A 57,671-nucleotide genomic window follows, 5' to 3' on the forward strand; every position below is an offset into this window, starting at 1 on the left:
TGCGCTTGAGTTGCTCCGAGTCGGTAAAAAGCTCTTCCAATGAGCGTGTCTTTTTGGTTTTCTTTGCCATAATAATCGTATCTAACTGTAAAGTAATGTAGACACACTTAGATGAACAGTCTCCTTCGATGGCTCGTTGAAGAAAGCCGGCTCCGCAACGAGTTGAAGTGCCCGTCCTGCGATCAACAAGCCCTCACTTTGCACCTGCGTCAGCGCCCAAACAACCGTCGGGTGGACGCCGGAAGCAAGAAAAATCAACTAAAATACGTACCAAACAAACGAAAAAGCACTACGTTGCACCAAACTAAAGGCAAGATGCATCTACCGGATGCCAGAAATGTTTTATACTTGCACAAATTAAAAGCTTCAGATGCGCACACTCTTCAGTCTACTCTTCCTGGTTCTAGCCTTTGTACTCGCTTTTTTGCTGTACAAAAGCATTGAAGAACCGATCGCTTTTAACGCCGAGCGCGCTGCACGGACCGAGGCCGTTTCCGGAAAACTGGAAATGATCCGTTCCGCACAGGACCTCTACCGCGACATCACCGGTGAATACGCTGCCAACTTTGACACGCTCAAAGAAGTACTGACCAATGGTCAGCTCCTCTCTATCCGCGTAGTTGGTGATGCCGACGCTGTTGACGGAGGCGTTGTTACCTATGACACCACTTACATTGCTGCCCGTGACACCGTCCAGGGTCTCGGCATCGTACTGGAAGGCATGGAAAACGTTCCTTACACCGGCCCGGAGTACGATACTCCTCTCGTTAAGTTCGACATCGATGCCAAGCAGATCGAATACCAGAGCACCAACGTTCCCGTTGTGCAGGTAGGCGTTCGCCAGAGTGCATTCATGGGCAAATACGGCGACACGAAGTACCAGCGGTACGACCAAACGTACGAGCCCAACCAACCGATTAAATTCGGTGATCTCTCTAAGCCAACCCTTTCCGGCTCTTGGCAGTAACCAACTATGATATAAGCTCCGCGGCCTACCGAAAGGAAGGTGCGCACGACTACGAACTGTCCATCCTTACGGGGATGGACAGTTTTGCGTATATCATTCGGGATCGTACCCACAACCGGTTGCTGGCTTACAAATCTGAAACCCTGCCTGCCAACGACCAGGCCAACTGGCCGGATACCATCAACCGTATCATCCAGAACGACGACAAACTGCGTTCGGTCTCTTACGGGAACTGTATCCTGGGCTGGGAAAGCGAACGACTCACTCTGGTACCGCAAAAGCTGTACGATGCCTCTAACCCACGGGTTTACCTGGAGCAGCTTACGCTCATTGGCCTGGAAGACGACGTTCGTGCCGAACGCTATCAGGAATTGGGAGGAGAACTTCTTTTTGCCGCCCCTCTCGCCCGGATTAATTCCGTTGAAAGAAGGTTGAGCCCCTTGCGGACCCACCATATTGCCGGAGGCCTTCTTTCGGCATGGGGAGCACGCTCCCGGCGACTGAGCCATCAGGCCATTTCCTGTTCCATACGAGGTAGCCGGATATTTGTAGCAGCCCACCGCTCTGGCCATCTGCTCTACTTCAACACTTTCGTCTTCACGGGCGCAAACGATGCCCTTTACTACCTGCTGCTGGCCTACCAGCAGTGTGGCTGGGTTCCCAGCCGTGTGCCGCTTTACCTCTGCGGCGAAATCACAGAACACAGCGAGTTGTACCGGCACTTCTACCGCTACGTCGAAGATATTCGGTTCTGTCAATACCCAACTCCGCCGGCCCTCCCGCCGGAACTTGCCAGCTTACCTGCGCATCTTTATTTTGAGTTGCTTTGTTTAGGATAAACTGAGAGCACCATTTAGTGTGGAACGCCCTGATCCCCGCTCAGCAAGTGCCCGCTGCTTTCCGAACCCTGCTGTCTAAATTCTTCTCCCCAATGCGCATTATCTCCGGAAAATTCAAAGGCCGTCGCTTCAATCCGCCCGCCGATAACTGGCCGACCCGCCCTACGACAGACTACGCCAAGGAAGGGCTCTTCAACGTACTGCACAACAATTGGCTCGACTTCGAAGATGAACGGTTTCTCGACCTCTTTGGCGGAACGGGCAGCCATGATTATGAATTCATCAGCCGTGGATGTACCGATGTAACTTACGTTGACAAGCACGGCCCGGCCGTCTCCTTCGTGGAAAGAACCGTGAAAACGCTCGGCATTGAGGAATACATTAAGATATTCAGGATGGATGTTTTCCGCTTCTTCAAGCGGAAAGTAGCAAAGCCCTATTCCTACATTTTTGCCGGCCCACCCTACCCGCTCCCTAATATCCCCGAACTCCCCGACCTGATTTTCGACGCAGGGCTCCTTGCCCCGAAAGGCTTGCTGGTGATAGAGACAAACCCTCATCACGATTTCTCGATGGACCCACGCTGTGTCGAAAAGAGGAACTACGGGAAGACCATTTTCTGGTTTTTTCAGCACGTCGAAGACCAGGAGGAGGAAGAATAGGGTTGCTGCCTGGCGGAGCAGAAGAGCCTTGCGTTGTATCTTCCCCTCTTAATTTATAAACCAGGAGTGTTCCGCCCGGGATAGTCTGCACATTACCGCTTTGGGTTCTTGCACAAGGCCCAAGCCTGGTTTTTCCCTGCCCCACCGGAAGAATAAGCTCAGCGGCAACAGCCTGAGCGAAGCTGTTCGGGCAAGTTGTGCCTGCACACCCGTGAACGGAACCCTCTGCTTTTAAACTCCCGCCGCTTTGTCTATCCAGATTCGCCAGGCAACCATCAACGACGTCCCCGCCCTGCACCGCCTTGTAGGAGAGCTGGCCGAGTACGTTGGTGAACGCCAAAATTTTACCGCAACAGTAGCCACTTACGAAGAAGACTTCCGCGACGGCTTTTATAAAGCCGTAGTCGCCGAAGATGAAGGCACCGTAATCGGAATGGCCCTGTACTATTTCACCTATTCAACCTGGAAAGGCCGGATGATCTATCTGGAGGATTTCGTTCTGTCTCCCGCTTACCGCCGCCGGGGAATCGGGCAAAGACTTTGGGACGTATTGCTGGAGCGCGGTCGGGAAAAAAAGTGCCAGTTGCTGAAGTGGCAGGTAGTAGATACCAATACCGAAGCGATGAAATTTTACGCTGCTCAGCAAAGTATAATGGAAGAGAACTGGATCAACGGTAAGCTTTATCTCTAACGGAGCAGTCAGGCTCTTCGTCCTTTCTTTGCACCTGCGTCAGCGCCCTCAACGTCCGACAGTATTTTCAGGAAAACGTGCAACCCTCATTTGGCACAATTCGTCTCTGATTTAAAATCACCCATTTATGAGACATTTACTGACAATTCTCCTCATTTCTTTCACCCTCACCCTCTCTGCACAGTGGGGGAACCGCAGCTCCGTCAAGGGTAATGGAGATGTTACCACAGCATCCCGTAGCGTCGATGGCTTCGATGGTGTAAGCACTTGCTGCGATATCGACGTTCTCCTCGTTAAGGGCAACTTCAGCGTTAAGGTTGAGGCCGAAAGCAACCTGCAGGAGCACATCAAAACCGACGTGGTTGGTGGCCGACTCGAAATCGGCTTCAAGGGCGACGTCAACATCAGGTCCCACAAGCAGATCACCGTGTACGTTTCCCTGCCGGAACTCGAATACGTGGGCGCATCGAGCAGCGGAACGATAAAAACCGAAAGTTCGTTCTCCGGTGAACGCATGGAAGCCGATGTGAGCAGTGGCGCCAGAATCACGCTCGATTACTCCGGTGGCCAGCTTTACACCAACGCCAGCTCGGGTGGCAACATGACCGTAAGGGGTTCATCAGACCGTTTCAAGGCCAATGTGAGCTCCGGAGGAAAGGTGGATGCCGAAGATTACCAGGCCAGAGAAGCCCGCTGTAACGCCAGCTCCGGCGGAGGCGTCGTCGTCCGGGTTAGTGATGAACTAGAAGCAAACGCCAGCTCCGGAGGACGTATTCGTTATACCGGAAATCCTTCCGATGTAGACTCCAATACGAGCTCAGGAGGCACTATCCGTCGGGGAAACTAAGTCGCCAACTACCGCTTCTACAAAAAGCACGACCGCTTCATAAAGGCGAGCTCTAAAATGCTTTCTCACCCTTTAAGTCCCCCTATATTAGAGGCATAATTACTCGTTTAGAGTATCATAGGGATGACTTTAGAAGCCCGGTCCAGTAGAGGACCGGGCTTTTTTTATGTCTTCACCTCTCCTTTTCCGGGAAGCAAAAACCGGACTTTAGCGGCGAACAATCACCTGCGTGACACGCCCTTCTTCCGTAGCACCAGAGAATAGATAAGTGCCTGAGGGAAGGTCCGTTAGATCAATTTCAAGGCGCTGTCCCCCTGCGGGTAATTCCTGACTTCCGGTTTTCAGTACCTGACCGTGGGCCGAAACCAGTTTCCAATTCAGAGCAGAAGCATTCCTCAGACTGAAACTAATCTGTGTTTCTCCGACCGTCGGGTTAGGGACCGTTTGGGCGCGGACGCGGGTGCGGGGTACGTTAGAGGTACCGGTAACAACTCCGTCTGCCCGCGGAGCGCCGGGAATCCACTGTTCGGCACCTCGTTCGTAAGCGCCTACCTCCGGGGCTGCGCCCCGGTAGCCATCCGTGATACCGGGGATGATCCGGCCGGCATTGACCATCGGGCTGTTGTCGTTGGGCCGGAAGTCGTTATTCGCCAGATCGACGAAGTTATCCATTGGATCAATGATGTTGTCCGCAACGTCCTGGCCTTCCCAGGGGCCCACGGGCGTGTAATTGTTCCAGACACGATTGTTGAGGTGCACGCGGCCATTAAGCCAGATCCCCATGGCAAGGTCTACGTTCCAGAAAGTATTGTTGAAGATGTCGTTGTTCCAGGCATCCCAGTTCATTTGCACTGCGCTCCAGCTGATGTTCCAGACCACATTGTGGTGCACATCGTAGCCTTTGGAGTCGTTGTCGAGGTAAATTCCGGCGCAACGTCCGTCAGCGTAGTCGGGCCCAAAGCTGTCGTGAAACCAGTTGTGATGGATGCTGGTATTCTTGTCATCCTCGTTCCCCACTACGTAGAAGAGACCGCCGTCGTTATTGATCCGCATTACATCGGAGACATCGTTCCACGCGATTTCCGAATTGTTGGTAGGAATGAATATACCGTCGCGTCCTCCGCCGACGATGGTGTTACTGATCACTTTCGAGTTCGTTGCCCGACAACGAATCGGAGAAGAATGGTTTCCTACGGTATTGAACTCACGGATTTCGTTGCCCATGATTACCACCCCTGTTTCTCCGGCCCAGCCCTGTACCGAAATCCCATTCAAAGATCCGCCTTCGATCAGATTATCCTCAATCAGGGTGTTACTCGCCTGAATGTATACTGCTCCTTCGCTTACCTGAGCATCCGTATTCCCCAGTTCATCCAGGCTTTGGAGGCCATGCCTGATTTCGCAATTACGGATGATACAGTTTTCAGCTTTGATGTTGACGATTCCCCCGAAGGTCGTCAGGCCTTCCACGACGATCCATTCTTTTCCGAGGAGTACCGTGCGCTCACGGCTGGCGTATTCAACCGTTGCATCGTTGGGATCGGCGTTACTCGGCGCGATGAAGAATACTTCATCTGCAGCAGCGTCGAAGTACCATTCCTGGGGATAATCCAGCAAGTCTTTGTCTCCGAAGAGGAAGAAGCGGCCGCGGTTTTCGTTCCGGAAAACCGTCGGGTTGTGCGGGTTGAACGGCCAGCGGGAAATATCGTTGGCCACGTGGGTGATGGTGTTTCCGCTAACGGAATTGATCGGTTGGGTCCAGCTTGCTCCTGAATGCGCGCCGAGGTACCATACGTAACCGTCCGTAATGTCGGCACCAGCGGGCAAATTGGTTGCAACGATGGTGTTGGCGCTGCCGCCCTCGACCGTCATTGCATCTATGGTGAAAGGATCGCCGTCCGTATTGTTGGGCCAGCGGGCGTTGTCCATTGGTTCGGCGTTGTAGTAAAGCATTGTTCTCCGCCCGAATTCTATGTCGGCGGCTGTTTTCCAGATATTACCCTCCAGGTTTTGCCAGCCAGACAACTCTTCGGTGGCGGAGATGATTACTTTGTCTTCACCGAAAGCCCTGAAGGTGATCGGGTTGGCCTCCGTCCCGCCGTTGGCGGGCGACAGCACTTCACGGTAAACCCCTTCTTTGATGTAGCATACATCACCGGCAACCATCAAGCCGGCGGCTTTGGATATGGTAAGGAAAGGGCTCGTTTCTGAACCGTCGTTGGCATCGCTTCCGTCTTTAGCAACGTAGTAGTCTGCAGCACTTAATAAAGAGGTACAGAAAAGAAGGAATAGTAGTGTAATTGCACGCATAATCGCTGGTATTGATGTTTTATCTTAGAAGATAAAGATGCCCCGGCGGTTATGTAGTTTTCACCCTTTTGATGATTTGTGGTAGAGATTGAACGCTCTCTGGCTTACCTACCCCGACGCCTTACCGCGCCTGCACCAATTTTAATACGGATCGACATCCACGACCACCCGAACCCCGGTCAGCCGTTCCGTTTTTCCGAGCTGAGTTACCGCTTTTTGTAAAATCCCCTTAACCCGGTTGAGTTCTTTCCCGTCCGGCTTCACACGGATAACCATCTCCTGAAGATAATAGGTCCGCAGGCGGGCGACGCTGGGCTCAAACGGCCCGTCGAGGGTATCACGGAGATGATGTTTCAGCCAACCGCCCATCAGTTTGGCGCCTTCCTCCACTATGGATCGTTTGGGGTGGCGCAGCTGCACGTGGATCATCTTCACGTAGGGCGGGAACCGGTGCTCGGCCCGGTGGCGGCTTTCGCGCCCGATGAAACGGTGGTAATCTTCGTCGATCACATCATGGATCACGGGATGGCCCTTCTCCATCGCCTGAATGATGACCTTACCCTGGCGGTGCTTCCGGCCGGCACGGCCGGCCACCTGAACCATCAGCTGGAAGGCCCGCTCGTCGGCCCTGAAATCGGGGAAGCGCAGGAGTTGGTCGGCGTTGATGATGCCAACGAGGCCTACTTTTTCGAAGTCCAGCCCTTTGGTCACCATCTGGGTACCCACCAGAATATCCAGCTCACCGAGCTCGAAGCGGCTGAGGAGTTCTCCGAGTGCGTTTTTGCCCCGGGTGGTATCAGCATCCATGCGGGCAAGGCGTGCGTCGGGGAGGAAAATTTTGAGTTCGTCCTCTATTTTTTCGGTTCCGGTTCCGCCGAGTTTCATCTCCGGGCTTCCGCAGGCGGGGCATTGTTCGGGCGGAGTTGCGGCATAGCCGCAGCAGTGGCAGCGGAGGCGGTGCTGGTATTTGTGGTAGGTCAGGCTGACGTCGCAGTTGACACACTCGATGGTGTGGTCGCAGGTCGGGCAGAAGTAAACCGGGGCGAAGCCTCTCCGGTTCTGAAACAGAATGACCTGCTCGCCGCGCTCCAGGGTCGCTTTTATTTCGTTGATCAGGGTTGGGGTGAAGAAAGCGTGGCGTACGCCTTTTTCGTTTTCCTCGCGCAGGTCGGCCACCTCGATGGCGGGCATAGCGATGCCGCCGAAGCGTTGGGGCATGCTCACCAACCCGTACTTACCCCGCCGGGCGTTCTCCCAGCTTTCCAGACTCGGGGTCGCGGTACCGAGGATGGTCTTCGCGCCGTGGAGATGGGCCAGGTACACCGCAACGTCGCGGCCGTGGTAGCGGGGTGCAGGTTCTTGTTGCTTGTAACTGGAGTCGTGCTCTTCGTCGACTACTACGAGGTCAAGGTTCGTGAACGGCAGGAATAAAGCGGACCGCGGACCGACGACCGATAACTCTCCGGCCAGTACTGCTTTCCAGATTTCTACCCGTTCCATATTGTTGAGGCGGGAGTGGTAGACGGCGATCTTATCGCCGAGTACGCGCTGGAGGCGCTTAACGATTTGTCCGGTCAGGGCGATCTCGGGCAGCAGGTAGAGGACTTGCTTGCCCTGCCCCAGCACTGCCTGCATCAGCTCCAGGTAGACGCGGGTCTTTCCGCTTCCCGTAACCCCGTGTACGAGGACGGGTTTCCCGGCTTCATGAAAACCCTGCACCTGCGCCAGCGCCGTCACTTGCTGCTCGCTCAAATCGAATGCCTCGCCGGCCTCGCCTTCGGCACCACTGATTCTGCTGACTTCGTGTTCGTAAAACTCGAAAATACCCTTTTTCACCATCGCTTTGATCACGGCGTCTGATGCTCCCGTTCGCTTCGTAAGGTCTACCCGGCGAATGAAGGGCTTGTCGCGCATCAGTTGCAGGTATTCCAGCAAAACGGCCGTTTGGCGCTCAGATTTGCTCACCAGCTCAAAGGCTCCAATCTGCTCTGCCTCGGTCGTGTAGGCGGGCGTAAAACGTACACATTTCAGCTTTTTGGGCTTGTATTTCAGTTGTAGTTCTTCCTTCAGGAAGATGATCCGTCGGTCGAGCAATCGCCGGATGACGGGATAAACGGTTTTTTTCTGGAGGATGTCGCGGACGTCCTTGAGCGAAAGCTCGTGTTGCAGCGTGAGCGCCTCCACGATCATGTATTCCTGGTCGTCCATCTGCGTGGCGTCATCGCTGAAGAGCGGGCCGAGGGTGATGATGGTTTCGCTGGTGAGTTTGAGGTGGCTCGGCAGGCCGGCGGCCATCACTTCGCCGACGGTGCAGCAGTAATAACCGGCCATCCATTCCCACATTCTGAGTTGCGTCTCGGTAATGAGCGGCTCCAGATCGATGACGCTCAGGATCGGTTTCACCTTATAACCGGGGTGCTTGCCGTGCAGCCTCCGTACAATTCCGGTATAGTGTTTATTGCGGCCAAACTGGACCTCTACCCGGATCCCGGTCTGCAACTGATTTACCATTTCCTCCGGCACGGAAAAAGTGTACGTCTGGCGTAACGCCAACGGCAGAACGATGTCGGCGTAGATGGTGCCGGAGGCGGGGGTATTGGTATTTTGGTCTATTGTTGGTTTGGTTGGTTGACGAATCACAAATGTAGGTAAGAAAGGTTTAGCTTACACCTTTTGTTTGAAGAGCAGAGCAAGGATTTTGCATGATCAGCAACCTTTCCGCTTCCGGGCGCGGCCGCAGGTGCAGGGTGCGTTTTTTTGAGACGCCAGGCACGCCAGGAAGACCGCCGCAACCTTCGGGAACGAATCCGGTGTTCTTCATCTAAATCCAACTTAACGTAGAATGACACCTAAAGAGAGATTTACAATTGAATTTGAGAACCTGATTGCCAGTCGCGATGACCAAAGAGCTTGGGATTTTCATAAAATAGACCCCAGTGGCCTGACCCAACTTGAACACCTGGAGTTTGCTCAGCAACTCTTTGAAGAACCCTGGCACGGGTTCCACAACGAGTTGGCCTACGAATTTCAACGTGCGGCCCACCCTGCTACCGCTAAATGGATGTTCGATCAGATAGTGAAGGGGGGGATACCAGAATTCGACTATAAGCCGATCTCACGGGTATTCACCTGGGCGCTGGCCGATATCGGCACAAATGAAGCCAGGAACTACCTCGAAATCCTTGCCGGAGGCGACGACGAAATTGTTGCGGGCTTTGCACGAAAACGACTTGATAGTTGGGAAGAAGAGCTGGCCCGCAAGGGGCGCAAAATTCCGGAAACGGGCTATCACAACTGGCGCATAAACATTGAGCCTTACGCCAATTATCAGGCGCGTGTTCCCGCCTCCGGCCGCTACATCCTGGCTTACCAGGCGGGGGATAACGTCGTTTTGTACCAGGCTTATAAACCGGCCATTGCCGGCTATGCCGTGGAGCATCAGCAATTCGGAGGCTCCGCCTTCAGCTACAACCGGATGTCTTGGGTGAAGCCTAATTTCCTGTGGATGATGTACCGCTGCGGTTGGGCCGAGAAAGAGAACCAGGAGCGGGTGCTGGCGATATACATTAGCAAGAAAGACTGGGAAGAGGTGCTAAGCCAGGCGGTCTTCAGCTCTTACCAGGCTGATGTTTACGAAACGGAAACTGACTGGAAAGCCCGTTTATCCAGCAGCGAAGTTCGTTTGCAGTGGGACCCGGACCATGATCCCTACGGCGGCAAACTCGAGAGAAAGGCCATTCAGATTGGGATGAAAGGAGCTATTTTGCACCGGTTTGGCACCGAAATGATCCAAAAAATCGTGGATGTGACACCTTTTGTGACAACCCAAAAGCTATACGTTGACCGGCGCGACCTGGCGAACCTTGAAGTTCCTATAGAAACGGTGTACGAAGCGATGAACAAGGATATTCTCCCGGGCATTGGCCTTACCTAAAGGCAAATGAACGAAACCAAAAAAGTGCTAACCGCAGCAGCTCAATCAAGAATTGAGAATACCTACCTTTGCCCCATGAAACTATCCGCCATAGTAGCTACCGACCGCAAAGGCACCATCGGGAAGGACGGCCAAATCCCCTGGTACTTACCCGCTGACCTAAAATTCTTCAAACGAACGACGCTCGGCCACCCCGTAATTATGGGCCGCAAGACCTTCGTCAGCATTGGCCGGCCCTTACCTAAGCGTACCAACATCGTGCTCACCCGCGACGCTTTTTTCTCCGCCACCGGTGTGGTCGTTGAGCACAGCCTGCAGGGCGCTCTGGCCCACCCTTCCGTTACTGAGGCTGAAACCGCCTTCATCATCGGTGGCGGCGAACTCTACAAGCAAAGTCTTGATCTGGTCTCCACCGTTTACCTCACCATTGTCGACGCCGAAATCGAAGGCGGAGACGCCTTCTTCCCTAAACTCGATCCCACAGAATGGCGCGAAGTATGGAGCGAAGGCCACCGCCCGGAGGGCAAGAACGAACTGGCCTACCGCTTTTCCCGCTGGGAGAGGAGGTTGTGAGTAGCGGGTAGAATGTAGTACTGACGCTGGCCCCCACTCATTCCGCTACGCTCATTCGTCTTCGGACAAGTAAACGCGGTGAGCGGTGCTTGCGGCAGCACTACCCACTATCAATCTTCCCACTATAACTGATGAGCAAGCACAGCGCCGCGAACGGTAACGGCGGTAGCACTACCCACTACTTTCTACCCACTACCAACCGCCTAACTACCAAATTAACTATTTTTGCGCCATCATAAGTCACCCCCCCGAAAATAAGCACAAGCAACCAACCGTTAAAAAAGCCTTAACGCGCACCAAGGCGCGCAATACAACGATTTAACTACGCGCCACCGATTGACAATTCTCCCCCCCCGGTGCGCATATTTTCGGAAATCAAAAGCTAACATGCAACGAATCTTACGTAACTCTTTGAGTATCCTGGCCATCTGCTGCCTCACATTTTCGCTGAACGCTCAGCAGTGTATTGACGACCCTGAACTCGGAGTAATATCACCCGACGGTTCTCCCTGCGTAAATACAGTGATCTCCGCCGTTCCCTTCCTGCGCATCAACCCGGATGCTCGCGGCGGTGCGATGGGCGACGCCGGCGTGGCCCTCTCCGGAGACGCCAACTCACTGCACTACAACGCCAGCCGCCTGGCTTTCGCCCCGGAGGAAGCTGCCTTCGGCGCTACCTACACGCCCTGGCTCCAGGCGCTGGGCCTGAACGATGTTTACCTCGCCTACATCGGAGGTTACAAAAAACTTGACGAGTTTCAGGCCGTCGGAGCCTCCCTTCGTTACTTTAGCCTGGGCGACATCCAGTTTACGGACGTGAACGGCCTGAGCACCGGTACCGGTAAGCCCAACGAATTCGAATTCGCCCTGGCCTACACCCGTAAGCTGAGCGACCGGTTCAGCGCCAGCCTTACCGGTAAGTACATCAACTCCAACCTGGCCAGCGGCCAGGAAGTGAGCGGAAAGGTACTGGAAGCCGGCCAGGCCTTCGCCGCCGACCTCGGTTTTACTTACCGTAACGACAACATCCGCTCCAGCGGTGGAAGACGTAACAAATTCGCCATCGGAGCAGCAATTACCAACATCGGCTCCAAGATCACCTACACCAAAGACACCGTGCGTGACTTCCTCCCTGCCAACCTCGCTGTTGGTGCCGCGTACACTTTTGATCTTGACGCTTATAACGAAATCACAGTAACGGCGGAGACCAACAAACTTCTGGTACCAACTGGTTGTGACGGCACGGACGTTTTTTGCGACCAGGACGCCATTGACGACCAAAGCCCGATTTCCGGTATCTTCAGCAGCTTCAGCGATGCCCCCCAGGGTTTTGGCGAGGAACTGCGCGAGTTCACCTACAGCGTTGGTGTTGAATACCTCTACGACAAGCAGTTTGCCGTACGTGCCGGTTACTTCAGCGAGCATAGCACAAAGGGCGGAAGAAAATACCTCACCGCCGGTCTGGGCCTGAAATACAACATCTTCGGCCTTAATTTCAGCTATCTGGTTCCTACTTCCAGCCAGCGTAACCCGCTGGACAACACGCTTCGCTTTAGCCTCCTGTTCGACTTCGGAGCTACCGCCGACGCCAGATAAACCGCTAGCCTGCTATGCTCTGGCGACTGCACAGTCGTTGCCCCACGTTGTAGTATTCGTGGTCGTTTCACTGCGCACTAGCCGGGAGCGAGATCAGTTCGCCCGGTGAACTGAAAGAATAAAATTCCTTGTTCCCTTAACAATTTTAACAGAGCATATCCCGTATATTGCAGGAACAACCAATTGCACGTTGGTTTTTTAAGATTTTTTATAACTGGGGTTTAGTTCAGGAGAGGTGCCGCGCTTGCGTGGTGCCTCTCTTTCGTTTGCAGAAAGGGTGAAGTAGCTCGTTCTGTTTTCCGTAACCAATAACCCCAACTTTTCCTACATTGCAGGAACTCAGCTAGTACATGACAATTAAGTTATACCCTTTCCCCTCCTTTCTGCATCCGGCGTTTGGCAATTCTGTTTCCGTGCTACCGCTCACCCGCGATGGTGTACGACTGGTCCCCTCCGGCGAGTTGGTGCCCACGGAGGAAGCGTCTTTTGCTGAACTAACGATCCGTACCGGCCATAACCAACAACAAGCCCGTGGCATATGTGGTCTCGTTGCAGCCTCCGCGTTTCTGGACGGTACCGTGCACCCGCACGAAAAGACCCTGCTCGCGCGCTTACAACGCCAGGAAGCAACCGTACTCGCCGATGGCGGAGCGCTCGGCAAACCCGTTTTGCTGACGGCTCCCAACCTGAACGAATGGTGGCAGAAAGTAGACTCCGATTACCACCTCTCCGACAAGAAGGTGATCTATAACGGACAAAACAACGATTACCAACTTCGCACTTTCCAACCAAAGTCTGAGGCGGGAACTGCGCCCCTCAGTCTCGACTTTGCCGGCCCCCTGGTCATTGCCGATGGTCACCACCGGGCGGAGACCCACGCCCGGCTTTCCTCCAAAGGTGAGCGTGTCTGCGACTTCATTCCCGTTTGCATCATAGGGGGCAACGAACTGACCATCGGTGCCTTTACCCGTGTTGTCGACTACGAACGACCACTTCCCGAATTACTGTCCGGGTTACGTGAGTTTTTCAGCTACGAAGCGGTAGAATCACCGCTGGCCCCCACCCAAGCCGGTGAGTGGTTGATGGTCTTTGAAGGCTCGTACTACCGTCTCCTCCGAAAAGCCGACAACGATAAAAGCATCGATTCCGAATGGCTCGACCATACCGTACTGCCCCGCACTTTCGGCATCGAGGACACCAGAACCGATGCGCGCATCGTATTCGAACCAACCCCGGACCCGCAGGATGGCATTCTGCAGTTTCCTTCCGAAGCCGGAAAGGTGTACCTGTGTGGCTTTCCGCTGCCGGTCGATTCGTTTTTCGCTGAGGTGAAAGCAGGCCACTGCCTGCCTCCCAAAAGCACCCGCTTTGAACCCCGCGTCCCGAGCGGATTGGTGGTCTGGCAGCCCCAACGGACCTCGTAACCTTCCTTGCACCTGCGGCCGCGCCCGAATGCGGTTTCTGTGACCTATAATTTTTCCTCAGTATCGTACTTCAGGGTTTCGCGCTTCACGAACGGTACTTTGAGCATATGCCCGATGTCGGAATGATCGGCAAGGTCCATGTGCGTGTCTACTCCGTAAATAAGTTTGGTATTGTCTACCTCGGAGTAAGTCCCGAAGATGCGGTCCCAAAAACTGAAGATGTTACCAAAATTAGTGTCCGTGTACGGCATCCGGTAATGGTGATGCACCCGGTGCATGTCTGGCGTAACCAGAACCGGTGACAACACCTTATTGATCCATTTGGGCACCACTATGTTGGCGTGGTTGAACTGAGACAGTACAACGCTCAGACTCTGGTACAGAAATACCAACCAGATCGGTGCACCAACAATCAGAACCGCAGCGGTGGTGAAAATAAAGCGGATTACGCTTTCTCCCGGATGATGGCGATTGGCACTCGTGGTATCGATATGTTGATCGGTATGGTGGATAAGGTGGAAACGCCACAGCACCGGAATGCGGTGCTCGGTCCAGTGCGCAGCATAAGCCCCGATGAGATCGAGCAGCGGCAGCCCAAGTACCAGTACCGCCCATACCGGCAGATTCAGCCATTGCAGCAATCCGAAATCGGCCGCCACGACCCATTCGCTCGTACGCACAAGGATGAACGCAAGAATGAAATTGACGATGATGGTGGTGAGGGTAAAGAAGAAATTGATGCCGGCGTGCTTCCACTTCCCGTACGTATTGGCGAACAGCGGAACCGCGCTTTCGATCAGCCAGAAAATGGTGATTCCGCCGACCAGAATGAGGCTCCGGTGGGAAGACGGAATGGTTGTAAAGTAGTCTACGATTGTTTGCATGATGGTTGTAAGGTACAAGTTGCAGCTTATAAGTTGCAACTACTCAGCCCGCAACCTGTAACTTGCATCCTGAAATCTGTAACATGATCAAACGCCTTTTCCTTAGTGAGCGCGCCATGCTAACCGCCATTATTATCAATGCGGTAGTGATTTTTGCGCTCTACTTCCCTACGCTGAGAAACAACGAATGGCTCCTTGCCATCGACCACGCCTTCATCCTCTTTTTTCTGATCGAGGTTATCGTAAAACTCATCGTGTTAAAGCCTAAAGCTTACTTCCGTGGCAACTGGAACCGCTTCGACTTCATCATCGTGATGGGCAGCCTCCCGGTTTTTCTGGAGGGCCTTTTCCCGATCCCCGAAGCTACCGGCCTGCTTATTCTGCTGCGCCTGTTCCGGCTGGTACGACTGGTACGGTTTTTACGGTTTATCCCCAACATTGAACACGTGATGACTGGCCTGGGGCGGGCCATTAAAGCCTCGGTCTTTGTGCTCGTTGCCCTGGTGTTCCTCAACTTCATGCTCGCCATCCTCACCTGCCATTTTTACGCCGACATCGCTCCTGAGTATTTCGGGAACCCACTGGTGAGTATTTACAGCATTTTTCAGCTGTTTACGCTGGAGGGCTGGAACGAAATTCCGGCTGCGATCGTACAAACTACCGATAGCGCTTTTACGATCGGGATGACTCGTTTCTACTTCGCCATCGTGGTAATTCTGGGCGGAATCTTCGGCATGAGCCTGGCCAACGCCGTGTTCATCGATGAAATGATGATGGACAACAACGAAGAACTTGAAAAAAAGGTGGACGCCCTTACCGACGAAATCAGAATGCTGCGGGAAACACTAAGTCAAAAATAGCGGTGAACAAACCGGACTTAAAACCAGCACGTACCCCTCAATTTATAAATCAGGAAATCTATGGCGCTCCCATTTCCGGGGGCGCGGACGCAGGTGCAGGGTACGGATAACAGCCTCGCTTACTCCTGAAGCAACAGTACCCTGGCCGCAAATGAGTTGCCGGGCCATCCATCAATTTTCACGACATAAACGCCAGCCGGTAATTCGGGCAGCGGCACACTCTCGTACCCCGCTCCCCTGGTACCCAACGGGTACCTCAACATCACTCTTCCGCTGAGATCCACCAGTTGCAGGCGGGCCCTTTGGTCCGCTAAGCCAGCCGCAAAGGTTACCTCAAGCGCACGCCCTCCCGGGCTGACAAGCACACTAACCGGAGGCTCCCCTGCGGGGAGCTCGGCGTGGGAGACCAGTCCGTCGTAGTTGTAGGCATAAAAGCCCATCCCCCCGTCAGGAAGTACGTTGTTGGTGAAATCGAAAAAAGCAGCGTGTTCCTGATGCGAGCCCTGCCCCCATTGTGTCCGACAGGGAGAACTCACCCATGCGGGTTCCCAGTAAATCACCCCCGCCGCACCGCGGCGGATCATTTCCTGCGTCAGGTCTACCAGCCATCGTTTCTGGTTGTTTGGGCTGGCGGGCGCGTAGCCTGGTTGCACCGAACTAATAATGTTGTTGGCAGTATCGTTGCTTTCGGTTGTCCAGATATAACCCGTTTCAAAGATCATCACTTCCTTGCCGGGGTAATCGGCTTTCAGCCGCTCAACGATGTCTCCGGCGTCCCCAATCGTTGTTGGCTGGTGCCAGGCCCAGTAATAGGAAAGGCCGATGACGTCAAAATCCGTTACTCCGTGCTCTTCGAAGCCTTCAAGCAACCAGCCGGCGTTGGTTGGTCCGGCAATGTGAATAGCGATCCCAATGTTTTTTCCGGTCTCCACTTCAACGTCGCGCACCGCTGCGATGGCCCGGTTGAAGAGGGCCGCGTTACGCGGCCAGTCTAAGGCCCAGCCAGCCGCATCGTCCTCCGCAGATTGCAGGATGCCCTTATTGGTTTCGTTTCCGATCTGAACCATTTCCGGCATAAGGTTACCGGCATTGAGGTTCAGCAGCGTAGCGTGAATGTAATTGTAGAGCGAATCTTCCAGCACCGACAGGTTATCTGTTACCCCGGCCCAGGCGGCGGGGACAATTTGCCGGCTGGGGTCCGTCCAGGTGTCGGAGAGGTGAAAGTCGAGCAGGACGCTCATCCCTGATGCTTTTGCGCGGGCGATGCTTCGTTTTACGTCGGCCAGATCTCCGTAGCGGTTGCCGTCGTTGAGGTCGTCGTACCAACGGGGATTGTGCCAAATGCGCAGGCGCACCAGGTTTGCACCCGCATCGGCAAAAATGGTGTAAGGGTCTTCCTCCAGCCCTCCTGCCTCGTAGCGCACGCCGCAGTCCTCCATTTCATTCACGTAACTGAGGTCGGCACCGAGGTAGAAACCGGGCTGGGCCCGGACGGTGGCTCCGCAAAGGATTAGGACGAGTAGCAAGTTGATTCTGATCGTTGGGCTCATCATATTCACAAAATGTATCAGGGCGCAGACGCGGGATGCAATGACCGTTTTTTGAGGAGCAGGGCAACCAGAGATCACCTCCAAAACCGTGCCTTGTACCTGCGGCCCCGCCCTTAAAAAAGGAACGGCCGACAAACCAAAGTCTGCCGGCCGTTATTCAAAAACAAGTCGATTAATTTTTGGTCAGCGAATAGCTGTAAATCGGGCCGGTCAGATCGACAACGATGGTGTAGTTGCCACCTTCAGCGACTACGATGTTATCGCCGCCGTACTCCAGTTTCAGGTCAGCGCCTACGTCTCCGAAGTCCAGGTCCCATGCGTCGTTGGCGCGGAACTTGATCTCACCTTCAACCAGGTCAATCGTCAGGCTCAGGAGGCCTGTTTCTGCATCGTACACGAGGTCGGTGTCTGAGTCCCAGCCGGTCGGTGTAGCTGAACCGATGAGGCCCCAGTTCGTGACGGTTGCGGTGTAGGTCAGGTCATTGATGTTGGCGTTAAGACGGTAAAGGCCGGCTTCGCCGGCCATGATGTTGTCGCCGCCTGCGTCGAGGGTACCATCCGCACCGGTATCACCGTAATCCGCATCCCAGTTGGGCTGTGGGGTAAATTTGAACTGATTGTTTGCCTCAGCGAAGAAAACGTAACCATCGTAGATGCCGTTATCCTCCACACTGTGAAGCCTCGGCGCATCGGGCGCATCGGGGCTCCAGCCCTGGTGAGCGCCGGGTACGTAAATCTTGGGGTACTCTATTTCAGCCTCGAAGGGCGTTACGTTCAGTGAAATGGGGCTTGAGTACAGTACGTTGTTATCCGCAGTTGTACCAACGCTGGCTTTGATACGGACTTCCACCGCCTGGCTGGTGCCTCCGGCGATACCGTTGTTGATCAGAAAGTTGTTTATTGTACTGTTTTTCGCGGTACCGCTCAGTGCATTCACCGCAGGAATGATGGAGGTCGGCTCAGCAAAATCGGTACCGGCCAGGGCCACCTCTACCGAGTATCTCGCTCCTGCCGGAAAACCAAAATCGGCAGCACTCCAGGTGAAGGTAGGGAAGTCATCCTCACGGGTGCTTTCTTCGATGATGAACGAAGAACCATCCGCCGGAGCAGAAATAGATGAAGGTGCGCCCAGCGTCAGTACCGGGTCGAAAGACTCTTCTTCACAGGCCGTGAAGGAGAGCAAAATCGCCGCGAAGGCGAAAATGAAATGTTGCTTTAACATTGTTTATTTTATTTAATGATTATCACAAAAGACGATAACCGTAGTAGTGAGAGCAGCCGGCAACATCTTTCTTATGAACGGCTGTCATCCTCTGCTACCACTACTACGTTACGGTCGTTGCTAGTATCCTGAGTTCTGCTGCAGGTTCGGGTTAGCGCCGATATCTGCTGAAGGAATAGGGAAAACGTCGCGGAAAGCAGGGACTTGTGTTCCGTCCGGAGCACCGCCCTTGAGCGGCCATACGTAATCGCCGTCAGAGAACTGTCCGAAACGAACGAGGTCGGTACGGCGATGACACTCCCAGTAGAGTTCGCGTGCGCGCTCATCGAGGATGAAATCGAGGTCGAGGTCGCTGTTCTGGATGTTGCCAGCAGTATTTCCGTAAGCACGCTCACGCAGCAGGTTGATGTACCCTACTGCTTCTTCGGTGCTGCCACCACCTCCGCGCAGTACTGCTTCGGCGTACATCAGGTAGACGTCGCCAAGGCGGAAGAGCAAAAAGTCGGTATCGGGGAACGCCAGGTCAGAGCCCGCAACACCGTCGCGGGTAAGGTTGGTGAATTTCGTTACTGCGTAGCCCTGGGTGAACTGAGTTACGTCGTCGATTTCCAATGTCTGTCCTTCGGTGAAGAACATCGCACGGCGGTCGGAGGCAGGTACCTCAACACCAAAAGTGTAGTCGGGATTATTGAGGTATAAGCTTACTTTGTAGAACCCGTCACGGACTACACCGATGTTATCCCCACCTTCTTCGAGCAGGCCATCGGCTCCGGTATCACCGTAGTTGAGGGCCCAGTCGTCGTTGGCGCGGAACTTGATTTCGTTGCCTGCGGTCAGTGCTACTTCCAGTTCCCACGCCCCTGTTTCCGGGTTGAAGGTCATATCGGTATCGGCGTCCCAGCCGCCGGGAGTGGCGCTTCCGATAAGGCCGAACTGAACCTTTTCAGCAGTATAGGTAAGACCGTCGAGATCAGCGGTTACGCGGTAGAAACCATCCTCGGCAACGGTGATGTTATCACCGCCGCCTTCTACGAGGCCACCACTTTCATCTACACCATAAGCGGCATCCCAGCTGCCAAGGGCAAATTTGAAAGCGAGGTCAGCTCCTTCCGGGAAGTAAACGTAGCCAGTATAGATGTTCTCCTCACCGCGCTTAGCAAGTGCGGTAGAATCGTTCATCGGGTCCCAGCCCTGGTAAGCGCCGGGTACGTTCAGTAGTTCGTAGGTATTACCGGGGAATACAGGTGCGTTGACGACCTGTCCGCCGCCACCGGCGGAGGGGAACTTCTCTACGAGAGCACTGGTTACGCGGGTACCGCCCCAGCCACCATCAAGGCCAAAAGCTGCGGGATCCATGCTTCCGCCTACTGCAGCGTGGGCGATGAAGGCCATCCCACCGAAGGTGCGCGTGCTGACGCCGTCGAAGAGAATGGGGAAGATTGTCTCGTCACTGCCATCGTTGTCGGCAACGTAGAGATTAGCGTACTCGGGCTCAAGGCTGAACCCTGCATCAATGATCTTCTGGCAGTAAGTCAGGCAGTCAGCGTAGCGGTTATCTCCCACGTGCACTTCTGCATTGAGGTAAAGTTTTGCGAGGAGCATCCAGACGGCAGCACGGTCGGCACGGCCGTATTCGTTCTGGCGCGCGTCGATCATTTCGTCTTCAATCGCCAACAGTTCTGATTCTACGTAGGCAAAGACTTCGCTTGCGGTAGCCTGCTCGGGGAAGAAAGCGCCCACGGCGTCCTCCTCGGTTACAAAGGGAACGTTGCGGAACAAGTCAAGCGCGTGCCAGTAGCTGAGTGCGCGCAGAAAGCGGGCCTCGGCACGGTATTCGGCAACACGGTCTGCAACGTCGCCGCTCTGACCGCGGCTTGCCAGCTTTTCTTCACTGCTTTCGCGGATGAATTCATTGGCCAGACTGATCTGGTAGAAAATCCGGTTGTACATCGCCGCGATGAACTCATTGGAGGTGCTCCAGTCCTGTTCTTCGTAGTCGTGGATGTTGCCGTCGTTCCATGCGATCACGGCTTCGTCGGTTGTAAGTTCCTGTGCTTTCCAGTACTGGCGCAGGTAGGTAGAGAATCCTTCGTCGATACCGCTGATGTCTGGCTGACCGGAAGGCCCCTGCTGGCCGGAAACCGACAGGCCGGCATAGAGTTTGGCGAGTACCTGTTCGTAAGAAGCAGGGTCGTCGTACACGATATCGGCGGTGATTTCGTCCGGGTCGAGGGGAACGGTATTAAGGTCGTCGAAGCAGGAGGTAAACCCTGTGGCCATTGCCAGTAAGAGCAAGGCTGCGAAAAATTTATTCATCGTTGTATTCATGATAGCACTAATGTTAAAAGTTTACGCCTACTCCCAGGAGGATGGTGCGGGCGCGGGGGTAAATGGTGTTGTCGATACCACCGCTCACTTCAGGGTCGATGCCTTCGTAATCAGTGATAACAAATGGATTCTGAACGGTCAGGTAAGTACGGATGCTGCTACCTTCACCAACTACATCATCGAAACGGTATCCTGCCGTAACGTGATCAAGACGGAAGAAAGAAGCATTCTGAACGAAGTAATCGCTGAAGTAGCGAACCTGCTCGAAGTCTGTTTCCGTGATTTCCGGCAGGGTGTTCGTTACAAAACCAGTACTGTTTACCAGTCCGCCGTAGCTCAGGCCACTCACGTTGTTGTTGTAAACGTAGTTGCCGAAGCTGGCACGTCCGGCCGTAGAGAGATCGAACTTGCCAACGTTGTAGTTCAGCGTCATACCAAAGAACGAACTGGCCTGCGGGCTTTCGTAGCGGTAGAGGTCGCCGTTGTCAACCACCCCGTCTCCGTTACGGTCCACATAAACGCCCTCAACGGGTACGCCGGCGTTATCGTAAACCTGCTCGTAAACGTAAAACGAAGAAGGCTGGAACCCGACACTGTGAATCTGAATGTTGTTACCCACACCACCTGAAATACCACCAGTGGCAACACCAATGTAGTTCGGGTCTTCAGTAGCAGTAAGGCGTGTAATCTCGCTGTCCTGAATGGTGAAGTTCACGGCAACTTCAAGGCTGCTGTTCTTCGTACGGTATGGAGTACCGTTCAGGCTCAGTTCAATACCCTGCCCCTCCAGGTCACCTACGTTTGAGGTAATGAAGTTAGTCAGGTTCGTACCTGCGGGAACGGGAATAAAGTTCAGCAGGTCACTCGTTTTGCGGGAGTAAACTTCTACCGATCCGTTGAGCCGATCGTTGAAGAAACCGAAATCCACCGCTACGTTGAACGTAGCTGACTCTTCCCACTTAAGGCCGGAGTTATAACCTTCGGGGCGCAGTGTGGTAATGAAGCGGTCACCAAACTGGTAACGGGCATCGTCAAAACTGGCAAGGTAAATAGCCTGCGACGGGTAAAATCCACCAACGTCCTGCTGACCGGTTACACCGTATCCAACGCGGAGTTTGAGGCTGTTCAGGCCCTTTTCGTTGTTAGCATTATCAATTACTTTGTAAGCAGCTGCAGCAGAAGGGAAGATACCATAACGGTTGTCTTCGTTGAAACGGCTGGAGCCATCCCGACGAATTGTACCGGTCAGGAGCAAGCGGTCACCAATTGAAATATTGGCCCGACCAAAAAGCGACAGCAGGTAGTACTCGCTGGCACTTTCACCGGATTGAGGTTCAGAACCGTCCAGTTGCTGGTTGAAGAAAGAACTGGCAAAAGAGAAGTTCTGCCAGGAGTAACCGCCCAGTACGTCGAGGCCGAAACCTTCGAATTCCTCCGCGTAGTTCAGATAGAATTCGAGCAGTTTATTCTTGTTCTCAGAGTCGTAGCTGTTATCTGCACCACCAGCATTAGCACCATCGAATGCGAAAGCCGCCGTAGCGGGCGTGAAAACTGTTCCTGAACCTTCGCTTACATCATAAGCCACATTGAGATTGGCCCGTAGTTCCGGCAGGAAAGGCATACGGTAATCCGCAGAGAAGTTAGCGATGTACCGGTTTACATCCGACTTGTTTTCGACCTGCTCCAACAGAGCAAGCGGATTGGCCGGAGCCAGCGTTTGCGGGTTGGTGCTGCCCATTTGAGTAATGTAGTTGTAGCCTCCGAACTCGTTGTCAGCAAAGACCGGGCGGGTTGGATCGAAAGCGAGGGCTGCTCCCAGCGCTCCGCGGTCGGCAAAGTTATTGCTGGTCGAGATGCCTTTGATCCCCGCATTGATCTGCAGGGTATTTTCAAGGAAGCCGGGGTTGATGTTCAATCCGTAAGAAATACGCTGAATCTGATCTGTCTTGAGCACGCCTTCCTGATTGGTATAACCCACCGATGCCCGGTAAGGGAGTGATTTGATCGAGCCCGAAGCACTTACGTTATGATTGTGGAAAAGCGCAGTTTGCAGGATTTCGTCCTGCCAGTCGGTGTTAGCATCACCGAGCAAGTCCAGCTGCGGGCTTCCTTCCCCGAATTGATCTGTGATCAGGGCGCGGTACTCGTCTGCATCCAGAACTTCCAGGCGATTAGCTGCTGAGCTGACACCAACAGAACCATTGTAGGAAAGCTTCAAACCGCTGCCAGCAGCACCTTTTTTGGTGGTTATGATAACTACACCATTAGAAGCCCGTGAACCGTAAATAGCCGTTGCTGATGCATCTTTCAGCACCGTAAAGGTTTCAATATCGTTCGGGTTAACGAGGTTGAGTGGGTTACGGCTACCGCTTACGTCCCGTCCTTCGATCGGCACGCCGTCGATGATAATAAGCGGGGAATTGCTCGCGCTGAGCGAAGATCCACCACGAATACTGATGCTGGCTCCACCACCCGGCGAACCGTCGGTAGTAACCTGAACACCCGCAACCTTACCGGAAACAAGCTCCTGGGCCGAGGTAATCGCTCCCTGGTTAAACTCCTTGGCGGAAACCGTTTCCACCGAGCCCGTAGCATCTTCCCTTTTTACAGTACCGTAGCCAATCACGACCACTTCCTCTAACTGAGAGCCCGATTGCAGGACAACGTCAATTACGGAGCGTGTCCCTACTTCCACGACCTGTTCGGCGTAGCCGGTGTAAGAAACAGTTATGGACGTAGCGCCGGCAGGCAGCTCCAGGCTGTACTTCCCATCATAGTCGGAAACAGCCCCCGTCTGGGTGCCCGTAACCAGAATGTAGGCTCCGATCAGGGGATCCCCCGTCTCTCCGTCTGACAGCGTACCCGTAATGGTCCGCTGTGCGAACACCGACTGCGCGGCCAGCAAAAGGCCGAACAGCAAGAGGCCGCTCTTTATAACTTTTTTGACTTTAAGTTTCATATTACTACTTTTTTATAAAAATGGTTTACAATCAAAGGTTGAGCGCACACATTGCATCTGTGCTGCTACTCAACTGACGATTAAATAGGTGGGTGCACTTTATGCAAAGATCTCTTCGGCTCTGCACCTTCCTCAGCGAGGATCAAAATTTGTTCCGGCCAATTATTCGGGATATGGTAGAACAGCCTTTCGTTGGCCGGTGCGGCCAGCAGCGTTAAACAGGGCACCTCTCTTCTCGTAAAAAAACCGTCTTTATCCGGCACAGGGCTCCGTTTCTCCGCAAGGGCGGGAATGGTAAGCGAACTAACCACCACAGTGATAAGCCCGACGACAGCCAGCAAGTCAGTCCGTAAGTACATGATCGATAAAAACGGCTTGCAGCCCTATTCTGACGCAAACGCTTGGTACACACTATTTTCGCTTGCTCCAATCCTTAAATCGAGAGCTTTTCCGTCAATTGAAAATACAACATCAGGTCATCTACCGATTTCTGGCAGAGTTTGTTTCTACTTTTTCGAATAATTAACCCGCGCAATTTAGCTCAAATTCACAAATTCCACCTAATTCTTTCTCCATATCTCATAAGAACGATGGGATAAATCTGCATCGGATGGCTTTGAGCAGAAGAACTCCCCCCTCTCTGATGGGGCTTAAACATCGATGTATCTACTGCTTTACGGGCTTGATCACACTGATGTTACTGCGCCTGCCTTAGCCTTCGGTTACCTGGCTCCTGTAACCATAAGCCAGTTTTTTAAGCCCTCAAAAATGCCGTCAGCAACGGTATTCTCGTCTTCAGTAAGATCGATAGTACCAAATACTTCGCGATAATCAGCGGCAAACTCGAGGGTAAGGTCTTCGCCACGCTCGGGTGCCTCCGGTACAGGGAAGTCCAGTACAAACGGTTCTGAGTTATAAAGGTCGATCCGTACCGTATCGTTGGTGGCGACAAGCAAATACTGTGCAGAAGCGGTAAGGTAGCCTTGCCCGTCGTTGAAGTTGAGTAAGCCCTCCTGGGTTGACAGGGGCGAGGTCGCAGGTGCAGAGGAAGGGACGATGGCAGGGAAATCCTCCGCCATTCCCAACCTTCCCTGCACCTGCGTCAGCGCCGTTTCCCCTACGCTGAGCCGGCCCACGGTGCTCGTTGTCGACCCCGTCGTATTCAGCAGCACCAAATTGGCGTTGAAATCAGTCAGCACCGTATCGCTACCGCTGACTACGCCCACTTCAATTTCGTTTACGGGCGTCGGCAACAACTCATTGCCTGCCACCAGTTCCAATTCTGTAAGGTACACCCTGAAGTTGAGCACCCTGATTTCGTTTCCTGCTCCGTCGGGGTACACATCGGTCGCAAGGAATGCCGAGTCGGCCCAGAAACGATCTACATCCATACTAAAGGTAGGGTACACACAGCAGTCGGAACACGACTGGTCGGCCAGGATGTCGTAGTTCGTTGCGTCCAGGTCAAGACAGGCAATATTGTCTTCGTAGCACGAAGCAGCCAGTAAGGGAATGAGAACCAAGAAGAGTAAGAGAGAACGGGGCATAAAAATGGCTTGGGGGGAGGCAAAGTTAGGTCTTTCCACCGGGTGTTTACTTACTGCGTTTCGTCGGTATATTTGTTCGCACACAAAAATGCGGGAACAGCCCTGAAGCTATTCCCGCACCCGAAAATTTCATCGGTTACTGGTGGCCGGATCAGATGACCATTCCTGCAGCAACGGTTTCGTTGGTTTGCTCGTCGATCAGGATAACAGAACCGGTGATTCTGTTTTTGCGGTAGCTGTCAACAAAGAGCGGTGCCGTTGTACGGAGGAGTACCCGACCGATGTCATTCATCTTGATGTCTTTGTTCTCCTCGTCGCGGTGCAGCGAGTTGATATCAAGACGGTAGCGAACGTCTTTCACCATACACCGTGCCTCTTTGGTCGTGTGCATAATGCCGTATTTACCGCCTGGCTGAAGAGGACGCTCGTTGAACCAACAGAGCATCACTTCCACATCCTGGGTCACTTCAGCCTGGTTGTTGGTACGAACGATCATATCGCCGCGGCTAATATCAATATCATCTTCCAGCAACATAGTTACTGACATTGGCGGGTAGGCTTCTTCCAGCTCACCGTCGTAAGAATCGATCTTTGCAACTTTGGTGGTAAAGCCACTGGGCAGGATGGTTACTTCGTCACCTTTCTTCCAGACGCCTCCGGCGATACGGCCGGCGTAGCCACGGTAGTCGTGGTATTCATCGTTGTAAGGGCGGATAACAGTCTGTACCGGAAGGCGACAATCGATGAAGTTGTTGTCGGAGCCAATATGAACGTTCTCCAGGCTGTAAAGCAGCGTAGAGCCACCGTACCAGTCCATGTTCTCAGACTTCTCAACCACGTTGTCTCCGAGGAGAGCGGACATCGGGATGAAGTCAATGTCTTTCACATCCAACCGGTGGCTGAAGGTCTGAAAATCATCTTTGATTTTATTAAAAGCTTCTTCGCTGAAATCAACCAGGTCCATCTTGTTTACACAAACAATGAGGTGAGGGATCTGGAGGAGGCTGGCGATGAAGCTGTGGCGGCGGGTTTGCTCCACCACACCGTGACGGGCATCGATCAGGATCAATGCAACGTTGGCGGTAGATGCACCAGTCACCATGTTACGGGTGTACTGGATGTGGCCGGGGGTATCGGCAATAATAAACTTACGCTTTGGCGTAGCAAAGTAGCGGTAAGCTACGTCGATTGTAATGCCTTGCTCACGCTCAGCTTTCAAGCCGTCGGTTAACAGGGCGAGGTTAACGCCTTCTTCACCGCGCTTAGAGCTGGTGGTTGCGATTTGCTCGTACTGGTCTTCAAAGATGGACTTTGAATCATAGAGGAGACGGCCGATGAGGGTTGATTTGCCGTCGTCTACAGAGCCGGCTGTTGTGAAACGTAGGAGTTCAGTATTATCTAAGGTCATTTTCTTTAGTTTTTTGTGGCGCGCGAACGCAGGTGCAATGTTTAGGTTGAAGGGAGAACGGTACATGAAACCTGATTTCTCCGGATACGGTAACCGCAACGACCGGTTGGGTTACCAGTCTTACAGACTAGAAGTACCCCTGCTTCTTCCGGTCCTCCATTGCGGTTTCGCTTCGCTTGTCATCTGCGCGGCCACCGCGCTCGGTCTGGCGGGCCATAGAAACCTCAGCGATGATGTCCTCGAGGGTAGCTGCCTCCGATCTCCACACACCGGTGGTGGTAATGTCTCCGATGGTACGGCAACGCACCATTAGCTTCTCAACCTTTTCGTCGTCACGGACGGGGATGAGACCTCCTTCGGTGGCCAGCAGCATGCCGTCGCGGTGTAGTACTTCACGCTCGTGGGCGAAGTAGAGGCTTGGCAGTTGTACGTTTTCCACGGCCAGGTACTGCCAAACGTCGAGTTCGGTCCAGTTAGAGATCGGGAAGATGCGGAAGTGCTCGCCGTATTGTTTGCGGCCGTTGAAGAGGTTCCACAGTTCGGGGCGCTGGTTTTTCGGATCCCACTGTCCGAACTCATCGCGGTGGCTGAAGAAGCGTTCTTTGGCGCGGGCTTTCTCTTCGTCGCGGCGGCCACCGCCGAGGGCAGCATCATACTTACCGTCTTCGAGAGACTTGAGCAGTACAGCGGTCTGCAGGAAGTTACGGGTTGCGTTGAAGCCTGTCTCTTCGCGTACCATTCCGGTATCGATTGCTTCCTGAACGGAACCAACCACGAGGTTTACACCTAGTTTTTCGACCAGCGCATCGCGGTAGTCCAGGGCTTCCTGAAAGTTGTGGCCGGTATCAACGTGAAGTAGGGTAAAGGGAATCTTTGCCGGGTGGAAGGCTTTCATCGCCAGGTGAACCATAAGGATGGAATCCTTACCTCCTGAGAACAAGAGCACTGGGTTTTCAAATTGAGCGGCTACCTCGCGCAAAACGAAGATAGACTCCGACTCGAGCTCTCTCAGGTGGTTTAGTTGGTAGTTTGCTGACATTATAGATTAATTCGTTTAATTTCTTTCAGGATCGATTAGCCCTGCAAAGTTAGTTCATTACGGATAGCACGGACGACTTCCTGCGCGGAAGCAGCTACGGTTTGTTCGGCGGTTTTGAGATCCAGAAACGGATTTTCGGGTGCTTCGTAGGGGCTGTCGATGCCGGTGAATCCTTTGATTTCTCCGGCCCGGGCTTTGGCGTAAAGCCCCTTTACGTCGCGGGCCTCACAGACTTCCAGCGGGGTATTGACGAAGACTTCGTAAAAGTCTTCTGCGCCAATGATATCCTGGGCCATAGCGCGGATTTCGCGGGTTGGGCTCACGAACGAACACAGCACCTGCGCCCCCGCCGCCACAAACAACCTGGCGGTTTCTGCAATTCGGCGGATGTTTTCCTTGCGGTCTTCGAGGCTGAAGCCCAGGTCTCCGCAGAGGCCAGTCCTTACGTTGTCGCCATCGAGGAGAACGACGAAATGGCCAGCGGTGAACAGCTCCCGTTCCACGGCTGCGGCAATTGTACTTTTTCCGCTGCCACTGAGGCCCGTAAGCCAGATAACGCCGGCACGGTGTCCGTTTCCGATTTCACGTTCAGCTCGCTGAACTATCCGATCATGGATAGGGTGTATATTGGTCATTTCGTAGTCTTTTAGACTGTTAGTATGCCAGCTTATGGAATCACCAAATCCGGCTCAACGCCCAATAAGGTAAGGGTCCGGAAAACTAGCAGACCATCAAAAGAGGCCGCAAAGATAACAGTCTGCTTCGCTTACAACCGACTAAAAGCTAATGTTTAAGCATGTTTGAAGTATCATATGTTGATCTGTTTACCGATCTGCGGGGGGATTTTAGCTTGCTTACGGCTTCCCTCAATTGCCCGGGAGGATGACTAACCAGTTGCATCGGCTTAACGCCAGTTCATTTGAAGACGGCCTCTCAACAGGTCTCTGACATTATTTCTTCTTTCCTTATACGCCCTACCCTGATTGGTCATCCCGCCCCATTGGGCCAATGCTACCGTCCGGTCTGTACGGACGTAATAGGTTACCGGGTAGCCAATGAGACCGAGCAGACGGGTGTCAGTGGGAAAGGTATTCAGGGAGCGTACGTTTTCTTCGTAAACGATGACCAGGCGGTCGCTTAGGCCCTGCAACCAATCATCATCCCCTTCATCTTCGGGTTTAGCGACCATCACAAATACCATTACTTCATCGGCGAACTCCTCTGCAATCCGGCTCAGGCTTTCAAAGCCGGAAATTGATCTTTTATGAACGGCGTGCAGAACATAGGGCATTCCCAGCACCCCCATATTCCAGACCTTACCGTTCTGGTCTTTCAGGTAACCTCCGGACACCGTTTTATCAATTAGAGTATAGCGGATGGAATCGTGATAGCGGAGCGTTTTTTCTCCTAATTCAGCGTTTGACGCTGCATTGGCCAAATCCAGTAATCGCCTCAGTTCAGGTAGTACGTCTTCTTCGATCCTTAAATCCTGAGTGAGAGCAGGCAGCGATAGCAAAAGGGAGAGTAGCAGAAGAACAGTTCTCATATTTTTCTTGTGGATGTAGGTGAGTGTGGTGGTTAAAACAAAGATGCGCTTTGTTTCCACAGCGGAGTGTGAAGATTACTTTTACAACATGAAACACTCCTTTCTATTTTCTTTGGGTTTGCTTTTAACAGTCTCCCTCTTGCGATGATGCCTATCAGGTCTAGACCAGTTTCACTTTCCCTCTGGAACATGCGCCTGAACGAAGACGGAAACCCGCTCGAATAACCGGGTAATAATGGCTCATAAACCCTGTAACTACAGGCGTTCTCCACCGAATGTGCAAAACTACCTAAACTAACGATCCAAAGAATTAACGAACTAAGCAACTAATACCGTAAGTTTGCCGAAAGTCTAACACCGTATGAAATTTAGCGTTTCCTCTTCCGACCTGCAAAAGAAACTGACCCTCGCCGGTGGTGCCATCAGCTCCAACCCGGTACTTCCCATCCTCGAAGACTTCCTCTTCGTTATAGAAGGCAATCAACTTACGATCTCCGCGACGGACCTGGAAACCAGTGTTACCACTTCTCTTGAGGTCAATGCAGACGGCAACGGCACGGTAGCCGTGCCTGCAAAAATCCTCATCGACACCCTCAAAGCGCTGCCCCAGCAGCCCATCACTTTCACCATCGATGACGACAACTTCGGCATCAAGATCACTTCGGCTTACGGCTCCTACAAGCTCGCCGGCGAAAATGGTGAAGACTACCCCGACATTCCTCAGCCTACCGACGCCGACGAAATCAGCGTCTCTTCCCTCGCACTGCAGGAAGGCATTACTAAAACGCTGTTTGCCACATCTACCGATGAGTTGCGCCCGGCCATGACCGGTGTCTTCTTTCAGGTCGACTTCAGCAAACTCGTAATGGTTGCCACTGATGCGCATAAACTGGTGAAGTACAGCCTGAGCGACATCACCGGCGAAGTAACTTCAAGCTTCATCATTCCTAAGAAAGCACTTAACCTCCTTAAGGGCGCCCTCCCGGCTACCGACGAGCAGGTCTCCGTTTCTTTCGACAAGGCCAACGCTTTCTTCGCCTTCGGTGACAACAAACTCGCCTGCCGACTCATCGATGCCCGCTACCCCGACTATAATGCGGTCATCCCCGTAGACAACCCCAACGAGTTGCTCATTTCACGTTCCGATCTCCAGCAGTCGCTCAAGCGGATCGTGATTTATGCCAACAAAACAACCAACCAGGTGATCCTGACGATCTCCGATGGTTCACTTACCGTTTCTGCTCAGGATCTCGACTTCAGCAACGAAGCCACCGAACAGCTCGCTTGTTCTTACAGCGGTGACCCTCTCACCATCGGTTTCAACGCCAAGTTCCTCGTCGAAATGCTCGGTGTGATTGAAGGCGAAGAGATCAAACTCGAAATGTCTACCGCTACCCGCGCGGGCATTCTGCTCCCTACCGAGCAAGCTGGCGGACAAGAGATCATGATGCTGGTGATGCCGGTAATGCTCTCCAACTAGGTCCTGGGACTTAACCCGACAGCCCTCGCATTCTCACATTTCCGGCACCGTTCAGGTTTCCACAGATTCACCTCTCCATAAGTGAATAGACCTGTGCTTCCTCATTCAGGGTCAGTAGCGGCCCTTCCTCCTCTGCATTGTAGGGTCGGCTGAGCAATTGGCAACCAATTGCGCAATCCGTACACCTTTTGGCGTCGCAAAAGTTGGTTTTCAACTCCAGTAGAGCCTGGCTATCCGCCGCATTTCTTGCAGCATACCCAAGTTGAGACCAGCGGCGAAGAACAGAATTGCTCTCTGCAGGTAAACTTTGCAGAATCTCCGTAGCACGCTCGCGAAAGCGTTCGTCGCTTCGTTGATCGGCATAAGCAACGAGCGACGGCGCGATGGTATTGATCAGAATAGAACGAATTGTGGAAGCCCCTAAACGACGATTTCCGGCTTTACCTTCTTTCCCGAAGCGATAGTGAACCCGCCAGTAATTACTGAGCTTTACTTCAAACATATTTTTCAGTTCCTTCGTGTCCGCAGCAGCCAGCGCTTTGCCGAACAACTGTCCGGTCCGGTGCAACATCGAAGCCAGCTGTGCGATTCGCACGGTAGGGAAGTTGTTGGGCCGCAACCTCAGATAGCGCCAGGCTGCAATTGGCAGCGGCCGTAGGCTGTGCTTTACCCGCAATAGTTGATATTCCCTCCGCAGAAGGGTTACGTAAGCGTCCTCTGTTTCCGCATACTCAGGTACAAGGCCAGACTGACCGAACAAGAGTGCTTCGAGTTGCAATAAGCTGTGCTTGTGCTTCAGCAAGACACGCAGCGGAACCGAACGGGCCAGCATGTCCATCGCATCGGCATTCACACGCCCCCCAAGGGCCCGTGCCAGGGACTGGTAAAAAGCCTCCTCCCAATCCCGGTGCGTGTGCTCCATCCGCAGACTGAACCTGCGGGCACGGCTATTGAGTCTTTGCCGGCTCAATTCATCCAGCCAGTTGCAGCGGGCCGGCTCCTCGATCAGGTGAAGTTGGTTATTACAGGGGATCCAGTTCTCGTTATTCTGCAGCCGCCAGTAAGTATTGATGATGTCTTTAGGGATCCGGCCTTTGAGTTCCAAACAGGGAATCCGTTCGCCGTTGGGCCGGTACACCGGACGGTTTTCCTCGTAGACGACGTGCAAAATAACGTTCTCGTAGGCGGGGTCCGTCTCGTGCCCATGGAGGTACCAGTCAGATGAATTAACGTGCATCTCGATGGTGCCAGCCCACTGAAAACCACCGATCCTTACCTGCCCTCCGCTAAAATCAGGACCGGCATTGGTATTGTGCCGACCGAAGTCCTGAATGGATACCGATTCTCCGGTAGTGGTAGTAAGGTTACGAAGGTCAAAGCGAACTTGTCGCCAGATAAAATGGATAAAATCTTCCCGCATGAGCTGTGGCCTTGCGAGTAATCCGTAGGAAGGTTGTCCTGTTTTGCACCTCAAACATACGCATTTGTTTTTAAATTTTAAAATAAAAACAAATTACAAGGTCAATAGTGCTGCAAAATCGCTTTCTCCCGGAGCGACCAACTTCACCTTCTTTCCACCGCTTACCGATGCTCCGGTTGTTACTTCTCCCGTTCGCGGGTTGAACCACCTCAAATTCCATTTTCCGGGGGCCTGACTAAGGTCGAGTTCTGCGGCCTCATTGAAGGCAAAATAAACCAGGTACACCTCTCCCGGCCGGGCGAAGCAATAGGCCTCTCCGTCCACCAGTTCGTCGTGAGATTCCATGACGTCGAAAGGAACGTTCTCCTGAAAGAACTGTACTGCATGGTTGGTCCAGTCCCAGGCACGGTTACGACTGCGCCAGTCTTCCATTCCCAGATCGTTGTGGGCATTATGGGCGCCGAAGTACCATTCTACTCCGGCTCCTCCGGCCATCAGGTTACCCCACAGAACGAGTGCCCTCACCGAGTCCTGATTATTGTAGGGTGCCCGGTCGTCGGGGTCCAGCCCCCGGAACCACGGTCCGATTTCATCGATGGTCGCTATCCAGGAAGCGCCCGCAGAGGCGGAAGACTCAATCCAGTACTTCGTTTGCTCGTGACATTCTTCGGGGATGTGTATCTGCAGCGAGAGTCCATCGAAGTCGGCGTTGCCGAGCAGAGGGTCAATTATTTCTTTGCGTTCTTTCTGTACCGGATGCGTATGCACGGTTACGTAGTTGTCGTAAGGGTCGTTCTCGGCGAGGAACCGGGCCATTGCTGCCTGCTGGGCGTTGGTCATAAAGCCGTTTGCTTCCGACCACTGATTGGGACCGTTTTCTTCGCCCAGGTTCCAGTTTACAGCTCGATGGTGACCGAAGCGGGCAATCAGTTCGCGCAGGTAGAGCGACCGCTCGGGGCCGGTGTCTCCGCCGTCAAACAGCGTTTCGTTTTCGGTTTCCTGCAGCACGAAGTGCAGCATCATTCCCAGTTCGTCATCGGCGTAATCGAAGATCATTTCCCACTGATCAAGTTTACTGCAGTCGAAGCGGGTAAAGTCGTCGTGCGTCACGAAAGGCCAGACATCCCTGCCGTCGCCGTTTATATTCATGGTCAGAAAATAGAAGCTGTTGATTCCTTTAGCCGCAAGGTAATTCAAAGCGCCAACCATGCCCTTCCCCTTGCCGTCCATCCAGGTCAGGTCACCTTCTTTCCAATCTTTTTCGTGAGCGGTATAATGGTGCAGGCCTTCCGTTTTGCTCTCTCCATCCCGGAAATCGTTGCTGTGGCGGTACGTTCCGTCAAAGTCTTTATAGGCAAGAAAATTTTCGGGACTATCAGCGCCTCCTTTCAGGAAATAGCGTCCCGTTTCGGCCCACTGCAGGTAGCGGGGGTGGTTGCGTACCAGCCGGCCGGTTTCGCCGCCAACGGGGGAGATTACCCAAACAGACCCGGTACCCTTTTCGTGCTTGACGGCATCTCCTTCAGATCCGTTCGTAGCGATGTTTTCCCCTTGCCGGAAGTCCGTTTTCCAGGTCCAGCTTCCTTCCTGATCGGGGCGGAAGTTCACCATCCACACGTTGCCGGCATCAGCTCCCGTTTCCCCGGCATTGCCGTCAGCTGCGTAGTACCCCGGAATGGTGATTTCACGATCTCCGTTGGTGAAGGTCACATCGAGCCGGTAGTCTGTAAACGGATTGACATCAGCGAGCTCATCAGTTTCCGGCCCTTCAAATTCCAGGCTTATTTTCTGCCACTTCGCCACCGTGATATCGGCAGTCACAGCAGGATCGGGGCTTCCACAGGAAGTGAAAAGACCAATTATAAAAAGTAGTGGTAAAAGACGAAAATGGTGCATGAAAGGCTAATTGTGAGGTGCAATATAGGTCTCCTGCATTTCTTGGGCGCAGACGCCGGTCCAAGGTCCGGTTGACGGAAGCCGGGTACTCCGTTGGGGCTCGTCTATCCAGAACAAAACCTCGCCCTGGCCGCAGGCAAACAACGATGCTTCCGCAGGGTAAATACCCAACAGGGTGCTCCCCGGGCCCTTCAACTGGCCCTGCACCTGCTGCCGAGCCCTCAAATACCTCACGGCCAGGCAAACACTACATCGTTTAAAGCCGTTAAGCCAGAGTACCCTCAAAACACCCCAATGGCATTTTTCGGACAGATCATAAAAACGTTTCTGGAGACCAAGCACAACCTGCTTCCTCAGGAACCTTCCGACCCAGCTGCGGCTCAGGAAAACCAACTGCGTACCCTGCTGGAGACCGCAAAAGACACCTCTTTCGGAAAGTTCTACGATTTTGCCGGATTGCTGGAAGCGGATGACATCCGTAAAGCCTACGCCAAGCGTGTCCCCCTGCACGACTACAACCGAATGAACGAATTCTGGTGGAAACAGCAACGGAAATTCCCCGACATCACCTGGCCCGGGAAGCCCGACTTCTACGCCCTCAGCAGCGGAACCACCGGCAAAAAATCGAAACGCATTCCGGTGACCAACGAAATGCTGGAATGTACCCAGAGGGTTGGCCGCGCCCAGGCAGAAAGCCTCGCCAACTTCGACCTGCCCGCCGCTCTTTTCGAAAAAGATATTCTGATGCTCACCAGCTCCGCTGACCTGGAAGAGAACAAGTTTGGCGCTATGGAAGGCGAAATAAGCGGGATCAACGTGAGCAATATGCCAGGCTTCATGGAGGGTTACTACAAGCCAGGACTCGAGATCGCAAGCATTCCCGACTGGGACAGCCGCGTACAACGAATTGCCGAAGAAGCCCCGAACTGGGATGTGGCCGCACTGGCCGGAATACCCAGCTGGATGGTAATGATGCTCCGTAAGGTCATTGAAGTGAACAAGCTGAAAAACATTCATGAGATATGGCCCAACCTCGCAGTTTACACTACCGGGGGAGTTGCCTTCGAGCCCTATCGCAAAAGCTTTGAGGCATTGCTGGACCACCCCATCATCATTATGGATACTTACCTGGCGAGTGAAGGCTTTTACGCCTTCAACGCCCGACCGGAGACGATGTCGATGCAATTGGCCCTTGACCACGGCCTTTACTTCGAATTTGTACCCCACGATGCCGATGGGTTCGACGAAACCGGCACCATCCTCCCTAAACCGAAAGTTCTCGATTTCCGTGAAGTGGTGGAAAACAAAGATTATGCTCTGATTGCCTCTACCCCCGCCGGAGCATGGCGTTACATGATCGGTGACACCATAAAATTCACGGACAAAGAGAAGATGGAAATCGTCATTACCGGCCGAACTAAATACTGGCTCAACGTAGTGGGCTCGCAGCTCTCAGAAGAGAAACTGAATGCCGCCATCAAAGCCCTCAACGAAGCGACCAACTCTCAGGTAAAGGAATTTACCGTAGGAGCCATCTCTACCGAAGATGGCAACGATTACTACCACCAATGGGTCGTAGGCCTCGAAAGTGGAGAACTCAGCGAAGAAGAAGCCGAGAAAATTATCGACGCCCATTTGAAGGAAGTCAATAAAAACTACAAAGTAGCACGGACCAAAGCCCTCAAGGGAATCAAAGTGAAGGTGGCTCCTGCCGACCGGCTGTACGACTTTCTCGAACAATCAAAAAAGAAGGGCGGCCAGATCAAGTTCCCCAAAGTAATGACCGAGGAAAAGCTTACCGAATTACTCGGATTTCTGAAATAGCTTATGCTGAAGGCCCGGAGCTATCGCAAGTTCCGGGACCTTCGGTTCAGGGATTTTACTGACCATCAGGCGACAACTCAAGTTGCCGTTGCCATAAGGTGAAATCAGAACTTGCGATTGCCCGGGTTGATCGGCTAAAGCCGACATCTTTGCGGACCGCAATTGGGGTGGTTTATCTATGCAGCGTCTTCCTGCTGGCTCCTCATCCTTACTTCAAAAGTCCGGAGGCGCAAAGCTTGATTTTCAGCTACCGCATTGAGGACTTTCAGCTCCTCATTGAGCTCTTCCTTACGGGTAGCATCTTCACTAAAGAACCGTCTTTTACGGTTAATGTCCAGGATGCGCTGCATAGTTTCATTCAACGCTTTCTTGGTTTTCAGATAGTGGTATTTAACATTTCTTCGTGTACTCATTGCTCTTAGGTTTCACTCTATAATACAGGCAGTTAACCGACGCTGTATAATACAAATTTATTGCTGAAAATAAGAAGATTAACCAATTAAACTTCCGAAACATTCAGTATGCCAACTAACTGCAATAAGGAACCTGTGAAGCGGTCGGAAGGTTGGCTTCGGACGGTCGTTTAGATGTAAAAAACATCATTCCCGACCAATCTGTCTTATTGCCGCCAATGCACACAAATAAATTTAGAAGCCTTGCAATCAGCGCCCACGGAACGGATTTCTTTCTACCCACTTCGGGGCAGCATACACCGCAGGAGTAAACAGCGGGATTAGACGATTCAACCAATTGTAGCGGGCCTTCGCCAGTACAGCAAAGTTAGTTGCTCTGGCTCCTACGGAGCTTTTTATCTCTAGTGCGGTACGTCCGTAATCCAGTGCTCGAAAGCCTCCCCCGATAGCCTGCTCCAGCAAATCGAACAGCATATTATGGTAAAGGTGATGGCTGTACTTATATTCGTCTACAAGGCCAAGGAAGTGTGCGTGGAGCACGTCACCGTTGGGCACAGCAGACGTAAAGCCAATCAGTTCATTACTTTGGTCGAAATAGCCGGTAAAGCACGTTGCAGTCTCAACTTCTGCGCAATTACTTGAGGAACCGACCGAAGACTTTACCGTCTGAAAACTTGATTTGCAACTCTTCAGCGAGGCGAGCCAGGAGAAATAATTTGGCCTGAGGCTGGCCGCGTTGAAATCTGCATCTCCGCTGACGGCATAGTACAGTTCCTGAAAGCGGTCACTGTTACGGTTTACCTCTGCTGCGGAGAGCGGCCGGGAGGTAATTCCTTCCAGTTTACTCCGGGCCCGGCGGTAGCGAACACGGTACTTACTTGTTAGCGCAGCGAGATAATCCTCGAAAGTTTGCCAGTCTGCGGCAATATCTATCCTCATCACCGGATCTGAAGGCATCAGGAAATGGCCATTCGTCTGTAGTGTTTCCACGACGGGATGATCAGAGGGGTATAAATCCTTAAAAACAGCAGCTGCATATCCCGGTCTCAGGCGCATCAGTGTTTCGGCAACAGCCGGCAACAACTTACTGGCTTCTGAGGTCGGAAGTTGCGCCAGGCCATCCGTAGAAAAGTTGCCTGAAGTGAGGAACTGTCCGATGGAGAGCACCCTAAAAGAGAAAGGAGCAAGCATGCGCCGCCGAAGATCCCACCCGGAAGTTTGCCCTTTGACTCCATCCTTTACCTGCCCGGCAGCACTGAAAGAGAACGTTTGGGTAGTGAGCAGAACACGGCGGAAGTTCCTGCTGTCTTCCAGCAGAACGGCTTCAGTTTCCAGCCCCTGTGGGTTATCCGTCAGGAAACTGAGCACTTCTTTGCTCACCCAGAAATCATCCGGCCGGAAGGTTTCCGGCCAGGCGGCGCGCAGCGCCGCGCCGGTGGGAAACCTTCTGAGCTTCCAATGCTCTAGCCCCCGAACAGAGAGCAATTCTCCGGCCTGGGCGGTACGTGTGGAGCAGATTAAGGGCATGAAAGCTAAAGGCATATGTTTGTTCTGACGGTTAGGGACGCTTTATGTAACGTGCCAAAGAATAAATGGATTGGAAATGAACGAAGAATCGAGCATTAGAAGCCGTCATTGCGTTTTATCTTCGCGCAAGGAGCTCCCCTCTATCTCTGCTCCACTTTAAAGTCTGTTCTTTTGGCGCTATGTTTTAATTAAGGCACGCAATTGCCCCGGCCGCCTGAGGCTGGTTCCGCGTACCAGGATTTTCAGCAAGCATACTCTTAACCGAAATCTCCCCCCATGATTAAGAAAATTCTCGTCCCTGTAGATTTTAGCGCCGGCTCCGCCGCCGCCCTCCACTATGCTGAAGCCTTCGCCGCCTTTACCATGGCTACCGAAGTAAAGGTAATCCACGTTTTCACGCCCCAGGTTGCTACCGGAGACGTACTCGTTGTCCCTCCGATGGGAGAGTTGATGGACCAACGGGACGAAGCCTTTGAGAAATTCCTCGCCAGCACTCCTGCTCCGGCAGGCATCACCCGTAAATCAGAGCTGTTGCTTGGTTTTGCGGCTGATAAAATCGTTGAGCACAGCAAAGATTTCGACATCGTCGTAATGGGCTGTACCGGAGATGCCGATCTGTTGGAAGAAGTATTCGGAAGCATCGCTTCCGAAGTTTCTCAAAAAGCAAGTTGCCCTGTTTTGCTCGTTCCTGACCGGGCAAAATTCAAAGAATACGAGAATATCCTTTACGCAAGCAACAGCTTATCGCTCAGCCGTAAGGCAGTGCTTAAGTTTCGTGCGTTCAATGATCTTTTCCACGCGCGGGTCCACTTTGTGCACATCAACGACGAAGAGGGACAACATGCAGGAAAACGCGAAAGCCTGTTTGCCCCTCTCTTCAACAACCCTGACCCTGAGTTTGCCTTCGAAATCCAGGAAGTAACAGCGGATTCCGTTCAGGAAGGCTTAGTGGATTACCTCCAGGCCAAACCCATCGAGCTGGCCGTGATGGTGACCAAGCAGCGCGGCTTCTGGGCCAGCCTGTTCCACACCAGTGATACGAAGCAGATGATTCTGCACCCCGAAACACCACTTCTGGTTTTGCACCTGGAAGACTGATGACGTGCAGGGCAACATTTTCTGCCCTGCTACCGATCACTGATCGTTCAACTTAGGAGCAAATCAGATTGTCGCGATTGCTCCTCCCCGGGTAGCGATGTGGGGAGGCCGGGAGGGGGTTGAGCGACAATCTGGTTTGCGCCCTTCAACTTCGTTTGCACCTGCGTTCGCGCCGCCTCCTTGCCAGTGTGCGGATGGAAACCTGAGCCTGTTCCCTTTTACAGATTTTGTATTTCCTTAACATCCGCAGCGTATGCACCTGCGGGCGAACGTGCATCCATGTTCCGAATACAAGATAACCTTGTGTTCCACTGTTCTTATCTTACCGATGTATTTAAAGCTTTTACCCATGCGCCATTTACTGATCGCCCTCGTTTTATTATTTACCGCTAACCTGATGAGCCAGAACTACCAGGCTGAAAAAGACAAGATTGAAACCGCTATGAAAGCCGGTAAACCCCGCACCGCACTGGAAGCAGCCGAGGAATACTATAACCTTGCTATCAAAAACGGTGACGAAGACCAAGCCATCAAAGCGCTTGCGTACCGCGCAGAATTTACCAGCCAAACCGAAGAAGAAGGTCAGGACGCAGCCATCCGGCTGATCCACCGCGAACTGGCCGCCAGTAATGACCGTCCGGTAGTAGCCTCGGTGCTGAACTACCTGCTCGGTTCCAGCTATTACGAATACGCCCGCCAGAATAGCTGGCGGCTGCGGAACAATACTGCGGAGACCACCGATACCATCCCCGCCGCTGAGCGCCCTCTTGAAGACTGGAACCTGCCGCAACTCGTGGAAGCTGCCGAAAAACACCTTTTTACGAGCCTGGAGCTGGCAAGCACTGCGCGTACCCCACTCTCCTCCGTACCAGCTATCGTGACGAACGACAGTGCCCGGGTTGACGAACGACCAACACTTTACGACCTCCTTGTCCGGGAATCGCTCAGCATGCTGGGCAATCCGCTGCTCAGCGTAGGCGACGCCGAGATAAGTAATCCGGAGCAGTACCTCGGCAGCGCCGCGGCCTTCGCCGCGATGCCGATCAATGCCACTGAGGGAACGGGCACCTACCGCAAGCTGAAGATTTACCAAGACCTTACTAACTTCCACCTCGGCCCTCCTTCCACCGCGCTGATGTCCGTCGATATCGACCGGATAGAATACGTAAGGCAACTCGGCGCAGCTACATCCGATTACCTCGCGGCCCTGCGCCGGATGCAGGAAACCTATAAAGACACGCCGGGCGGACAGATCTTTCTGGTCAAAGAAGCTGAGGTATACGCCAGCACTTATGAAAATGACGAAGCCACCGGAGAACAACCGAAAGCCAACGCTCTATCCATTCTTGACCGGATCACCGATAAAAACCCTGACGTTGCCACTCCGGCCGAACAACTCCGTCGGCAGATTATGGCGAAATCTCTCAGCGTGAATGTTCAGTCCGTCTATGGTCTAAAAGAAAACATCCTGATTTCGCTCAATTACCGGAACATCGACCGTATTTACCACCGCCTCTACCCTGCCCCGGAATCCGGTCCCGAAGAGGAATTCGATCGCTGGCGGTTCGATGAGAAAGCACTGGTTAAGCTGGTGTCTAAAAGGCCTTTGGAAAAAGCCGATTTCCGCTTCGCGGCTAACGACGATTACGAACAGCACAGCACCGAAACCTGGCTGAAGGCCCAGAAACCCGGTCGCTACTACCTTGTCTCCAGCAGCGATGCAAATTTCGACCTTGAAAAAGGACAGCTCGCCGTCACCAGCTTTCAGGTCAGCGACCTCGCCGTAGCGCGTTACCACGATGGCGAAGACTACTACTGCGAAGTGGTGGACCGGACCACCGGTGCCGCCAAAGCTGGCATCAGGGTAGAAATGCAACGCATGAACGAGCGTAACCGGAGCAAGTGGAACACCTTCAAAACCGTTACCACAGGTACCGACGGCCGCTTCGAGAACCCGGACATCGAGCGGTCCTCCGTCCGTTTCATCCTCACCGACCGGGCGAACAACGATAAACTTGTTACCAACGACAGTTACTTCCGCACCTACCGTGAAAACAACCGCCGGACTTACCCGTTAACGCCCCTCTTTACCGATCGCAACATCTACCGCCCCGGCCAGACCGTAAAAATCTACGGCCTTACCTGGCAGAAGAACCCGGACGAAATGCCGGAGATGCTCACCGGCCAGACACGTGAGCTGATTCTGCGGGATCCCAATTACCAGGAACTTAGCAAAGTGACCGTAACCAGCGACGAGTACAGCCGCTTCAGCGCCGAGTTTAAGCTTCCTGAAGGTGGCCTGACCGGCAACTTTCAAATTCAGACCGATGGCGGAGGGATCAGCTTCCGTATGGAAGAATACAAACGGCCCCGCTTCGAAGTAGAACTGGACGGCCCCGACTACGCCGTAGCTGAAGAAGAGACTGAAGTGAAAGGTGCCGCAAAATTATACGCCGGCCCGGGCCTCGACGGAGCAAAAGTCAACTACCGCGTCTTCCTCGAAGAAGTGAGTTACTGGTGGTGGGGCCGTAGTAACGATAATGACCGTGAACTGATCGCGGACGGAGAGACCGAAACCAACGGCCAGGGCGAATTCACCGTAAAGTTCACGCCCGAAAAACAAAACCAGAAAGGCCGCAAACGCTTCCGCTTTGTCGTCGAAGCAGACGTAGCCGACGGCACGGGCGAAACCCACGACGCCTCCACCAGCATCAGCTTGCGGAGCGACAAACCCGTCATTGCCTTACAGCCCTCTGAAGAGATGGTTGACAAAGCCGACAGCCTCACCATCCTCGCCGCCGGCGGAGACGAAAACCTGACGGTATCGCTTACCATCACGCCCGTTACAAAACCGGGCACATCCCTCAAAGAACGGAAATGGGGCTTCCCCGACCGGCCGATCCTGGACCAGAATGACTACCAACGCCGCTTCCCCGGTTTCGCGACCGGAAAAACGACGGAGCTGGAAGAATGGCCCACCTCCGGAGCACCGGTACACCAGGGTGAACTGGAAGTCGTGAAGGGTGAGGCCCGCCTCAACCTGGCCGCAGCCGGCTGGCCGGTCGGCCATTACCGGGTCGACTGGACGTACCCTGACGGGACAGCCGGAGCTTCATCCACCTTCGCTGTGCTGGACGTTGCGCAAGCCGAATTACCCGCAGGCGTAGCCAATTTTACGAAAGTGAGCAACCGGAATCCTAAGGTAGGCGAAACCTTTACGATGACGCTGGTCTCCGCTGTAGCCCTCCCTAATGTGAACGGGCTGTGGGCCAGCCGCAAAGGATACGATCGGGTGGAAACCTCCGCCGACAAGAAAGCCGTTTTTAGTTACACCGCAACGGATGCGGACCGGGGCGGCATCGCCCTCACCGTCGGCTATGTGAGTCAGAACAAGAGCCATAACTTCCGCGAGCGCTTCAACCTCGGCTGGGACAACAAAAAGCTGAAGATTGACTACGCCACCTTCCGCGATAAACTCCGTCCGGGCGAGCCTGAACGGTGGACGCTGACGGTAAAGAACGCCGACGGTACTCCCGTACCCGCCGCCGCTCTTGCGTCGATGTACGACGCCAGTCTCGACCAGATCAGCCCGAACTCAGGCTGGAGTTTTAGTCCTTTTCCCGGGTTCAGCGGCTACCTCCAGCAAATGGACATGCTTACCGATGGCGTTCTTGGTGCATCGGGGCGGAGCACTTTTCGCTGGCCCGACCTGAAAGGCACACCACAATTGCCACAGCTTGACCTTAGCCCTTTTGGGCGCTATAGCTACGAAGCCAACCTGCGGGGCGACCGCGCCATGATGAAACGCAGCGCCGCACCAGTTGCTTATAGTGTCGAAGCCTCACCGGTTGTGGAAGAAATGTCTATGGATACAGCAGCCCCGGCGAGTGCTGGCGGAAGCGTGCCGCCACCACCGCCGCCGCCCGCTCCCAAGCCAGAGAAAGAAGAGACCGATGCTCCCGTAAAAATCCGGACAAAGCTTCAGGAAACGGCATTTTGGTTACCCGATCTGACGAGCGACGACGATGGCAACCTTGTGATCAGTTTCGACAGCCCGGAGGCGCTGACGAGCTGGAAGTTCCGCCTGTTCGCCCACGATAAAGAGCTGGCAACAGCCGTTTCTGAGCAGACCATTGTTACGCAGAAAGAGCTGATGGTACTGCCCAATGTGCCGCGTTTTGTTCGCGAAGGCGATGAGATTGGCCTTACCGCCCGCGTCAACAATATGACCGAAACAGCAATGAACGCAACCGTAACGCTGGAGCTGTTTGACCCCGCAACCGATCAATTGTTTTCTCCCGAAGTACTGGCTTCTTTGGGCGCGGCCGCAGGTGCAGGGAAATGGACAGAAGAGCAAACCATCGCCCCGAACTCTGGTGAATCCGTAAGCTTTGCTCTCACCATCCCCGATGGATTCTCCGCCAACGGCCCCATCGGCTACCGCGTCATTGCCAAATCCCTCTCCCCCGGCCCCTCTCCTGGGGAGGTAAGTTTCTCCGACGGCGAGGAGAACGTTATTCCCGTTCTGACGGACCGGACGCTGATTACCGTCAGCCAGCCATTTTACCTCAAGCGCAAGGAGAAAAAGACCATCAGCCTGCCCGTGCTCGGCGATAATAAGAGCAACAGCCTGCAGCACGTGAACTACACCTTCCAGGCCACCACCAACCCGGCCTGGCTGGCGCTGAAGTCGCTCCCCTACCTGATGGAATACCCTTACGATTGCACCGAGCAACTGGCCAACCGTTACTTCGCCAACCAGCTGGCTTACGCAACCGTTAGCGACAAACCGATCCTGGAACAAGTCTTCCGCGAATGGCAAAAGGACACCAACGGCCTGAAGTCTGAACTGGAGCAAAACCAGAACCTGAAAAACGCACTCCTCACCGAGACGCCCTGGCTCCGTGCCGCCGAAGACGAAAGCAAGCAGCGCGCCCGCATTGGTGAGCTCTTCGACCTCAAGCGTTTGGCCGACGAGCAAACCGCAGCCCTGGACAAGCTCGCCAACCGCCAGGATCAGTCCGGTTACTTCGGCTGGTTCCCCGGTGGGCGCGGCAACCGCTACATGACGCAGTACGTAGTCGAGACCCTCGCCCGTTTGCGCCAACTCAAGGTCGTAACGCCCAACCAACAAGGCCGCGTGACCTCCATCTCCGAAAGTGCCATCCTCTGGCTCGACCAGGAGCTGAAGGACGATTACCAGGAATTGCTCCGCCGGATGAAGGACCAAAAGGACTGGAAGAAAGACTACCGTCCATCTTCCACCATCGTTCATTACCTCTACGCCCGGGCACTCGGGGGTGGCAACGTAAACACCGAAAAAGGCGTAACGGAAGCCCTGACGTTCTACACCGAACAAGCAAGCGCCCAGTGGCTGAGCTACGGGCTCTACGAACAGGCTCTCCTCGCCGTAACGGACGTGACCAACAATGGAAACGAGCCCCGGCTTGCGAAAAAGATCATAGAATCCCTCCGTGAGCGGGCCCTTCATAAAGACGAGTTCGGGATGTACTGGAAATACGGTCGTGGCTACCGCTGGCAGAACCTCCCTATCGAGACGCACTGTAGGATCCTCGAAGCTTTCCAACTCGCCGGAGGAACGACGGACGAACTTGATGAGATGCGCCTCTGGCTGCTGACCAACAAACGTACCAACCGCTGGGAAACCACTAAATCGACCGCAGCCGCTGTCTTCGCACTGCTCAATACTGGTACCAACTGGACCGAAGGACCAGGTAAACCATTAGAGGTAGAGTGGCCCGGCTTTGCCTCAAAAAAGAACCTTGCATCCCGCGTGCGCGCCGCCCAGGAAACTGCGGAAGCCGCAACCGGAGCCTTCTCGGTAGACGTTGCCGCCGATGACATCACCAGCGGACTCGCCTCCGTAAAGGTGAAGAACAAAGACAATCGTCTGGTGTGGGGCGGCGTCTACTGGCAGTACACCGAACTGGCCGAAAAAGTAGAAACCGCCAGCGACGGACCGCTCACCCTGGAGCGCGAACTCTTCCGCCGCATCCCAACCGAAGACGGCATCCGCCTCGAGCCCATCACCGCCAACGATCCGCTCAGCCCCGGCGACCGCGTGACCGTAAAACTGACCCTCCGCAGCGACCGCGAGCTGGATTTCGTTCACCTCAAAGACCGTCGCGCCGCCACCTTCGAGCCCATCGAACAGCTCTCCGGCTACCAGTATAAAGGCGGCCTGGGCTACTACTTCGCGCCCGGCGACCTGGCCACGAACTTCTTCATCGACCACCTGCCCAAAGGCACGTTTACCGTGGAGTACGACCTGTTCGCTACCTACGCCGGCAGCTTCAGCAACGGCCTCGGCCGGGTGCAGTGTATGTACGCGCCCGAGTTCGGCGCGAATACGAACGGGGCCCGGATCATGGTGAAATAACATATCGCAGCGTCCTCCGGGCGCAAGCGGTAACCACACACTCTGAGTGCGGGAGTAAAAAAATCGCACTCAGAGAGCACCCGGGGCTGCCATCAACAGCAAAGGGCTTCCGTACACTTTGAAAGTATACGGAAGCCCTCATTTTTGAAGCCTTTACGACACGTTTCTTATTCCTCTTCCGGAGAGAGGTAGTTGTAAAGGAAGCCCGCAACGAGTGCCCCCACGATGGGCGCGACCCAGAAAAGCCACAACTGCTCAACGGCCCAGCCGCCCGCAAACAGCGCCTGGCTGGTACTGCGCGCAGGGTTCACGGAAGTATTCGTAACCGGAATACTGATCAGGTGAATCAACGTAAGACACAAGCCAATGGCCAATCCTGCAAGTCCACGCGGAGCCTTGGAGTAAGTAGAACCAAGGATAACGAAAAGGAAAAAGAAAGTCAGCACCGCCTCGCAGATCAGCGCAGCCATCATGGAATAACCGCCGGGAGAATGCTCTCCGTAACCGTTGGCGGCAAAGCCGCCGACTTCAAAGCCCGCTTTTCCGCTGGCAATCATATAGAGGATACCAGCGCCAAGAACACCACCCAGAACCTGGGCGATGATATAGCCCGGAAGCTCTTTGCCGTCAAAACGCCCTCCAGCCCATAAACCGATCGATACCGCCGGGTTAAGATGACAGCCCGAAATGTGCCCGATGGCGTAGGCCATTGAGACTACCGTGAGGCCGAAAGCCAGAGCAACGCCCACAAACCCGATACCGAGCCCGGGGAACGCGGCGGCTAAGACAGCACTTCCGCAGCCGCCCAGGACGAGCCACGAAGTTCCAATAAATTCTGCGATGTACTTTTTCATAGTGTAATTATTTACACCACAAACTTAATTAAAATTCCGCCAGATCAAATTAATCCAACTTTAATTTTTCAAACAAAGTAAAGACGCATAAAAATTATTACAAGACTAAGAAAGCGGTTAACCACCCTCTGAGGTGATTAACCGCTTTCGTTTGCTGATCAAGTGAAATTACTCCTTAGAGCTTAAACCCTTCAATCCGGCTGGCCAAAACTTCCCGGTAAGACTTACCAACCGGCAGAGAGGTCGTTTTGCCCTTCTCTTTTACTTCTACCATGTTACCATGAAGCGCCTCTATGCGGTTCAGGTTCACGATGTAGCTGCGGTGGATACGCTGGAAGTTAGCGTTCGGAAGGCGTTCATCGAGTGACTTCATCGTCTGGAGGGTAATTACGCGATCTTCCGGCATGCGGATGATGACATAATCCTTGAGGCCTTCGATGTAAACGATGTCTGCGAGGTTAACGCGAACCAGCTTTTTGTCGGCCTTCACGAAGAAGAAATCAGCTCCGGATTTCTCCTCTACTACTTCTCCGGCATTAGCTTTTTGTTTCAGTTCCGCTTGTTCGATGGCACGGTTACAGGCCGTCAGGAAGCGTTCGGTACTGATGGGCTTTACGAGGTAATCGAGGGCGTTGAGCTCGAAGCCCTCGAGCGCGTAATTTGGGTAAGCAGTGGTAAAGATGGTTACCGGCGGGTCGGTAAGCCCCTTCAGAAAATCGGTACCGGTGAGCTGAGGCATATTGATATCAAGAAACATCAGGTCTACGTCCCGGTCTTTCAGTACGTCGTTGGCCTCAAAGGCATTGTCGCATTTAGCGATCAGTTCAATTTGGGGAATTTTCTCGAGGTAGGTTTCGAGAATATCCTGAGCCAGGGGCTCGTCGTCAACTATAATTGCGTGTATCATACTGCGATATTAAGGGTGTTAGAGGGGGAGGTCAAACTTGGTCGACCAATCTGGCTGGATAATCGTTAAACGGATGTTAAAAACATACTGTCTAGCGGAATACATTCTTGCTCTCTCCGGCGGAGCCGACCGTCTGGGCGGGAAGTTCTGCAATGGGCGCGGGCGCCAGTTCAAGGTCGAGGTGGACGGCATAGGTGCTCGGGGATTCCCGGATATTGAGCTCATAGCGGCCTTTGTACAACAGGTCGAGCCTCCGACGAACGTTGACCAGCCCGATGCCTCCACTGGGGCGGGAACCGTGCAATTGGCTCGGCATTTGGGAGCCTTTACTGTTCTCCAGAATAAAATGAACCGCGCGGGGCTCTACGTTGAGCGTAGCGACCACAAAACCGTCTTTGATGTTGGCGTTTACCCCGTGCTTGAAGCTGTTCTCCAGAAAAGGGATCAGCATCAGTGGCGCGATCATCTGATCGGAGACATTACCGTTCACTTTCAGCTGAATGTCTATTCCTTTGCGCTGGCGCAAACGCTCGAGATCGAGGTAGTTCCGCAGGTAATTGATCTCTTTTTTTAGCGGGACGCGGGGCTCGTTACATTCGTAGAGCATGTACCGCATCATCTCGGAAAGCTTAATGACGATGTCGGGAGCCTTATCGTCTTTCTTCAGGGTCAGTGCGTAAAGACTGTTGAGGGTATTAAAAAGGAAGTGCGGATTGATCTGGCTCTTAAGAAAGCGCAGCTCAGACTGCATGCTCTCGTTCTCGGTAACGGTTTTTTTGCGGTTCTGGACAATCCAGTCTATCATGATTTTCCCTACGGTGCTTAGCGCCGCGACCAGAAACGTACTGAAGAAGTAAGCGTAGAGGTTGTTCAGGATATCATCCTGAATACTGCCGACCTTGGAGAAAAGGAAGTACTTCAAGACCAGCTTAAGCGGCGTGAAGATCAGCGCCACCCCAATCAGCAGCAACAGGTACGTCCAGTATTGCCCTTTTTTGAGGTACTGCGGAAAGAGGTACAGCAGGTTGATATAAACGATAATGATGTAGAAAACGACATTGATTGCTTCGCTTGCCACCGAAAGGCCAAAGGAAAAATCCCCGATTCTCCATTGCATGAGCACGAGGAATACAAAAAACGCTAACCAGCCACCTGCGTGGTAGAACGGCCTTTGCGTCAGGGTGTGGCCCAGTCGGTCGAGAAAACTTCCCGCATCTTTTTTAATCGTGTCGCTATTAATCACGGACATGACGCAATGTACGGCGGGAGGCTGAATTACCCAGATCCTTTTCCGACCAAAACCTTCCTTTTCCGGACAAGCGAATGAAACTGAGCATTGTCGTACCTTCGCACTATGGGAAAAATAATCGTTCTCGTAGCAGCAATTGCCATCATCTACTACATCGGAAAAGAAGTTCTGGGTGCATTTCGTCACTTAAGTGATGAAGAACTGGCCGACTTTTGGGCCGGCCGCACTAAAAAGTCAGACCCTAAAGCCCAGCGCCGGTTCAGTGAGCACCTCGGCAGTTGCTCCAGTTGCCGCGACCGGCTGGACGAAATCCGGAAGTCCGAAAGCGGGCCGGGAGCAGATGCACCAATGATTGAGCGCAAGTATTAGGTTCTCTACCACACTACTTATGAGTTAGGTTTTCTGGCCGGTAATCCTCCAGACAACACCACTTCGCCCGGCTACGACAAGCCCTTATGTCGGCCAGACGCTGTAATTCTTATCTAAATAAGATGAGCGGACAGACAGCGGACCAACGTACCTTTGCGTTCCCTTATAAATAAAAATCAACATGAAACTCTACATCACACTGTTTGCCGCCATGCTTTTCCTGGCGATGGGATGCCAGGACGAAACCTGCTTCGAAGAAAAAGGCCTCATCAGCATGGACCAATACCTGCTGGACAACAACCTGACGCCTGAAACCGACGAAGACTCAGGCCTGCGTTACACCATCATCCAGCCAGGTGGAGAAGACAAACCTGCCGCCGACGCAGACGTAGTCGTAAACTACGAGGGCTGGCAAACCAACGATGAAGTATTCGACAGTTCTGACGAGGCCATCCGGTTTCCCCTTGAGCGCCTGATCGGTGGTTGGCAAATCGGCATCCGCCTTATCGGTGCCGGAGGAAAGATCCGGCTCTACGTTCCTTCTTACCTCGCCTACGGCACCAGCGGGACCGGAACGATCTGCCCGAACTCAGACCTGATCTTCGACATCGACCTGATCTCTTTCACCGATTAATTACCTCAGGCAACCCTTGGTTTTATTTCATCCTGAAATTCGGGTGATAACTTACTTCCGATTCTACCCTCTATGCGCCAACTGGAGCATCATGAAATAAAGAACTCCGGCAAGCGCTACCCTATCCGGTTGCTTTGCCCGGACTGGCGAGATCCGCGCAACGTAGGCTCAGCTTTTCGGCTGGCCGATGCTGCGGGTCTCGCCGGCTTACTTTTGGCGGGCTCCACTCCCCAACCTCCCAACCCCAAGATTGATAAGACGGCAAGGTCTACCGTTCGCAGTGTACCTTATACGAGCAGCCCCGACCCCGCTGCGCTGCTGCGTTCGGCCAAAGACGAAGGTGCCTATATCATTGCGCTGGAGATCACCGACGAAAGTCAGTCTTTACTTCAATACCAGCTCCCGGAAGCCGTGCTGACTTCCGACCAGGAAGTTATCCTCGTAGCCGGAGCAGAAGACCACGGCGTCCCGCCGGAACTTCTCGCGCTCTGCGACAGCAGCGTTCACCTGCCCATGTTTGGGCAAAACACTTCAATGAACGTCGCCGTTGCGCTGGGAGCGGCCGTCTATCTTTTGCTGAGCAAATGGTCCTGAACGGCGTGAAACACAGCTGATCTGAGCACCAGTAAAAACCTCGCTTGGAGCAACGATCTTAGTTCCCAGCCCGCTCCCGACGGATGCCCGGCTTCAACCGCTCTGCGGCCTGAAACTCGACCTCTGCGGCATCCGTTTGGCCAGCGTTGTACAGCGCAATTGCGTAGTTCCAGCGGGCGTCAGGATCGTTAGCGTTCACTTCCGAGGCGCGCTTGAAATAGCTAATCGCCGCGGCGGTCTGACCAGACACACCGTAGGCGACCCCCAATAACCGCAGGGTTTCGTAGTTATCCGGCGCAAGCTGCTCGGCGCGGCGGAGGTAGCGGAATGCTCCCGCCAGATCTCCCTTTGCTTCGCCGGCATCCTTACCTGCTGCGGTGAGCGCAATCACAAGGTTGTCGGTGGCTGCCTGGTATCCACCATCCAGGGTCAGCGCCTGGTCGTAATCAGCAATCGCCGCGTCGTAGTTGTCCTGCAGGAGGTACGCGTTGCCGCGCAGCAGATAAGCGTTCTTATAGGTCGGGTGAATTTCTATGGCCCGGGTCAGATGATCCGCAGCTTCGGTGAGCAGGCTGATCTGCCCCGGTTTTTCCGTAGCACTCAGTTGCTGGAAGCGATCTACTTTCACCCCGCCGGCAGCGTTGAGCAGTTTGGCGGAGTTGGGCTGCTTTTCCACATCCGTGGTAAAGAGCGTAAAGTTGTCTTTCCAAACCGGGTTACGAACGATCGTGAGGACCGAAAACACCAGCGCCAAAGCGGGAACAGCATAAGCCACCGCGCTGCCAAATTTGCGGACTCCACGGGCGATGAGGGCCGTTACCGCAATTGCCCAGCCCAGGGACGGCATGAACAGGAAACGTTCCGACATATTGGTACCAACGCTAAAGAAAACGTTGCTGACGATAGACAGCGAAGCGAGGTAAATCAGAATCCCCAGCGCAACGAACGGATGGCTCCGAAACTTCAGCAGCGCAAAAACGGCCATCCCTGCGTGCAGGAGCAGCCCCAGCCATGGCGTGATTTCGGTCCAGGACTTCACGGGCACAGCCATAGGGTAATAATCGTGAACCAGTCCGGTAGGCACGAACAGCAGCCGGATGTATTCCCACAGGGTATGCATCACTGTTGCCAGCCGGTCTCCGGTGGAAAGGTGCACCCAACTCCCGTTCTTCATCTCCAGAAAAGGGTTGTTCATGAGTTCCATTACCGGCTCTCCGAGAGAAAGCCCGATGACCGATGACCGGATAGCCAGGAACAGGATTACCGCTCCGAGGGCAGGAAGGACGTAATTCAGGCGTCCCCAGCCTTTTTTATGGTCGCCGAAGATGAGCAATACGGCGGGGATCACGGCCAGAAAGGTCAGGGCGTTTTCTTTCGCCAGGCATCCTAAAAAAACGAGCATTGCACCTGCGGCCGCGCCCAAAAAACGCTGTCGCTCGGCCGCACGAAAAATCAGCCAGGTTCCGCCAACGGCGCCCAACAGCGCGATTATTTCGTCGCGGCCTTTGATGTTGGCCACCGCTTCGGTGTGCAGGGGATGAACGGCAAAAAGAGCTGCAGCAGCCAGTGCGAACCACCACGGGAGGCGTGCCTGCTTTGCGGCCAGGTCGCGCACAAATAAAAACACGACTACCACCAGCAAACCGTACCACAGTACATTGAGCAGGTGGTGCAGAAAAGGGCCGCTGCTGATCTGCCTTTCCAGGGCGAACATGGCGGGCGTGAGCGGACGGTACCGGCCGCCAGCCACCAGGCTGGCCTTTGAGTCGTCGTTGAAAAATCCGTAGAATGTGTCGTGACTAAAGAGTTCGCCCCACCCGGACACTCCTTTTTTAACGATGCTGTTCTCCGTGATTACGATGGCATCATCGAGGGCAAAATCGTGTCCCAGCGTATTGGCGTAAATTGCTGCGGCGAGTACAAACAAAACAAGTGCCTGGAGTTTCGTTTTACGAAACCAGGGCAAATCCTTTGTTTCACTCGGGCTGTTATCGCCAGCATTGTGCCGGGGCAACTCTGCCGTTTTGGAGGGCCGTTGTTTTTTCTGCTTCTTTGCCATGGGGTGAAAGTACGAAGGCGCGGCCGCAGGTGCAATGAAACGGTTAAAGGAGCAAAGCAGGAACTTTATGCCCCGGTCACGACTTTACCATATTTACTCATTCCGAAAACCTTATCCCCATGCCCCTGATACTAGTTACCAACGACGACGGCATTACCGCCGGCGGCCTTAAAACACTCGTTAACTCCGCCCGCAAATTCGGCGACGTACTTGTTGTTGCGCCCGATAGTCCTCAGTCGGCCCAGGGCCACGCCATTACCATCGAGCGCCCGGTCTTCGTACGCGAAAGCGATGTTTTCGGAGAAGAGGTAGAAGCCTACGAATGCAGTGGTACACCCGTCGACTGCGTCAAGATCGCTAAGTCTGTTCTCCTTAACGGCCGGATGCCGGATCTCTGCGTGTCCGGAATCAACCACGGCTCAAACGCAGCCATCAACATCATCTATTCCGGTACCCTTTCAGCCGCCATGGAGGCCAGCCTGGAAGGAACCCCCAGCATCGGTTTCAGCTTCCTGGACTATAAAGCTGATGCCGACTTCAGCGTCTGCGTCCCTTACGTAGAAAAACTGATCAGCCATGTGCTGACCAACGGCATGGCTGAAGGCAACCTCTACAACGTCAACATTCCTAACCTGCCCGCCGATCAGATCCGGGGCATCAAGGTCTGCCGCCAGGCCGAGGCGCGCTGGGTCGAAGAATACGTGAGGGGTGAAGACCCCCGCGGCCGTCCTTACTACTGGCTCACCGGGAAGTTTGTCAATAACGAAGCCAGCGAAGACGCCGATGCCAATGCGCTTCAGGCGGGCTACGTATCGCTGGTCCCCAGCCACCACGACCTCACCAATCACCTTGCTTTGGAGCAATTGAAAGCCATCGAAACAGAGTTACAGCCAGCAAAAGTGGGCAATTCCACCGATCAGGACCGGGAAAAACAGCAACTTGAGCAGTTTTAGATCCTATCTAAGACCGTTAAATAAGTTATATACTCCGGTCCGTAAGCAGATCCCCGGATATGCAATATGAACGATCAATCGGATTACCTTTGCTTCCGCCTTCATGAAATTCGACCTCAGATTTATTTTTAGGTATAGAACGATTTACAGACATTACCTCAAGTATGAGGATCATTATCTCATGAGAGTATTGCGAATATATTTTACTTTCTCCCGGATCGTTCACGAAAGATGAGAACACCCAATATATCATCTGATATCCGGCTAATTTAAGAGAGCGATTCCAGCAGGAGTCGCTCTCTTGTTCTTTGTAAGAAGCTATACCGAACTACTTTGACTTATACCAGAACCAGCACAAGGAGTCAAGACATCAGCTGTGTCTCCGCCTCCGCAGGTCCCTCACTCCGGACGAAGTGTTGACAGACTATACCTTCTTTTGGGTAAACAACCGCCCTACCCCAGCAGGTCGCGGCCGAAGTAGAAAAACCAGGCCATGGCCAGAATCATGGTTCCGGTGGCAAGGCCCCGCAAACTCCGGTTGCGGTACGTCTTCCTGAAATAATTCAGCGGCATCACGTTCAGGCAGATCGCAATGAGGGCAACCGTTCTCAGTTCGAAGGAAATGGCTTTACCTGCCCCCTCTCCGATCATTGCCTGTAGCTGCAGAAGCAAAACGTATGCTATGGCAGGAATGATGATAGAAACCACCAGGCCAACCCAGAGATGATCGTTCTTTGGTACCATTGTTTAATTTGTTAGTCTGTTAGAGAATGTGTCCGCGGCCGCTTTTGTGTTTTTCCGCAAAAAGCGCTACTCGACGTATTCCTGGCGTTTGATCAGGAAGACCCATTCACTGTCATCGGCGTCTACACGGTAACCGTAATCGTAACAGAAATGATAAAGGGTATTGTTGCGGGTAACGTACTGATTGGTGAAATACCGAAACTTGAACCCACGGTCGATCAGGCGCTCTTTACGAACGTTAGCCTTCCCGTCCGGATTCAACTCCGCCAGCACATTTCGATTGTGTCGAAGGATGTTATTAACGTTACGCTGAAAGGCCAGCTCTTCAGCGTTTTGCCGGTTGTGGTAAGCAGCTCTACAGGCCGCCGAACAGTATTTCTTATCGGCTCGACCAGTGTATTCCTCGCCGCATTCAGGGCAGAGTCTCTTCATGACGGCAAGATATGAAAAAGTAAAGGATGGGTAGAATGTGATGGCAGATCGGTGTGTATCACGAGCTGTTTGGATAACCGGATTTTGCCCGTAGCCCACAGCAAACAACACACATAAATACAGACGGCAGCACCGCTGCACGAGAGCATCCTGACATCCAGGCGACAACGTGCGGCGGCACTGCCGGCTACATATACGTTAATGAAGCAACTACACCGCTTCGATCACAACAGCCGAGGCTCCTCCCCCACCGTTGCAGAGCGTCGCCAGGCCGTACTTACCGCCTTTTTGCCGCAGGACATTGATGAGGGTAACGATGATCCGTGCACCGGAAGTTCCGAGCGGATGACCGAGCGAAACACCGCCGCCATTCACGTTCATCTTCTCACGATCAACGCCCAGCTCTTTGCCGAAAGCCATAGGCACAACGGCGAAAGCTTCGTTGACTTCCAGGAAGTCAATGTCTTCCATTTTCAGTCCGGCGCGCTGCAGCGCCAGCGGCGCTGCGAGAGTAGGAGCAGTCGTGAACCACTGTGGCTCGTGGGCAGCGTCGGCAAAAGCCAGGATTTTAGCGAGGGGCTTCAGTCCGAGCTCTTTCATTTTTTCTTCGCTGACCAGCACCAGCGCTGCCGCACCGTCATTGATCGTACTGGCGTTGGCCGCCGTAACTGTTCCGTCTTTCGAGAAAGCCGGGCGTAGCGAAGGAATCTTCTCGAATTTCACTTTTTTGAATTCTTCGTCTTCCGTAACGATCAGGTCGTCTCCCCGGCGCTGAGGTACGTTTACCGCTACGATTTCGTCCGCGAAAGCTCCGCTTTCGGTTGCTGCGGCGGAGCGCTTATAACTGTCAATAGCGTAAGCATCCTGATCTTCGCGGCTGAACTCGTACTTCACCGCAGTGGCGTCGGCGCAGACGCCCATGGCGTTCTGGTCGTACGCATCGGTGAGGCCATCTTTGCTGAGGCCATCGATCAGCTTACGGTCGCCGAACTTCGCGCCCCAGCGGGCGTCGGGTACGTAGTACGGGATGTTGCTCATGCTTTCCATTCCGCCGGCAACCACCAGGTCGTTGTGCCCGAGCATGATGGACTGAGCACCAAGCATTACTGTTTTCATGCCGCTGCTACAAACCTTGTTTACCTGGGTACAGGGAACGGAGTTGGGAACGCCGGCGCCCAGCGCCGCCTGCCGGGCGGGAGCCTGACCGAGATTGGCAGAAACCACATTGCCCATCAGTACCTCCTGAACCTGGTCCGGAGCCACGCCGGCTTTTTCCAGCGCACATTTGATGGCGGCAGCACCTAACTGAGGGGCCGTCAGTGATGAAAAAACACCCCCAAAGGAGCCGATTGGAGTACGCACAGCGGCGCAGATGTATACTGTATTAGGCATGATTGAGACTTTTAGTTGTCTTGGCAATTATTTGAGACGCGAAGATAACACGCGAACAGGTTGCAGGTTGAGGAAAGGTACAAGTCGGTCGGTTCAAACGCAAGCTTATTCTAAAATAACAGGGGTTGACTGAGCCCTAAAAAAAGCCTCCGATCAACTCAACGCAAACAACATGTGGGCCGTAAACTACAACGGCCCTATCTTCGCCAAAAATTACTGACCAATGATCCAACGTCTTCAATCTGTTTTTCTTTTACTTGCTTCAAGCTTCTGTTTCGGTCTCTTCGGAACAGACGCTGCCGACAGCGAGACTAAATTGAACGACAGTGCGCTTTTCCAGGATGGCAGCTTCAACGTATTCGACGACCCTGTCCTGATTGGCATCTTCGCCCTTGCGGGCGTAATTTTCCTCGCCGATATTTTTCTGTTTCGTAACCGCCCGCTGCAAATGAAACTCAGCATGCTTGCGGTGGTACTCACTCTGGCAGGAACCGGTTACGGGGTTTTCCGCTTTTACAATGATATGGGGGCAAAACTAGCCGGTGCCGTAACTCCCGATGTAGGCATTGCCTTTCCGATACTTATCCTTGTTTTCGGGATTTTAGCGCGCAACTTCATTAAAAAAGACGAAAAACTTGTCCGCAGTGCAGACCGTTTACGGTAGTATTTAAAGTTTCTGAACACCCATTTTTTCCTTATTCGTGTATAATTATTGATTAAGTCTTACCTTTTGCCTTCAAACTACTCACCCGCGTACGCTCAGGCGGCGCAATACACAATTTCAAATGATTCAGGAATTCAAAGACTTTATTATGAAGGGCAACGTGCTCGAACTGGCCGTGGCGGTTATCATCGCCGGTGCCTTCGGAGCAGTTGTTACCTCTTTCACTAACGACATCATCCTTCCTCCCATCGGGCAGGCAATGGGTGGCGTTGATTTCTCCGAGCTGAAGTACATGCTGTCTGAGGACGTTGTTGCAGAAGACGGAACCGTTACCGCTGGCGCAGCTATCCGTTACGGTAACTTCATCCAGATGATCATCAACTTCCTGATCATTGCCTTCATCCTCTTCCTGATCGTTAAGGCTTACAATAAGGCTACCGAAGAGCCTGCAGTAGAAGAAGCTCCAGCTCCCGATCCCGGCCCATCCGACAACGACCTGTTGAAGGAAATTCTTGCTGCGCTTAAGAAGTAAAATTCTACGCCAGAAGGTATTACGCCCGGTTGTTTCTCAGGAAGCAGCCGGGCGTTTTGTTTTCAGGCGCGGCCGCAGGATGCAAGGTGAAGTTATCAGGCTTCTTCGTTGATCACCTTTATGTCGATCGCTCCGCTTCCCGTCATACTTATCTTTTTCACCGTCATCCCATCATTAATGACAACGCCGGGCTGCTCCGCACCGTCGTCAAATGCCTGGTCCAGGCACCGCCTTACCACATAATCAAGAACATCAAAACCGGTGTCAATATGATGAACCCTTAAATCTTTCACCACCACCCTTGCACTGGAAAACTGCGACCGCCGGACAGCAAAAACACGCGCAATAGCGCTAATCACTATCGACTCAACCACCTGCCGGTTTACCTCCTTGCTGTAATGATGAGGGTGTTTACTGAAATCAATGGTGAGCGTATTTCCGACGGCCTCAGGTTTCGGGGGTGTCATCTCCAGATGAACGGAAAAATGCCCGAACAGCGGTGGCTTGTAATAGCGCACCATATAGGTCGAATCTATAGCCAGAGAGCCGTCCTGGTTTACGGTTTTCGTCCTGAAGGTTTTCCGCTCAAGCGAGAATTGATTGCCCGGGCCTCCCATTCGCCCTTTCACCCGAAAGATTTCGCCCGTGCGCTTGTCGAGGTAGCGGCGGTTAATCCATTGAGCATTGGTCTCTTTATGAAAGTTGTCGGGAGGAAGCAAAACGAGGTTCCCGGCTTCCACATCTGCGTTCAGAGAAGACAGATAGGCTACAGTCTCTGCTTCTCCGTTTATTAGTTGGGGCTCAGGGAACATGGGTTGTTATTGGATTTGGACATCGTGGACAAGATAACACTTCTCCGTAGCATAACGACCAGGATCTGCCGTCCGAACGCTTCGTAAAACCATCTTTGCACCTGCGTTCGCGCCCTCAGAGCCAAACAATAACGCACCACCCGGAAATCCGGATGGTGCGTTTTTTCCTACTGAAATCGGTTGCCTCCTGGATGTACTATCTACCCAGCACCCGGCGAATTGCCACCTTACC

The 57,671-nt window shown here is 53.5% G+C and carries 44 protein-coding genes and 2 pseudogenes (1 of these 46 running past the window's edge); 20 read left to right on the top strand and 26 right to left on the bottom strand.

What is annotated here, in order from left to right; all coding sequences use genetic code 11:
* Positions 1 to 370: 370 nt before the first annotated feature.
* The 5 genes from FUA23_RS19045 to FUA23_RS19065 all read left to right on the top strand — a co-directional run bounded on the left by FUA23_RS19045 (position 371) and on the right by FUA23_RS19065 (position 4,006).
* The gene (locus tag FUA23_RS19045; RefSeq protein ID WP_147932362.1) at positions 371 to 967 is read left to right on the top strand and encodes a hypothetical protein; all 597 of its coding nucleotides are present in this window, start codon (positions 371 to 373) and stop codon (positions 965 to 967) included.
* On the top strand, positions 958 to 1,806 hold the full coding sequence (locus FUA23_RS19050) for a DUF3822 family protein (protein WP_147932363.1): 849 nt from the start codon (positions 958 to 960) through the stop codon (positions 1,804 to 1,806). Before FUA23_RS19045 ends, FUA23_RS19050 begins: the two co-directional genes overlap by 10 nt.
* A 92-nt stretch (positions 1,807 to 1,898) precedes the next feature.
* A complete protein-coding gene (locus tag FUA23_RS19055; protein WP_147932364.1) occupies positions 1,899 to 2,468 on the top strand; it encodes an RsmD family RNA methyltransferase in 570 nt (189 codons plus the stop codon).
* Between the two features lie 247 nt (positions 2,469 to 2,715).
* Positions 2,716 to 3,159: a GNAT family N-acetyltransferase gene (locus FUA23_RS19060; RefSeq protein ID WP_147932365.1), complete on the top strand. Its 444-nt coding sequence runs from the start codon at positions 2,716 to 2,718 to the stop codon at positions 3,157 to 3,159.
* A 127-nt stretch (positions 3,160 to 3,286) separates the two neighbouring features.
* Positions 3,287 to 4,006 carry a head GIN domain-containing protein gene (locus FUA23_RS19065; RefSeq protein WP_147932366.1) on the top strand — a complete coding sequence of 240 codons (720 nt, stop codon included), beginning with the start codon at positions 3,287 to 3,289 and terminating at the stop codon, positions 4,004 to 4,006.
* A 207-nt stretch (positions 4,007 to 4,213) separates the two neighbouring features.
* Here FUA23_RS19065 and FUA23_RS19070 read toward each other — a convergent pair whose 3' ends face one another.
* Together FUA23_RS19070 and priA are read right to left on the bottom strand one after the other, a co-directional pair.
* Positions 4,214 to 6,316 carry a T9SS type A sorting domain-containing protein gene (locus FUA23_RS19070; RefSeq protein WP_147932367.1) on the bottom strand — a complete coding sequence of 701 codons (2,103 nt, stop codon included), beginning with the start codon at positions 6,314 to 6,316 and terminating at the stop codon, positions 4,214 to 4,216.
* 141 nt (positions 6,317 to 6,457) lie between these two features.
* A complete protein-coding gene (gene priA, locus FUA23_RS19075) occupies positions 6,458 to 8,956 on the bottom strand; it encodes a replication restart helicase PriA (RefSeq protein WP_246144373.1) in 2,499 nt (832 codons plus the stop codon).
* Positions 8,957 to 9,158: 202 nt separating this feature from the next.
* On the opposite strand from priA, the gene FUA23_RS19080 reads away from it, so the two are divergent.
* The 4 genes from FUA23_RS19080 to FUA23_RS19095 all read left to right on the top strand — a co-directional run bounded on the left by FUA23_RS19080 (position 9,159) and on the right by FUA23_RS19095 (position 13,843).
* Positions 9,159 to 10,250, top strand: coding sequence for a DUF4291 domain-containing protein (locus FUA23_RS19080; RefSeq protein WP_246144375.1), 1,092 nt, complete (start codon positions 9,159 to 9,161; stop codon positions 10,248 to 10,250).
* A 75-nt stretch (positions 10,251 to 10,325) separates the two neighbouring features.
* Positions 10,326 to 10,823, top strand: a complete 498-nt coding sequence (locus FUA23_RS19085) for a dihydrofolate reductase (protein ID WP_147932368.1) — start codon at positions 10,326 to 10,328, stop codon at positions 10,821 to 10,823.
* Positions 10,824 to 11,210: 387 nt separating this feature from the next.
* Entirely contained in the window at positions 11,211 to 12,419 is a 1,209-nt protein-coding gene (porV, locus tag FUA23_RS19090; RefSeq protein WP_147932369.1) for a type IX secretion system outer membrane channel protein PorV, read from the top strand.
* A 350-nt stretch (positions 12,420 to 12,769) separates the two neighbouring features.
* A complete protein-coding gene (locus FUA23_RS19095) occupies positions 12,770 to 13,843 on the top strand; it encodes a DUF1015 family protein (RefSeq protein ID WP_147932370.1) in 1,074 nt (357 codons plus the stop codon).
* A 44-nt stretch (positions 13,844 to 13,887) separates the two neighbouring features.
* On the opposite strand, the gene FUA23_RS19100 is transcribed toward FUA23_RS19095, so the two are convergent.
* A complete protein-coding gene (locus tag FUA23_RS19100; protein ID WP_147932371.1) occupies positions 13,888 to 14,727 on the bottom strand; it encodes a sterol desaturase family protein in 840 nt (279 codons plus the stop codon).
* Between the two features lie 83 nt (positions 14,728 to 14,810).
* Between FUA23_RS19100 and FUA23_RS19105 the strand changes: the two genes are divergently transcribed.
* Positions 14,811 to 15,587, top strand: a complete 777-nt coding sequence (locus FUA23_RS19105) for an ion transporter (RefSeq protein ID WP_246144376.1) — start codon at positions 14,811 to 14,813, stop codon at positions 15,585 to 15,587.
* A 119-nt stretch (positions 15,588 to 15,706) separates the two neighbouring features.
* On the opposite strand, the gene FUA23_RS19110 is transcribed toward FUA23_RS19105, so the two are convergent.
* The 10 genes and pseudogenes from FUA23_RS19110 to FUA23_RS19150 all read right to left on the bottom strand — a co-directional run bounded on the left by FUA23_RS19110 (position 15,707) and on the right by FUA23_RS19150 (position 29,186).
* Complete coding sequence (locus FUA23_RS19110) at positions 15,707 to 17,140, bottom strand: glycosyl hydrolase 53 family protein (RefSeq protein WP_147932372.1); 1,434 nt, start codon at positions 17,138 to 17,140, stop codon at positions 15,707 to 15,709.
* A gap of 169 nt (positions 17,141 to 17,309) precedes the next feature.
* A complete protein-coding gene (locus tag FUA23_RS19115) occupies positions 17,310 to 18,359 on the bottom strand; it encodes a SusE domain-containing protein (protein ID WP_147932373.1) in 1,050 nt (349 codons plus the stop codon).
* A 120-nt stretch (positions 18,360 to 18,479) separates the two neighbouring features.
* A pseudogene (locus tag FUA23_RS23180) lies at positions 18,480 to 19,007 on the bottom strand (RagB/SusD family nutrient uptake outer membrane protein); the annotation flags it as partial.
* A 942-nt stretch (positions 19,008 to 19,949) separates the two neighbouring features.
* Positions 19,950 to 20,687, bottom strand: a pseudogene (locus FUA23_RS23185) (RagB/SusD family nutrient uptake outer membrane protein); the annotation flags it as partial.
* A gap of 13 nt (positions 20,688 to 20,700) precedes the next feature.
* A complete protein-coding gene (locus FUA23_RS19125; RefSeq protein ID WP_147932374.1) occupies positions 20,701 to 23,646 on the bottom strand; it encodes a SusC/RagA family TonB-linked outer membrane protein in 2,946 nt (981 codons plus the stop codon).
* A gap of 722 nt (positions 23,647 to 24,368) precedes the next feature.
* Entirely contained in the window at positions 24,369 to 25,193 is an 825-nt protein-coding gene (locus FUA23_RS19130; RefSeq protein ID WP_147932375.1) for a hypothetical protein, read from the bottom strand.
* A 151-nt stretch (positions 25,194 to 25,344) separates the two neighbouring features.
* Positions 25,345 to 26,601, bottom strand: coding sequence for a sulfate adenylyltransferase subunit CysN (gene cysN / locus FUA23_RS19135; protein WP_147932376.1), 1,257 nt, complete (start codon positions 26,599 to 26,601; stop codon positions 25,345 to 25,347).
* Between the two features lie 127 nt (positions 26,602 to 26,728).
* Positions 26,729 to 27,640, bottom strand: a complete 912-nt coding sequence (gene cysD, locus FUA23_RS19140) for a sulfate adenylyltransferase subunit CysD (RefSeq protein ID WP_147932377.1) — start codon at positions 27,638 to 27,640, stop codon at positions 26,729 to 26,731.
* Between the two features lie 35 nt (positions 27,641 to 27,675).
* Positions 27,676 to 28,275: an adenylyl-sulfate kinase gene (gene cysC, locus FUA23_RS19145; protein WP_147932378.1), complete on the bottom strand. Its 600-nt coding sequence runs from the start codon at positions 28,273 to 28,275 to the stop codon at positions 27,676 to 27,678.
* 269 nt (positions 28,276 to 28,544) lie between these two features.
* Positions 28,545 to 29,186 carry a hypothetical protein gene (locus FUA23_RS19150; protein ID WP_147932379.1) on the bottom strand — a complete coding sequence of 214 codons (642 nt, stop codon included), beginning with the start codon at positions 29,184 to 29,186 and terminating at the stop codon, positions 28,545 to 28,547.
* Positions 29,187 to 29,547: 361 nt separating this feature from the next.
* Here FUA23_RS19150 and dnaN point away from each other — a divergent pair, with 361 nt between their 5' ends.
* Positions 29,548 to 30,666, top strand: coding sequence for a DNA polymerase III subunit beta (gene dnaN, locus FUA23_RS19155; protein WP_147932380.1), 1,119 nt, complete (start codon positions 29,548 to 29,550; stop codon positions 30,664 to 30,666).
* A 67-nt stretch (positions 30,667 to 30,733) separates the two neighbouring features.
* Here the strand turns inward: dnaN and FUA23_RS19160 are convergent, their stop codons facing one another.
* Together FUA23_RS19160 and FUA23_RS19165 are read right to left on the bottom strand one after the other, a co-directional pair.
* Complete coding sequence (locus FUA23_RS19160; protein WP_147932381.1) at positions 30,734 to 32,086, bottom strand: DUF2851 family protein; 1,353 nt, start codon at positions 32,084 to 32,086, stop codon at positions 30,734 to 30,736.
* A gap of 93 nt (positions 32,087 to 32,179) precedes the next feature.
* The gene (locus FUA23_RS19165) at positions 32,180 to 33,982 is read right to left on the bottom strand and encodes a DUF5060 domain-containing protein (protein ID WP_147932382.1); all 1,803 of its coding nucleotides are present in this window, start codon (positions 33,980 to 33,982) and stop codon (positions 32,180 to 32,182) included.
* A gap of 294 nt (positions 33,983 to 34,276) precedes the next feature.
* Between FUA23_RS19165 and FUA23_RS19170 the strand changes: the two genes are divergently transcribed.
* Positions 34,277 to 35,806 (top strand): GH3 family domain-containing protein, encoded by a 1,530-nt coding sequence (locus tag FUA23_RS19170; protein ID WP_147932383.1) that lies wholly within the window; start codon positions 34,277 to 34,279, stop codon positions 35,804 to 35,806.
* A 176-nt stretch (positions 35,807 to 35,982) separates the two neighbouring features.
* On the opposite strand, the gene FUA23_RS19175 is transcribed toward FUA23_RS19170, so the two are convergent.
* Together FUA23_RS19175 and FUA23_RS19180 are read right to left on the bottom strand one after the other, a co-directional pair.
* Complete coding sequence (locus tag FUA23_RS19175) at positions 35,983 to 36,219, bottom strand: hypothetical protein (protein ID WP_147932384.1); 237 nt, start codon at positions 36,217 to 36,219, stop codon at positions 35,983 to 35,985.
* Between the two features lie 249 nt (positions 36,220 to 36,468).
* The gene (locus FUA23_RS19180) at positions 36,469 to 37,761 is read right to left on the bottom strand and encodes a GNAT family N-acetyltransferase (protein WP_147932385.1); all 1,293 of its coding nucleotides are present in this window, start codon (positions 37,759 to 37,761) and stop codon (positions 36,469 to 36,471) included.
* A 261-nt stretch (positions 37,762 to 38,022) separates the two neighbouring features.
* Between FUA23_RS19180 and FUA23_RS19185 the strand changes: the two genes are divergently transcribed.
* Both FUA23_RS19185 and FUA23_RS19190 read left to right on the top strand, forming a co-directional pair.
* Entirely contained in the window at positions 38,023 to 38,844 is an 822-nt protein-coding gene (locus FUA23_RS19185; protein WP_147932386.1) for a universal stress protein, read from the top strand.
* 349 nt (positions 38,845 to 39,193) lie between these two features.
* Entirely contained in the window at positions 39,194 to 45,244 is a 6,051-nt protein-coding gene (locus FUA23_RS19190; RefSeq protein WP_187271134.1) for an alpha-2-macroglobulin family protein, read from the top strand.
* A gap of 167 nt (positions 45,245 to 45,411) precedes the next feature.
* Here FUA23_RS19190 and aqpZ read toward each other — a convergent pair whose 3' ends face one another.
* From aqpZ to FUA23_RS19205, 3 genes are all read right to left on the bottom strand, one after another.
* A complete protein-coding gene (gene aqpZ / locus FUA23_RS19195) occupies positions 45,412 to 46,098 on the bottom strand; it encodes an aquaporin Z (protein ID WP_147932388.1) in 687 nt (228 codons plus the stop codon).
* Positions 46,099 to 46,273: 175 nt separating this feature from the next.
* On the bottom strand, positions 46,274 to 47,005 hold the full coding sequence (locus tag FUA23_RS19200) for a LytR/AlgR family response regulator transcription factor (RefSeq protein WP_147932389.1): 732 nt from the start codon (positions 47,003 to 47,005) through the stop codon (positions 46,274 to 46,276).
* A gap of 91 nt (positions 47,006 to 47,096) precedes the next feature.
* Positions 47,097 to 48,254 carry a sensor histidine kinase gene (locus FUA23_RS19205; protein ID WP_147932390.1) on the bottom strand — a complete coding sequence of 386 codons (1,158 nt, stop codon included), beginning with the start codon at positions 48,252 to 48,254 and terminating at the stop codon, positions 47,097 to 47,099.
* Positions 48,255 to 48,359: 105 nt separating this feature from the next.
* On the opposite strand from FUA23_RS19205, the gene FUA23_RS19210 reads away from it, so the two are divergent.
* The 3 genes from FUA23_RS19210 to FUA23_RS19220 all read left to right on the top strand — a co-directional run bounded on the left by FUA23_RS19210 (position 48,360) and on the right by FUA23_RS19220 (position 49,851).
* Positions 48,360 to 48,623 (top strand): hypothetical protein, encoded by a 264-nt coding sequence (locus tag FUA23_RS19210; protein ID WP_147932391.1) that lies wholly within the window; start codon positions 48,360 to 48,362, stop codon positions 48,621 to 48,623.
* A 181-nt stretch (positions 48,624 to 48,804) separates the two neighbouring features.
* A complete protein-coding gene (locus FUA23_RS19215) occupies positions 48,805 to 49,257 on the top strand; it encodes an FKBP-type peptidyl-prolyl cis-trans isomerase (protein ID WP_147932392.1) in 453 nt (150 codons plus the stop codon).
* Positions 49,258 to 49,329: 72 nt separating this feature from the next.
* Positions 49,330 to 49,851 carry a TrmH family RNA methyltransferase gene (locus FUA23_RS19220; RefSeq protein WP_147932393.1) on the top strand — a complete coding sequence of 174 codons (522 nt, stop codon included), beginning with the start codon at positions 49,330 to 49,332 and terminating at the stop codon, positions 49,849 to 49,851.
* Between the two features lie 58 nt (positions 49,852 to 49,909).
* Here the strand turns inward: FUA23_RS19220 and FUA23_RS19225 are convergent, their stop codons facing one another.
* Positions 49,910 to 51,910, bottom strand: coding sequence for a tetratricopeptide repeat protein (locus tag FUA23_RS19225; RefSeq protein ID WP_147932394.1), 2,001 nt, complete (start codon positions 51,908 to 51,910; stop codon positions 49,910 to 49,912).
* A 119-nt stretch (positions 51,911 to 52,029) separates the two neighbouring features.
* Here FUA23_RS19225 and surE point away from each other — a divergent pair, with 119 nt between their 5' ends.
* Positions 52,030 to 52,863: a 5'/3'-nucleotidase SurE gene (gene surE, locus FUA23_RS19230; protein ID WP_147932395.1), complete on the top strand. Its 834-nt coding sequence runs from the start codon at positions 52,030 to 52,032 to the stop codon at positions 52,861 to 52,863.
* A gap of 453 nt (positions 52,864 to 53,316) precedes the next feature.
* On the opposite strand, the gene FUA23_RS19235 is transcribed toward surE, so the two are convergent.
* The 3 genes from FUA23_RS19235 to FUA23_RS19245 form a co-directional block, all read right to left on the bottom strand.
* Complete coding sequence (locus FUA23_RS19235; RefSeq protein WP_147932396.1) at positions 53,317 to 53,607, bottom strand: hypothetical protein; 291 nt, start codon at positions 53,605 to 53,607, stop codon at positions 53,317 to 53,319.
* Between the two features lie 66 nt (positions 53,608 to 53,673).
* On the bottom strand, positions 53,674 to 54,039 hold the full coding sequence (locus FUA23_RS19240; RefSeq protein ID WP_147932397.1) for a hypothetical protein: 366 nt from the start codon (positions 54,037 to 54,039) through the stop codon (positions 53,674 to 53,676).
* A gap of 210 nt (positions 54,040 to 54,249) precedes the next feature.
* Positions 54,250 to 55,431: an acetyl-CoA C-acyltransferase gene (locus tag FUA23_RS19245; RefSeq protein ID WP_147932398.1), complete on the bottom strand. Its 1,182-nt coding sequence runs from the start codon at positions 55,429 to 55,431 to the stop codon at positions 54,250 to 54,252.
* Between the two features lie 223 nt (positions 55,432 to 55,654).
* On the opposite strand from FUA23_RS19245, the gene FUA23_RS19250 reads away from it, so the two are divergent.
* Complete coding sequence (locus FUA23_RS19250; protein ID WP_147932399.1) at positions 55,655 to 56,095, top strand: DUF4293 domain-containing protein; 441 nt, start codon at positions 55,655 to 55,657, stop codon at positions 56,093 to 56,095.
* A 121-nt stretch (positions 56,096 to 56,216) separates the two neighbouring features.
* Entirely contained in the window at positions 56,217 to 56,627 is a 411-nt protein-coding gene (gene mscL, locus FUA23_RS19255) for a large conductance mechanosensitive channel protein MscL (RefSeq protein WP_147932400.1), read from the top strand.
* Between the two features lie 95 nt (positions 56,628 to 56,722).
* Here the strand turns inward: mscL and FUA23_RS19260 are convergent, their stop codons facing one another.
* Positions 56,723 to 57,439, bottom strand: a complete 717-nt coding sequence (locus tag FUA23_RS19260) for a hypothetical protein (RefSeq protein ID WP_147932401.1) — start codon at positions 57,437 to 57,439, stop codon at positions 56,723 to 56,725.
* A 196-nt stretch (positions 57,440 to 57,635) separates the two neighbouring features.
* On the bottom strand, positions 57,636 to 57,671 hold the 3' end of the coding sequence (locus tag FUA23_RS19265; RefSeq protein ID WP_147932402.1) for a hypothetical protein. It continues 1,581 nt past the right edge of the window; the window shows 36 of its 1,617 coding nt (coding positions 1,582-1,617); its start codon lies off the right edge, out of view; it ends in the stop codon at positions 57,636 to 57,638.

Origin of the sequence: Neolewinella aurantiaca (assembly GCF_008014675.1) — a bacterium.
In the GTDB taxonomy this organism is placed as follows: domain Bacteria; phylum Bacteroidota; class Bacteroidia; order Chitinophagales; family Saprospiraceae; genus Neolewinella; species Neolewinella aurantiaca.

Coding starts and splice junctions, on each gene's coding strand:
- FUA23_RS19115 (WP_147932373.1), bottom strand. CDS start 18,359: ATGTTAAAGCAACATTTCATTTTCGCCTTCGCGGCGATTTTGCTCTCC.
- FUA23_RS19185 (WP_147932386.1), top strand. CDS start 38,023: ATGATTAAGAAAATTCTCGTCCCTGTAGATTTTAGCGCCGGCTCCGCC.
- cysN (WP_147932376.1), bottom strand. CDS start 26,601: ATGACCTTAGATAATACTGAACTCCTACGTTTCACAACAGCCGGCTCT.
- FUA23_RS19210 (WP_147932391.1), top strand. CDS start 48,360: ATGGGAAAAATAATCGTTCTCGTAGCAGCAATTGCCATCATCTACTAC.
- FUA23_RS19095 (WP_147932370.1), top strand. CDS start 12,770: ATGACAATTAAGTTATACCCTTTCCCCTCCTTTCTGCATCCGGCGTTT.
- FUA23_RS19110 (WP_147932372.1), bottom strand. CDS start 17,140: ATGATGAGCCCAACGATCAGAATCAACTTGCTACTCGTCCTAATCCTT.
- FUA23_RS19125 (WP_147932374.1), bottom strand. CDS start 23,646: ATGAAACTTAAAGTCAAAAAAGTTATAAAGAGCGGCCTCTTGCTGTTC.
- FUA23_RS19165 (WP_147932382.1), bottom strand. CDS start 33,982: ATGCACCATTTTCGTCTTTTACCACTACTTTTTATAATTGGTCTTTTC.
- FUA23_RS19100 (WP_147932371.1), bottom strand. CDS start 14,727: ATGCAAACAATCGTAGACTACTTTACAACCATTCCGTCTTCCCACCGG.
- FUA23_RS19225 (WP_147932394.1), bottom strand. CDS start 51,910: ATGGCAAAGAAGCAGAAAAAACAACGGCCCTCCAAAACGGCAGAGTTG.
- FUA23_RS19240 (WP_147932397.1), bottom strand. CDS start 54,039: ATGAAGAGACTCTGCCCTGAATGCGGCGAGGAATACACTGGTCGAGCC.
- FUA23_RS19065 (WP_147932366.1), top strand. CDS start 3,287: ATGAGACATTTACTGACAATTCTCCTCATTTCTTTCACCCTCACCCTC.
- cysD (WP_147932377.1), bottom strand. CDS start 27,640: ATGTCAGCAAACTACCAACTAAACCACCTGAGAGAGCTCGAGTCGGAG.
- FUA23_RS19055 (WP_147932364.1), top strand. CDS start 1,899: ATGCGCATTATCTCCGGAAAATTCAAAGGCCGTCGCTTCAATCCGCCC.
- FUA23_RS19260 (WP_147932401.1), bottom strand. CDS start 57,439: ATGTTCCCTGAGCCCCAACTAATAAACGGAGAAGCAGAGACTGTAGCC.
- FUA23_RS19105 (WP_246144376.1), top strand. CDS start 14,811: ATGATCAAACGCCTTTTCCTTAGTGAGCGCGCCATGCTAACCGCCATT.
- FUA23_RS19130 (WP_147932375.1), bottom strand. CDS start 25,193: ATGCCCCGTTCTCTCTTACTCTTCTTGGTTCTCATTCCCTTACTGGCT.
- FUA23_RS19170 (WP_147932383.1), top strand. CDS start 34,277: ATGGCATTTTTCGGACAGATCATAAAAACGTTTCTGGAGACCAAGCAC.
- FUA23_RS19160 (WP_147932381.1), bottom strand. CDS start 32,086: ATGCGGGAAGATTTTATCCATTTTATCTGGCGACAAGTTCGCTTTGAC.
- FUA23_RS19045 (WP_147932362.1), top strand. CDS start 371: ATGCGCACACTCTTCAGTCTACTCTTCCTGGTTCTAGCCTTTGTACTC.
- dnaN (WP_147932380.1), top strand. CDS start 29,548: ATGAAATTTAGCGTTTCCTCTTCCGACCTGCAAAAGAAACTGACCCTC.
- FUA23_RS19080 (WP_246144375.1), top strand. CDS start 9,159: ATGACACCTAAAGAGAGATTTACAATTGAATTTGAGAACCTGATTGCC.
- FUA23_RS19085 (WP_147932368.1), top strand. CDS start 10,326: ATGAAACTATCCGCCATAGTAGCTACCGACCGCAAAGGCACCATCGGG.
- FUA23_RS19250 (WP_147932399.1), top strand. CDS start 55,655: ATGATCCAACGTCTTCAATCTGTTTTTCTTTTACTTGCTTCAAGCTTC.
- FUA23_RS19175 (WP_147932384.1), bottom strand. CDS start 36,219: ATGAGTACACGAAGAAATGTTAAATACCACTATCTGAAAACCAAGAAA.
- FUA23_RS19180 (WP_147932385.1), bottom strand. CDS start 37,761: ATGCCTTTAGCTTTCATGCCCTTAATCTGCTCCACACGTACCGCCCAG.
- FUA23_RS19235 (WP_147932396.1), bottom strand. CDS start 53,607: ATGGTACCAAAGAACGATCATCTCTGGGTTGGCCTGGTGGTTTCTATC.
- porV (WP_147932369.1), top strand. CDS start 11,211: ATGCAACGAATCTTACGTAACTCTTTGAGTATCCTGGCCATCTGCTGC.
- FUA23_RS19190 (WP_187271134.1), top strand. CDS start 39,194: ATGCGCCATTTACTGATCGCCCTCGTTTTATTATTTACCGCTAACCTG.
- mscL (WP_147932400.1), top strand. CDS start 56,217: ATGATTCAGGAATTCAAAGACTTTATTATGAAGGGCAACGTGCTCGAA.
- surE (WP_147932395.1), top strand. CDS start 52,030: ATGCCCCTGATACTAGTTACCAACGACGACGGCATTACCGCCGGCGGC.
- FUA23_RS19070 (WP_147932367.1), bottom strand. CDS start 6,316: ATGCGTGCAATTACACTACTATTCCTTCTTTTCTGTACCTCTTTATTA.
- FUA23_RS19150 (WP_147932379.1), bottom strand. CDS start 29,186: ATGAGAACTGTTCTTCTGCTACTCTCCCTTTTGCTATCGCTGCCTGCT.
- FUA23_RS19205 (WP_147932390.1), bottom strand. CDS start 48,254: ATGTCCGTGATTAATAGCGACACGATTAAAAAAGATGCGGGAAGTTTT.
- FUA23_RS19220 (WP_147932393.1), top strand. CDS start 49,330: ATGCGCCAACTGGAGCATCATGAAATAAAGAACTCCGGCAAGCGCTAC.
- FUA23_RS19200 (WP_147932389.1), bottom strand. CDS start 47,005: ATGATACACGCAATTATAGTTGACGACGAGCCCCTGGCTCAGGATATT.
- cysC (WP_147932378.1), bottom strand. CDS start 28,275: ATGACCAATATACACCCTATCCATGATCGGATAGTTCAGCGAGCTGAA.
- FUA23_RS19245 (WP_147932398.1), bottom strand. CDS start 55,431: ATGCCTAATACAGTATACATCTGCGCCGCTGTGCGTACTCCAATCGGC.
- aqpZ (WP_147932388.1), bottom strand. CDS start 46,098: ATGAAAAAGTACATCGCAGAATTTATTGGAACTTCGTGGCTCGTCCTG.
- FUA23_RS19215 (WP_147932392.1), top strand. CDS start 48,805: ATGAAACTCTACATCACACTGTTTGCCGCCATGCTTTTCCTGGCGATG.